General features: G+C 60.6%; 57 protein-coding genes (2 of these 57 cut by a window edge). 26 read left to right on the forward strand and 31 right to left on the reverse strand.

The window, feature by feature from the left end; translation table 11 throughout:
* The 7 genes from BP737_RS00525 to BP737_RS00555 form a co-directional block, all read right to left on the reverse strand.
* On the reverse strand, positions 1-149 hold the start of the coding sequence (locus BP737_RS00525; RefSeq protein WP_292410896.1) for a helix-turn-helix transcriptional regulator. Its footprint begins 193 nt before the window's first position; only the first 149 of its 342 coding nucleotides appear in the window; the start codon lies at positions 147-149; its stop codon lies beyond the left edge, outside the window.
* Between the two features lie 5 nt (positions 150-154).
* Positions 155-391: an LSM domain-containing protein gene (locus BP737_RS00530; RefSeq protein WP_292410897.1), complete on the reverse strand. Its 237-nt coding sequence runs from the start codon at positions 389-391 to the stop codon at positions 155-157.
* Positions 392-506: 115 nt separating this feature from the next.
* Positions 507-1,604, reverse strand: a complete 1,098-nt coding sequence (gene fbp / locus BP737_RS00535) for a fructose-1,6-bisphosphate aldolase/phosphatase (protein ID WP_292410898.1) — start codon at positions 1,602-1,604, stop codon at positions 507-509.
* A 254-nt stretch (positions 1,605-1,858) separates the two neighbouring features.
* Complete coding sequence (locus BP737_RS00540) at positions 1,859-2,311, reverse strand: Hsp20/alpha crystallin family protein (RefSeq protein ID WP_292410899.1); 453 nt, start codon at positions 2,309-2,311, stop codon at positions 1,859-1,861.
* A gap of 65 nt (positions 2,312-2,376) precedes the next feature.
* A complete protein-coding gene (locus tag BP737_RS00545; protein WP_292410900.1) occupies positions 2,377-4,800 on the reverse strand; it encodes a CDC48 family AAA ATPase in 2,424 nt (807 codons plus the stop codon).
* 52 nt (positions 4,801-4,852) lie between these two features.
* On the reverse strand, positions 4,853-5,440 hold the full coding sequence (locus BP737_RS00550) for a 5-formyltetrahydrofolate cyclo-ligase (RefSeq protein WP_292410901.1): 588 nt from the start codon (positions 5,438-5,440) through the stop codon (positions 4,853-4,855).
* A 58-nt stretch (positions 5,441-5,498) separates the two neighbouring features.
* Positions 5,499-5,915, reverse strand: a complete 417-nt coding sequence (locus BP737_RS00555; RefSeq protein WP_292410902.1) for a carboxymuconolactone decarboxylase family protein — start codon at positions 5,913-5,915, stop codon at positions 5,499-5,501.
* A gap of 169 nt (positions 5,916-6,084) precedes the next feature.
* On the opposite strand from BP737_RS00555, the gene BP737_RS00560 reads away from it, so the two are divergent.
* The gene (locus BP737_RS00560) at positions 6,085-6,816 is read left to right on the forward strand and encodes a class I SAM-dependent methyltransferase (protein ID WP_342685807.1); all 732 of its coding nucleotides are present in this window, start codon (positions 6,085-6,087) and stop codon (positions 6,814-6,816) included.
* 51 nt (positions 6,817-6,867) lie between these two features.
* Here BP737_RS00560 and thiC read toward each other — a convergent pair whose 3' ends face one another.
* Complete coding sequence (gene thiC / locus BP737_RS00565; protein WP_292410904.1) at positions 6,868-8,142, reverse strand: phosphomethylpyrimidine synthase ThiC; 1,275 nt, start codon at positions 8,140-8,142, stop codon at positions 6,868-6,870.
* A 176-nt stretch (positions 8,143-8,318) separates the two neighbouring features.
* Here thiC and BP737_RS00570 point away from each other — a divergent pair, with 176 nt between their 5' ends.
* The 10 genes from BP737_RS00570 (at position 8,319) to BP737_RS00615 (ending at position 17,257) form a co-directional block, all read left to right on the forward strand.
* Positions 8,319-9,017: an anaerobic ribonucleoside-triphosphate reductase activating protein gene (locus tag BP737_RS00570; RefSeq protein ID WP_292410905.1), complete on the forward strand. Its 699-nt coding sequence runs from the start codon at positions 8,319-8,321 to the stop codon at positions 9,015-9,017.
* Positions 9,018-9,167: 150 nt separating this feature from the next.
* Complete coding sequence (locus BP737_RS00575; RefSeq protein WP_292410906.1) at positions 9,168-9,716, forward strand: dephospho-CoA kinase; 549 nt, start codon at positions 9,168-9,170, stop codon at positions 9,714-9,716.
* Positions 9,713-10,486 carry a sugar phosphate isomerase/epimerase family protein gene (locus BP737_RS00580; RefSeq protein WP_292410907.1) on the forward strand — a complete coding sequence of 258 codons (774 nt, stop codon included), beginning with the start codon at positions 9,713-9,715 and terminating at the stop codon, positions 10,484-10,486. Before BP737_RS00575 ends, BP737_RS00580 begins: the two co-directional genes overlap by 4 nt.
* Positions 10,474-11,427, forward strand: a complete 954-nt coding sequence (gene rnz, locus BP737_RS00585) for a ribonuclease Z (RefSeq protein ID WP_292410908.1) — start codon at positions 10,474-10,476, stop codon at positions 11,425-11,427. The genes BP737_RS00580 and rnz overlap by 13 nt, the downstream gene beginning before the upstream one ends.
* Before the next feature lie 21 nt (positions 11,428-11,448).
* Entirely contained in the window at positions 11,449-12,645 is a 1,197-nt protein-coding gene (locus BP737_RS00590; RefSeq protein ID WP_342685808.1) for a magnesium transporter, read from the forward strand.
* Between the two features lie 29 nt (positions 12,646-12,674).
* Entirely contained in the window at positions 12,675-13,880 is a 1,206-nt protein-coding gene (locus BP737_RS00595; protein ID WP_292410910.1) for a potassium channel family protein, read from the forward strand.
* A gap of 14 nt (positions 13,881-13,894) precedes the next feature.
* Entirely contained in the window at positions 13,895-15,730 is a 1,836-nt protein-coding gene (locus tag BP737_RS00600) for a DHH family phosphoesterase (protein WP_292410911.1), read from the forward strand.
* 212 nt (positions 15,731-15,942) lie between these two features.
* Positions 15,943-16,512 (forward strand): hypothetical protein, encoded by a 570-nt coding sequence (locus BP737_RS00605; protein ID WP_292410912.1) that lies wholly within the window; start codon positions 15,943-15,945, stop codon positions 16,510-16,512.
* Between the two features lie 278 nt (positions 16,513-16,790).
* Complete coding sequence (locus BP737_RS00610) at positions 16,791-17,042, forward strand: DUF7123 family protein (protein WP_292410913.1); 252 nt, start codon at positions 16,791-16,793, stop codon at positions 17,040-17,042.
* A 29-nt stretch (positions 17,043-17,071) separates the two neighbouring features.
* Positions 17,072-17,257, forward strand: a complete 186-nt coding sequence (locus BP737_RS00615; protein ID WP_292410914.1) for a hypothetical protein — start codon at positions 17,072-17,074, stop codon at positions 17,255-17,257.
* An 82-nt stretch (positions 17,258-17,339) separates the two neighbouring features.
* On the opposite strand, the gene BP737_RS00620 is transcribed toward BP737_RS00615, so the two are convergent.
* On the reverse strand, positions 17,340-17,939 hold the full coding sequence (locus BP737_RS00620) for a hypothetical protein (RefSeq protein ID WP_292410915.1): 600 nt from the start codon (positions 17,937-17,939) through the stop codon (positions 17,340-17,342).
* Positions 17,940-18,124: 185 nt separating this feature from the next.
* Between BP737_RS00620 and BP737_RS00625 the strand changes: the two genes are divergently transcribed.
* Complete coding sequence (locus BP737_RS00625) at positions 18,125-18,382, forward strand: hypothetical protein (RefSeq protein ID WP_292410916.1); 258 nt, start codon at positions 18,125-18,127, stop codon at positions 18,380-18,382.
* A 124-nt stretch (positions 18,383-18,506) separates the two neighbouring features.
* Here BP737_RS00625 and BP737_RS00630 read toward each other — a convergent pair whose 3' ends face one another.
* From BP737_RS00630 to BP737_RS00645, 4 genes are read right to left on the reverse strand one after another with little or no spacing between them, the layout of a single operon-like run.
* Complete coding sequence (locus BP737_RS00630; RefSeq protein WP_292410917.1) at positions 18,507-19,301, reverse strand: CheR family methyltransferase; 795 nt, start codon at positions 19,299-19,301, stop codon at positions 18,507-18,509.
* Positions 19,302-19,328: 27 nt separating this feature from the next.
* Positions 19,329-19,808, reverse strand: a complete 480-nt coding sequence (locus tag BP737_RS00635) for a chemotaxis protein CheW (protein ID WP_292410918.1) — start codon at positions 19,806-19,808, stop codon at positions 19,329-19,331.
* A 12-nt stretch (positions 19,809-19,820) separates the two neighbouring features.
* Complete coding sequence (locus tag BP737_RS00640; RefSeq protein ID WP_292410919.1) at positions 19,821-22,667, reverse strand: methyl-accepting chemotaxis protein; 2,847 nt, start codon at positions 22,665-22,667, stop codon at positions 19,821-19,823.
* Between the two features lie 3 nt (positions 22,668-22,670).
* Positions 22,671-23,549: a ParA family protein gene (locus BP737_RS00645; protein ID WP_292410920.1), complete on the reverse strand. Its 879-nt coding sequence runs from the start codon at positions 23,547-23,549 to the stop codon at positions 22,671-22,673.
* A 434-nt stretch (positions 23,550-23,983) separates the two neighbouring features.
* On the opposite strand from BP737_RS00645, the gene BP737_RS00650 reads away from it, so the two are divergent.
* Positions 23,984-24,343, forward strand: a complete 360-nt coding sequence (locus tag BP737_RS00650; RefSeq protein ID WP_292410921.1) for a hypothetical protein — start codon at positions 23,984-23,986, stop codon at positions 24,341-24,343.
* An 8-nt stretch (positions 24,344-24,351) separates the two neighbouring features.
* Entirely contained in the window at positions 24,352-25,998 is a 1,647-nt protein-coding gene (ade, locus tag BP737_RS00655) for an adenine deaminase (protein WP_292410922.1), read from the forward strand.
* Between the two features lie 184 nt (positions 25,999-26,182).
* On the opposite strand, the gene BP737_RS00660 is transcribed toward ade, so the two are convergent.
* From BP737_RS00660 to BP737_RS00685, 6 genes are all read right to left on the reverse strand, one after another.
* Positions 26,183-27,262 (reverse strand): TerC family protein, encoded by a 1,080-nt coding sequence (locus BP737_RS00660; protein ID WP_292410923.1) that lies wholly within the window; start codon positions 27,260-27,262, stop codon positions 26,183-26,185.
* Positions 27,263-27,639: 377 nt separating this feature from the next.
* Positions 27,640-28,395, reverse strand: a complete 756-nt coding sequence (locus BP737_RS00665) for a heparan-alpha-glucosaminide N-acetyltransferase (RefSeq protein WP_292410924.1) — start codon at positions 28,393-28,395, stop codon at positions 27,640-27,642.
* A gap of 11 nt (positions 28,396-28,406) precedes the next feature.
* Entirely contained in the window at positions 28,407-28,565 is a 159-nt protein-coding gene (locus tag BP737_RS00670; RefSeq protein ID WP_292410925.1) for a hypothetical protein, read from the reverse strand.
* A gap of 201 nt (positions 28,566-28,766) precedes the next feature.
* Positions 28,767-29,462, reverse strand: coding sequence for an HAD family hydrolase (locus BP737_RS00675; RefSeq protein WP_292410926.1), 696 nt, complete (start codon positions 29,460-29,462; stop codon positions 28,767-28,769).
* Positions 29,426-30,433: a hypothetical protein gene (locus tag BP737_RS00680; protein ID WP_292410927.1), complete on the reverse strand. Its 1,008-nt coding sequence runs from the start codon at positions 30,431-30,433 to the stop codon at positions 29,426-29,428. The genes BP737_RS00675 and BP737_RS00680 overlap by 37 nt, the downstream gene beginning before the upstream one ends.
* Complete coding sequence (locus BP737_RS00685) at positions 30,433-30,945, reverse strand: hypothetical protein (protein ID WP_292410928.1); 513 nt, start codon at positions 30,943-30,945, stop codon at positions 30,433-30,435. The genes BP737_RS00680 and BP737_RS00685 overlap by 1 nt, the downstream gene beginning before the upstream one ends.
* A 307-nt stretch (positions 30,946-31,252) precedes the next feature.
* Between BP737_RS00685 and BP737_RS00690 the strand changes: the two genes are divergently transcribed.
* From BP737_RS00690 to BP737_RS00700, 3 genes are all read left to right on the forward strand, one after another.
* Positions 31,253-31,858, forward strand: coding sequence for a helix-turn-helix domain-containing protein (locus tag BP737_RS00690; RefSeq protein ID WP_292410929.1), 606 nt, complete (start codon positions 31,253-31,255; stop codon positions 31,856-31,858).
* Positions 31,859-32,224: 366 nt separating this feature from the next.
* Positions 32,225-36,454 carry a HEAT repeat domain-containing protein gene (locus tag BP737_RS00695; protein ID WP_292410930.1) on the forward strand — a complete coding sequence of 1,410 codons (4,230 nt, stop codon included), beginning with the start codon at positions 32,225-32,227 and terminating at the stop codon, positions 36,452-36,454.
* A 90-nt stretch (positions 36,455-36,544) separates the two neighbouring features.
* Positions 36,545-37,048: a regulator of amino acid metabolism, contains ACT domain protein gene (locus tag BP737_RS00700; protein WP_292410931.1), complete on the forward strand. Its 504-nt coding sequence runs from the start codon at positions 36,545-36,547 to the stop codon at positions 37,046-37,048.
* Here BP737_RS00700 and BP737_RS00705 read toward each other — a convergent pair.
* The 5 genes from BP737_RS00705 to BP737_RS00725 all read right to left on the reverse strand — a co-directional run bounded on the left by BP737_RS00705 (position 37,041) and on the right by BP737_RS00725 (position 40,045).
* Positions 37,041-37,526: an HDIG domain-containing metalloprotein gene (locus tag BP737_RS00705; RefSeq protein WP_292410932.1), complete on the reverse strand. Its 486-nt coding sequence runs from the start codon at positions 37,524-37,526 to the stop codon at positions 37,041-37,043. The two genes, BP737_RS00700 and BP737_RS00705, sit on opposite strands and share 8 nt — an antisense overlap.
* Positions 37,519-38,040 (reverse strand): transcription factor, encoded by a 522-nt coding sequence (locus BP737_RS00710; RefSeq protein ID WP_292410933.1) that lies wholly within the window; start codon positions 38,038-38,040, stop codon positions 37,519-37,521. Before BP737_RS00710 ends, BP737_RS00705 begins: the two co-directional genes overlap by 8 nt.
* 127 nt (positions 38,041-38,167) lie before the next feature.
* A complete protein-coding gene (locus tag BP737_RS00715) occupies positions 38,168-39,244 on the reverse strand; it encodes an ATP-grasp domain-containing protein (protein ID WP_292410934.1) in 1,077 nt (358 codons plus the stop codon).
* Positions 39,241-39,765, reverse strand: coding sequence for a tRNA (cytidine(56)-2'-O)-methyltransferase (locus tag BP737_RS00720; RefSeq protein WP_292410935.1), 525 nt, complete (start codon positions 39,763-39,765; stop codon positions 39,241-39,243). Before BP737_RS00720 ends, BP737_RS00715 begins: the two co-directional genes overlap by 4 nt.
* A 1-nt stretch (position 39,766) precedes the next feature.
* Positions 39,767-40,045, reverse strand: coding sequence for a MarR family transcriptional regulator (locus BP737_RS00725; RefSeq protein ID WP_292410936.1), 279 nt, complete (start codon positions 40,043-40,045; stop codon positions 39,767-39,769).
* Positions 40,046-40,179: 134 nt separating this feature from the next.
* On the opposite strand from BP737_RS00725, the gene BP737_RS00730 reads away from it, so the two are divergent.
* Entirely contained in the window at positions 40,180-40,572 is a 393-nt protein-coding gene (locus BP737_RS00730; RefSeq protein ID WP_292410937.1) for a hypothetical protein, read from the forward strand.
* Here BP737_RS00730 and BP737_RS00735 read toward each other — a convergent pair.
* The 4 genes from BP737_RS00735 to BP737_RS00750 form a co-directional block, all read right to left on the reverse strand.
* Positions 40,569-41,285: a UPF0280 family protein gene (locus BP737_RS00735; protein WP_342771868.1), complete on the reverse strand. Its 717-nt coding sequence runs from the start codon at positions 41,283-41,285 to the stop codon at positions 40,569-40,571. The genes BP737_RS00730 and BP737_RS00735 overlap by 4 nt on opposite strands.
* Positions 41,282-41,680: a 4Fe-4S binding protein gene (locus tag BP737_RS00740; protein WP_292410939.1), complete on the reverse strand. Its 399-nt coding sequence runs from the start codon at positions 41,678-41,680 to the stop codon at positions 41,282-41,284. Before BP737_RS00740 ends, BP737_RS00735 begins: the two co-directional genes overlap by 4 nt.
* Positions 41,677-43,185: a homocysteine biosynthesis protein gene (locus BP737_RS00745; RefSeq protein WP_292410940.1), complete on the reverse strand. Its 1,509-nt coding sequence runs from the start codon at positions 43,183-43,185 to the stop codon at positions 41,677-41,679. The genes BP737_RS00740 and BP737_RS00745 overlap by 4 nt, the downstream gene beginning before the upstream one ends.
* 123 nt (positions 43,186-43,308) lie before the next feature.
* Positions 43,309-44,607, reverse strand: coding sequence for a PEGA domain-containing protein (locus BP737_RS00750; protein ID WP_292410941.1), 1,299 nt, complete (start codon positions 44,605-44,607; stop codon positions 43,309-43,311).
* A gap of 192 nt (positions 44,608-44,799) precedes the next feature.
* On the opposite strand from BP737_RS00750, the gene BP737_RS00755 reads away from it, so the two are divergent.
* The 5 genes from BP737_RS00755 to BP737_RS00775 all read left to right on the forward strand — a co-directional run bounded on the left by BP737_RS00755 (position 44,800) and on the right by BP737_RS00775 (position 50,347).
* Positions 44,800-45,510 (forward strand): Nif3-like dinuclear metal center hexameric protein, encoded by a 711-nt coding sequence (locus tag BP737_RS00755; RefSeq protein WP_292410942.1) that lies wholly within the window; start codon positions 44,800-44,802, stop codon positions 45,508-45,510.
* A complete protein-coding gene (locus BP737_RS00760) occupies positions 45,507-45,824 on the forward strand; it encodes an SWIM zinc finger family protein (protein ID WP_292410943.1) in 318 nt (105 codons plus the stop codon). Before BP737_RS00755 ends, BP737_RS00760 begins: the two co-directional genes overlap by 4 nt.
* A gap of 61 nt (positions 45,825-45,885) precedes the next feature.
* Positions 45,886-48,630: an alanine--tRNA ligase gene (alaS, locus tag BP737_RS00765; RefSeq protein ID WP_292410944.1), complete on the forward strand. Its 2,745-nt coding sequence runs from the start codon at positions 45,886-45,888 to the stop codon at positions 48,628-48,630.
* On the forward strand, positions 48,623-49,243 hold the full coding sequence (locus BP737_RS00770; protein ID WP_292410945.1) for an ArsR/SmtB family transcription factor: 621 nt from the start codon (positions 48,623-48,625) through the stop codon (positions 49,241-49,243). Before alaS ends, BP737_RS00770 begins: the two co-directional genes overlap by 8 nt.
* A 498-nt stretch (positions 49,244-49,741) precedes the next feature.
* Positions 49,742-50,347 (forward strand): DUF2179 domain-containing protein, encoded by a 606-nt coding sequence (locus tag BP737_RS00775; RefSeq protein WP_292410946.1) that lies wholly within the window; start codon positions 49,742-49,744, stop codon positions 50,345-50,347.
* Here BP737_RS00775 and BP737_RS00780 read toward each other — a convergent pair.
* Positions 50,328-51,482: a PQQ-dependent sugar dehydrogenase gene (locus tag BP737_RS00780; RefSeq protein WP_292410947.1), complete on the reverse strand. Its 1,155-nt coding sequence runs from the start codon at positions 51,480-51,482 to the stop codon at positions 50,328-50,330. The two genes, BP737_RS00775 and BP737_RS00780, sit on opposite strands and share 20 nt — an antisense overlap.
* Positions 51,483-51,670: 188 nt before the next feature.
* Between BP737_RS00780 and BP737_RS00785 the strand changes: the two genes are divergently transcribed.
* Complete coding sequence (locus BP737_RS00785; protein ID WP_292410948.1) at positions 51,671-51,958, forward strand: putative quinol monooxygenase; 288 nt, start codon at positions 51,671-51,673, stop codon at positions 51,956-51,958.
* A gap of 479 nt (positions 51,959-52,437) precedes the next feature.
* Here the strand turns inward: BP737_RS00785 and BP737_RS00790 are convergent, their stop codons facing one another.
* Positions 52,438-53,154 carry a metallophosphoesterase gene (locus BP737_RS00790; protein ID WP_292410949.1) on the reverse strand — a complete coding sequence of 239 codons (717 nt, stop codon included), beginning with the start codon at positions 53,152-53,154 and terminating at the stop codon, positions 52,438-52,440.
* Complete coding sequence (locus BP737_RS00795; RefSeq protein WP_292410950.1) at positions 53,151-55,778, reverse strand: ATP-dependent helicase; 2,628 nt, start codon at positions 55,776-55,778, stop codon at positions 53,151-53,153. The genes BP737_RS00790 and BP737_RS00795 overlap by 4 nt, the downstream gene beginning before the upstream one ends.
* A 529-nt stretch (positions 55,779-56,307) precedes the next feature.
* Here BP737_RS00795 and hxlB point away from each other — a divergent pair.
* Entirely contained in the window at positions 56,308-56,907 is a 600-nt protein-coding gene (gene hxlB / locus BP737_RS00800; protein WP_292410951.1) for a 6-phospho-3-hexuloisomerase, read from the forward strand.
* Between the two features lie 8 nt (positions 56,908-56,915).
* A protein-coding gene (locus BP737_RS00805; protein ID WP_292410952.1) for a pyridoxal phosphate-dependent aminotransferase crosses the window boundary here: on the forward strand, positions 56,916-56,985 show its 5' portion. 1,037 nt of this gene lie beyond the right edge of the window; 70 of the gene's 1,107 nt are visible here — the first part of the coding sequence; its start codon is at positions 56,916-56,918; its stop codon lies beyond the right edge, outside the window.

Below are 56,985 nucleotides of genomic sequence, written 5' to 3' on the forward strand. Positions count from 1 at the left end.
CGTTCGATCAACCCTGCATCCAGCAGCCGTTTTACAATCCTTGAGCACTTCCTGCTGTCGATATTGAGATGTTTCCAGAGCGTGCTCTGGAGAATTCCCTGGCGCTGGGACTGAATAACCTTGAGTGCTTCTTCCTCCTGGTCGGGCATGGCTATCAGAGCACGGGTGCAATGGTCAGGATATTGTTGCCGCGGATGACGACGGTTCCAAGGGTGCGGCCTCTCTGATCGCCGGTATACTCGGTAGTCTCGTCCATATGCAGATTCAGGTGTTCATCCACTGCCACGAGCCGGCCCTGGAGTTTTCTGCCGTCATCTTTGATCTCAACGACGATTTTAGAGTCGACGAGCGAAAAAACTTTCTTTACGGGGAGTACAATGCCGTTAACCATCTGTTCCTATATGGTTATCTTCACGCATTAAGGTTTCCCCATGACTGGTTGCAGGCGTCGCGGCACCGTTGAGCGCATACCTCTGCACCCGCCGGCCGATTCGAAAAAAAGTGAGTTACTCGGGAAGGTCTTCCCAGCGGTCCTTAAACTGCTTCTCAACGCCCGGGAGCGTGGTGTACTCCATCTCCTCAAGCGAGAGGCGGTGCGGTTCAAACGGCCCGTGGGCCCGGAGAACGTCGGAGAGCTCGCAACACCGGTCGCGAACGCGGTTGAACGCCGGATCGTCGAACATGTCCGCAGGCCCGATCAACTCTCCGTTGCTGACCTGGAACCCGAGACAGATGACCCGGGGCGGTCCGTCGAACTGGGTGCAGTTCGCATCGCAGACGCCCACCGGCATGAACGGTCCGTGGTGCGAGCCGCGCATCCAGCCGGCCACGAGGATGGGTGTCCTGAAGGGGTCGATGACCTCGCCGACCGACGGGAACCCGCTCTGTGCCCTGATGACCATGACCGGGTCGTCCTTACCGACGTAGCGGCCGGCCATCAGGTTCAGCCGCTGGGTGCTGGTGGACGCCGCGATCGTGCCGTCCCTCTTCCAGACGTACTTGATCACGTAGCGGCTCGGAGCTCCGATGTACGCAAGGAGGCTGTAGGACTCTTCGGGCGTGTTGAAGCGGATCCTCCGCTTCTCCATGACGTCATGAACCTCGAACGTGAACCCCTGGTGCATCGACGGGTCGATGACGAGGCCGGATGTGCTGAAGGGGTCGGCGAAGATCCGATAGAGGAAGTAGTTCCATGCCCCGGGCTCGGTCTTATCGGCCATGAAGACCAGGACCGGGTCGGAACCGCGCTCTTCAAACTCCATCTCTGCGACACCGGGTCCCATTCCCTTGACGTTGCCGCTGAACGCGTCGCCGAGCAGGTCCTGGCCGGCGCCGTAGAGTTTCATCTCTTTCGCGATCCCGGCGCACTCCATGAAGATGTCCCACGCCAACTTGTGGATCTCTTCATTGTCCTCGCCCTTGTTGTGCGTCATAATCAACTCGAGATCATCACCGCAGTGGGTGACGTACGAGTCGATGAGGGTGCTGCCTTCCGCTTCTTTGAGCCTCCGGGCGGCTACCTCAAGAAGCTTCGGGTGGGTCCGGGAATGCCCCGGGAAACTGCCAACATCTGCTTTAATTACGGACACGGTGGTTTTAGCCATTTCATCACACTACCTGGCGGGCGTAGCCCTTACGACTAGTAGATAGGTATTACCGTATATGTAGGTGTTGTTGTCTTGAAAAACGTTGGCTGCGGCAAACCCGCATATGCGGTTTGCCTGGTTTCTGGCGGGCCGATCCTTTCGAAGCATATGCGCCGGTTAGTGTTCCCGGCGGGCGAGATCATCGGGGATGCCCGATGGGAGAAAAAACTGTTGCGGCCTTGCCGGGGTTTGGGCCGGCAGGCAGGTTCCGGTCAGTCGATCTTGATGGGCTTACCCCGGGAGAACTTGACCTCCAGGACTCCGTGCTTATAGTTTGACTGCATGGAGTCGGGGTCCACGGTCGGGATCTCCACCGAGGTCAGCTGGCTCGCGCCCGCGATGATCGTCAGCGTACCGTTGATGAGCGACAGGTGAATATCCTCCCTCTCGACGCCCGGAAGATCGACTGCCACCGTTACGTCATCGTCGGTCGTATACATCTCTGCTATCGGCTCAATGGTCCCTTCTGACTGGGCCTCTGCAGGATAGACAGTGGATTCAGTATCCTCTACGGCGGGCTCCGTCGCCCCGGCATCGTGGAGGACGATCTTGAACCCGTAGGCGAACGGCCTATTCTGGTCTCCCTGCTCTTTGAGCCCCTGCTCCATGAGGCGTTTCATCAGTTCGTTGAGCTGCTCGAAGATGTCTGTTGGACTGTCACTCATGTGCATCACGTTGTTTCTTCATCACTGCTGGTAGGGGGCGAGCCCCCTCCTCTGGGGACGCCCGGTCAGAACGCCGTAGCCGTCTGCGGCAGCGGGCGTTCGATCCTGGTCTTTAACTCCTTTGTGAGGCGCTTGATCTCCCCGAAGTCTTTCCTTCTTGCGTAGACCGCCTCTTTGAGGGCCTGCGCCAGGTCCTTGACTTCCTGCTCGACCTTTCCGGTCTCCCGCATCCCGGCACGGTTAACGGTCGAGACGGCATCCTCGAGCGTCGACCGCTGCTCCTGGTTATAGAGGATCTCCCAGGAATGACGTTCGTTCTCCTCCAGCCGGTCGAGATCCAGCGTACCCCTCACGCGGGTGAGGGCGTCCGCGAAGTGTTTCTTCGTGATCCTCACGTTGCCGATCGCCCGGCGCCGTTCCTCCTCGCTCTTTCCGCCCATCGCCGCGATGAATTCGCGCATGGCGGATAACTTTGCTTCGCGGACCAGTGCCTCGATATCGGCGCCGACGTAACCCTCGGTCTTCTCGACCAGGTCGTCGATGTCGACGTCGTTTGCGAGGATCTCCCTGTTCTTGAGGTACACCTCGAAGATCCTCTTTCTGCCTTCCCGGTCGGGCGGCGGGACGTAGATGATCCTGTCGAATCTGCCGGGGCGAAGCAGCGCCTCGTCCAGCATGTCCGGGCGGTTGGTAGCGCCGAGAACCACGACATTGTTCAACTCCTCGAGGCCGTCGAGCTCTGTCAGGATCTGGCTTACCACACTTTCAGTTACGTGTGACGATCCTATATAAGCTCCGCGCTTGGGCATAAGTGCGTCAATCTCGTCGAAAAAGATAATCGACGGTGCTGCTTGCCGCGCTTTTCGGAATACCTGACGGACGCCGCGCTCAGACTCTCCGACCCATTTTGAGAGGAGCTCCGGACCTTTTACGGAGATGAAATTGCATTCGCTCTCGTTTGCTACCGCTTTTGCAAGGAGAGTCTTCCCGGTCCCCGGGGGTCCGAAGAGCAGGATGCCGCGGGGGGGTTCGGTATCGAGAGAGGAGAATACTTCCGGATATTTGAGCGGCCATTCAACGGCCTCCGCGAGTTCGGCTTTGACGTCGTCGAGACCCCCTACGTCCTCCCATTTGACATCGGGAATCTCTACGAGCACCTCCCGCATCGCGCTCGGCTCAACATGCTTGTGCGCTTCGATGAAGTCCTCGTTTGTTACGCGGAGCTGGTCGATGATCTCGGCGGGGATCTCCTCCTCGATCTTGATCTGCGGTATGATCCGGCGGAGCGCGTGCATTGCGGCCTCTTTTGCGAGCAGCGCGATATCTGCGCCGACGAAACCGTGCGTGGAGCGGGCATAGTCGTCGAGGTTCACATCCTCGGCAAGCGGCATGCCCCGCGTGTGGATCTGGAAGATCTGCTGCCGCCCCTTGGTGTCCGGGATGCCGATCTCAATCTCACGGTCGAACCGGCCGCCGCGTCGGAGGGCGGGGTCGATGAGGTCCGGGAGGTTCGTTGCGGCGATAACCACCACCTTGCCCCGGGTCTTTAACCCGTCCATCAGGGCCAGGAGCTGGGCGACGATCCGGCGTTCTACCTCTCCTTTCACTTCCTCACGTTTGGGTGCGATAGAGTCGATCTCATCGATGAAGATGATTGAGGGTGCGTTCTCCTGGGCTTCTTCAAAGACCTCCCGCAGGCGCTCTTCGGACTCGCCGTAGTACTTGCTCATGATCTCGGGGCCCGAGAGCGTGATGAAGTGAGCGTCCACCTCGTTTGCTACGGCCTTTGCGATCAGCGTCTTTCCTGTTCCGGGCGGGCCGTAGAGCAGAACACCTTTCGGGGGTTCGATGCCGAGACGCTCGAAGAGTTCAGGGTGCCGGAGCGGGAGCTCGATCATCTCCCGGACGAGCTGGAGCTCACGGTCGAGCCCTCCGATATCCTCGTAGTGGACATCCCCGACAACCTCGCGCTGCCCTTCCTTGGGCTCGTACGGGGTCTCTTTCAGTTCGATCTCGGTGCTGTCGGTGACGATGTCGATGCCTTTCGGGGCCACTTTGGCGATGACGAACGTGAGCGGGTTGCCGAGGATGCTGACCCGGATCTGCTGCCCCTCGGTGACCGGCCGGCCCCGCAGGATTCTCCCCAGGTACTGTTCCCCGCCCACCAGGCGGATGGGCTGCGTCGGCTGGATGGTCACCTTTTTCGCGTATCCGGCTTCGGTCTTCCGGATCCGGACTTTGTCGTCGATCCCCGCCCCGACGTTGCTCCGGGTGTTGCCGTCGATGCGCAGGACCGCCTTGCCGGTGTCCTGCGGGAATCCCGGCCATATGAGCGTCGCCGCCTTCTGACGGCCCTCAATCTCGACGACGTCGCCGCTGACGAGACCGAGAGTCTTCATGGTGTCCATGCTCAGTCTTCCGATCCCACGGCCGGCATCCTCGTGAGCCGCTTCTTTGATGGTTACCTCAACGGATTCGGTATTAGGCATGTGAACAATCTCCTCTTTGGATGGTTTACTATAAGTAAGTGTTATCTAGTATTTATATATTCTCACTGTCCCACTCGCGTTGCACCCGGTAAATCCCTTTTTCTGTAACGATGTAATCCATCTTCACGTCGTTCTCGTCGACAGGAATGCTCTGTGCCTGCTGACAGGAGAACGCGATGCCGATCTTCTGCGCGTGCGGGCAGCGGCAGAGGAAACGGTCGTAATACCCGGCACCGTAACCGAGGCGGTTTCCTCTGGCGTCGAATGCAAGCATCGGTATGACGACGACCCCGATGTCTCCCGGCCGTGCCGGAAGTTCGTGTCCGATCGGCTCGGGCACGTTGAACGTGCTCGGGACAAGGACCGCGGGGTCCGGCAGATACGACAGGCGGAGGCTTCGGGTCTCCCGTTCGATGAGAGGCACGACAACCCGCACGCCCCGGCGGTTCAGGTCGATGATGAGGTCGTCTGTCCGGACCTCCTGGGGCTTTGAGACATAGACCATGACGGTCGTAAATCCGTTCAGAAGTTCGAGGAGTTTTCTTTCGATGCTGCTGCTGTACGTGGCGATCGCTCGAGGCGAGAGAAGAGACCTGGCCTCCTTTGCCTGCTCCCGGAGGGCCGCCTTTGTCTGGCTCATTGTGAAAAAGGTTTGGCTGAATCAGACCATAAAGTATGCATGCCCCGGGGTGTGCGGCCTACTCCTCCGCCCCCTGTTCTTTGCCGTAGACCTCCCGGAACTGGCGGAGGGAGGACGCAAGGACCCGGGTTTTGCCGACCATGGCGGCGATCAGGAGGGTGTCGAGGACCTCGTCGCGCGATGCCCCTTCCTTCAGGGCGGCTCCGAGATGTACTTTCAGGCAGTTTTCCGCCCCTGCTCCCGCAGCGGCGGCAACGGCGATCAGTTCCGCGGTTTTTGCGTTGAGGGAGTCCGGCCGGGCGATCCGGGAATCGGCGATGGCTGAGAGCGCGAAGGTGTCGGGCCGGTCCCGGAGAACGGTGAAGATGAACGGCACGACGCCGAGCATCTCTCTTATGTCCTCCGTGATATCGTCGCCGAGATCGTCTGCATGGGTAAGAAAGTCGCTCACCAGTTTTTCGGTATCGGGTTTCATGAGATCTCCTCGTAATGAGTGTGAACGGGGAGGAGGATAACGGTGTGGTTTTTGTATGCATCCGTTGGTACGGGAGTCGAGTATGAAGTAGGGGTGTACACGATTGATAACCGCGAGTTCGCTCTATGGGTATAATATCCATGAGGTCAAACCTGCGTTATGGACGGCATTGTATGTCCTGATCTTCAAGGTACATCCGTGGGCTACAAAACCGGTCCGGATGTTATGCCCGGAGGCGAACGAAAAAATGTCAGTATCGAAGTCCTGGGACTGGAACGCTGAAAAGGATAATGTATGGCTCATACCCGGCGAAGAGAGTCACTATATCGCCTATCGCTGGAAGGAGGCGGGGTTTAAAGATCTGCTGGATTTCGGTTGCGGTTTAGGTCGCCACTCCATTTTTTTTGCGAATTACGGGTTTTGCGTATCGGCGTTTGATCTATCATCCGACGGGGTTAGGCATCTGAGAGAATGGGCAAACCGGGAAGGTTTATGCATTGATACCCGGGTTGCCGACATGCTGCAATTGCCGTATTCAGACAGTTCTTTTGACTGCCTCTTTGCATATCACGTCGCATCTCATACCGACACCCGCGGGATGAACGTCATTTTGAGGGAGATCAAGCGAGTGTTGAAGCCCGGCGGTGAGTTTTATTTGACGCTGTGCTCCAAGGAGACCTGGTCGTTTACTGAGGCCGGGTATCCCAGACTGGACGAAAACACGATTGTGAAGACCGATGAGGGTCCGGAAAAGGATATCCCGCATTTTCATGTGAACCTGGACGATGTGCTCCGGTTGTTTTCAGATTTTACGCTATTGGACGTTCGACACACCAATGACTGCTTCCTTGAAGGCAGAAAGCAGGATAGCAAGCATTTCTTTATACTTGGGAAAAAGTAAGAGCGGTGATGGGGAGAAGAGTCCGCCGAACCCCCTCCTTCTTTCTATCCTTTAGAAGTTGAAATGCCGCCCGACGATCTTCAACGCACAGTAGTCCCCGCACATCGTGCAGGCATCGGTATCGGCCGGCATCCGCTCGGCCCGGATCGCCCGGGCGCGCTCGGGGTTGATCGCGACTGAAAATTGCCGCTCCCAGTCGAGGTCCCGGCGGGCGTGTCCCATCTCGAGGTCGGCATCCCGCTTTTTGAGCTTGATCATATCCCCGACGTGGGCGGCGATCCTCGAACTGATGACGCCCTCGTAGACCTCCTCGGGCGTGGGGAGCGCCAGGTGCTCCGCCGGCGTCACGTAGCAGATGAAGTCGGCGCCGTAGGAGGAAGAGAGTGCGGCCCCGATGGCGGCCACCCGGTCGTCGTAACCGGGCGCGATGTCGGTGACCAGGGGCCCGAGCATGTAGAACGGTTTCCGGTTCGTAACCCGCTTTTCGAGGACGACGTTCGTCTCGATCTCGTCGATGGGGATATGCCCCGGTCCCTCGATGATCGCCTGCACGCCCTCTGCATGCGCCTTGTCGGCAAGCTCCGCGTTGATGAGCAGTTCCTGGATCTGGGCGCGGTCGGTTGCGTCGTGGACGGCGCCTGCCCGCATACCGTTGCCGAACGAGAGGGTGACCTCGTGCTCTTTGAGGATCTCAAGCAGGTAATCGAACTCAGCGTAGAGCGGGTTCTCCTTCTCGTTGTGGAGCATCCACGCGGTCATGAAGGCCCCGCCCCGGGAGACGAGCCCGGCATGGCGTCCCTGGTTCTTCAGGCGCTTCATCGTTTCGTAGTTGATCCCGGTATGGATTGCCATGAAGTTGGTCCCGAGTTTCGCCTGCTCCGCCGTGATCCGGAAGAGGTCGTCTTCTTTCATGTCGACGACCGCGCCATACTTCCGGGCGGCCTCGATGAACGCCTGGTAGAGCGGGACCGACCCGACCGAGAGGGTCGTCGTCCCGACGACCCGGCGCCGGATCTCCGTCATGTCGCCGCCGGTGGAGAGCTCCATCAGGGTATCGGCACCGGCACGCTCGGCCTGCCGGGCCTTCTCGATCTCCATATCTACATCGACGATATCCGAGGACGTCCCGATGCTTGCGTTGACCTTCGTGCGGAGCCCTTCGCCGATACCGCAGATCTTTACCTTCCGGTAAGGAGAGACCGGGATGACGATGTGACCCTCGGCCACGCCGCGCCTGACGAAATCTTCAGTTACACCTTCTGCTGCTGCGACGGTTCGCATCTCCTCGGTGACGACGCCGCGCTGTGCGTCTTCTATGAGACCCATGGCCATATGTTTGTAGAAAAGAGTTGATAAAGGCTTGTTTTTTCAATTCCGGCTAAGATATTGTTGATCTCTCCTCAAGTAAAATTGTTTTTACCTTATTCAGATCCTGTTACGCTATCCGGAAAGCCAAGGCTTACAAGAGATCGGGGAGCACCAGTATACCGTCTGGTGATCCGTTGTACGTTAATTTTGGGGGTTTCATCCCGATCAGCACCGTCGACTGGCGGGGGCGGGCGGCCTGCACCGTCTTCCTCCGGGGGTGCCCCGCGCGTTGTTTCTACTGCCACAATGCCGCCCTCCAGGGTGGCGAAGACCCCCGCGACGCTGAAGAGGTCCTCTCGATGATCCGGGGCTCCCGTACTCTTGCAGGCGCCGTGGTCTTCTCCGGCGGGGAGCCTACCCTGCAGGGGCCGGCGCTCGTCCACCTCGCCGCCGCCGCCCGTACTCTGGGTTTCTCCGTCGGCCTGCATACGAACGGGATGTTCCCCGGGGTGCTTGAGGACTTGATCGACCGGCGTCTGGTGGATATGATCGCGCTCGATATCAAGACCACGTGGGAGCGCTACGACGGCCTTCTCGGGCTTGCGGCCGTCGATGCCGTGAAGCGGTCGCTCGCCGTTTGCAGGCAGGCGAGGGCCGACGGCAGCCTCGAAGATTTCGAGGCCGTGGTCACTCTCTTTCGCGGCCGCGAGTGCGACCTCCCGTCCATTGCGGAGGCGGTCGGGGAGACGGACCTCGTGCTCCAGCAGGGAGTCGCCCCGGGTTTTTCTCCTCTGACCCGGCCGGAACTCGAGACAGCGGCGGCACCGCTCGGGCGGAGCGTCCGGATAAGGACACGGGAGGACGGAGAGGTCCGCTACGACCCGGAGCGGTGACTGTTCCGGCGGGTGCACCGTTCCCGGTTCTGCCGGTGCAGCGGTGACGTTAAGCATAAGAGCGTCGGGAACGCAAAGTTTATGGAGATGGCTGCGGCGACCGCCACAGCCCGCTGTTCTGGATATACTATATAAAGTGGAGAAGCCTCGATGAAGGTCATTGGAATCGTAGGTATGCCGGCAAGCGGAAAAGGAGAGATATCAAAGATCGCCCGGGACCTCGGGATTCCGGTCGTGGTCATGGGGGACGCGATACGGGACCGGGTGAGAGAGGCCGGGCTTCCGGTGACGGACGCAAACTGCGGCACGATCGCCGGAAAGTTGCGCGCGGACCTCGGCATGGACGCCGTCGCCCGGATCACCATCCCGGCCATCGAGGCCCGGTCCTCTCCGGTGGTCCTGGTCGACGGCATCAGGGGCGACTACGAGGTGGCGACGTTTCGGGAGCACTTCCCCGACTTCACGCTCATCGGGATCGTCTCTTCGTTTGAGACCCGTTATCGGCGGCTCGCGAACCGGGGCCGGCCCGACGACACCCTCACCGCCGACGAGCTCCGGGTCCGCGACGAGCGGGAGCTCGGGTGGGGGCTCGGTCGAGCCCTCTCCCTGGCAGACTGTCGCGTTGTGAACGAGGGAACGCTCGAAGAATTTACCGCGGAGGTCCGTGCCCTGCTCCGCCGTCTCGGAGGGAGGGCATGAGTCTTATTCCGTATTTTTCATCTTCATCCAAGGTCTGGGAGTCGCGGGACTGGGTCTTCGGACTCGAGGACATCGGGTACACCGGCTGGGAGATCGTTGCCGACGGGAAGTATCGCCTGGACAACCCCGAAAATTTCGCCGCCATCCGGGAGAACCTCGAAAGCACCGGTCTACTCGCGACCGTCCACGCTCCCTACAGCGACTTAAACCTTGCATCGCTGAATTACCCCATCTGGCGCGAGTCCATCCGTCAGACCTGCTGCTGCATCCGCTACGCGGCCGACCTGACCGACCGGGTAACGGTTCACCCCGGGTTTGTCTCCCCCGTAGGAAAACTCGTCCCCGAGAAGGTCTGGGAGATGCAGAAGACCGCACTTGTCGAGATCGGGAAGTATGCGGAGGAGCACGGCGTCCTTGCATGCGTCGAGAACATGATCAGCATCAAGGACTTTCTCTGCCGCTACCCGGAGGAACTCCTCGGACTCACGGAAGGGATTGCGGGGATCGGGGTCACCCTCGACATAGGGCATGCCAACACCAACGGTCTTGTGGATGCGTTTCTCGCCCATGTCCGGGAAGCCAGTCACCTGCATGTCCACGACAACCACGGAAAGTCGGACGAGCACCTTGCCCTCGGCGACGGGACCATCGCCTGGGAGAAGGTCGGGTGGGTCGTTGCCCGCGATTACTCCGGCCGGGTCGTGATCGAGGGCCGGACGCTTGAAGAGGCAAAGCGGAGCCTTGCAGCATTCAGGGAGTGGTTTGTATAGCCGGCGAGACCCTGCACGTTCACTTCCTCGGTACGGCGGGTGCGCTCCCGTCGCCGCAGCGAAACCCCTCCTGTATCCTGATCCGACGGGGTTCCGATACCCTGCTCTTCGACTGCGGGGAGGGTACCCAGCAGCAGATGATGCGCGCCCGGACCGGGTTCACCGTGAACGCCATCTTCATCACCCACTGGCATGCCGACCATTTCCTCGGTGTCTTCGGGCTTATCGAGACCCTTGCGTTCATGGGACGTACCGACCCGCTTCCGATCTACGGCCCTCCCTGGGTGGAGGAGTTCGTCGAGATCGTGCAGAAGATTAACCGCCACACCCGGGGATTTTCCGTCACCGCTCACGCTCTCGACCACGGTTCGGTCGTGCCCTTCAGCGGCTACACCGTCCGGGCGTTCGCCACGTCTCACGGCATCCCCGGGCTCGGCTACGTGATGGAGGAGGATGAACGGCCCGGCCGGTTCAACCGCGAGCGGGCGATTGCGCTCGGCATCCCGCCGGGTCCGCTCTTCGGGAGGCTGCAACGCGGGGAAGCGGTCCGCATCGTCCGCGACGGCGTCGAGACCGAGGTCCTGCCCGTCGATGTGCTGGGAGAGCCGCGCCCCGGACGGAAGGTCGTCTATACCGGGGACACCCGACCGCTCCAGAACCAGCCCGAGACCGCGGCGATGATCCGGGACGCCGACCTCCTGATCCACGACGCTACGTTCGACGACCAGGAGAGCAACCGCGCCCGGGAGGTCCTGCACTCCACCGCCGGTGAAGCCGGTGAGGCCGCCCGGGCCACAAACGCCCGTATGCTTGCCCTGATGCATATAAGCTCCCGGTATACGAGCACAGCAAACCATATACGCGATGCAAAGCGACAGTATGAGGGAGACGTGATCCTGCCGGCAGACCTGACGGTGCTGGAGGTCCCGTATCGAGGTTGATTGCGATGGACGGTGATGGTGATGTGGCAGGGTCTCTTCAGCCAGAACCGCCTGATCCTGACCGGTCTTGGCGCTTTGCTCGCCAGCGCCGCTGCCTTAAGCATTGCAGGCATCTATCTTGGCTCCGTCCGTGAAGTCCTCAGCCTGATCCCCGGCCTGATGGTGCTTCTGCCGTCGACCATCAATATGCGGGGGAGCATCGCCGGGGTTTTTGCATCCCGCCTCTCGTCGTCGATGCACCTCGGGGAGTTCTCCATCGACTTTCGGGACGGCTCGGTCCTCGGCGATAATATCCGTGCCTCGCTCGTGGTGACGGTCGAGACGGCCTTCGCGCTCGGCATCCTCGCCTACGCGGCGGGTCTTCTCTTCGGGTTTCCCACGGTGGGCGTCGTCGACCTCGTGCTGATCTCGGTTGTGAGCGGGATCGTCTCCGGGCTTGTGGTGACGGGAGTCACCCTGGTCGTTGCGCTTGTAAGTTACCGTTACGGCCTCGACCTCGATATGATCGCCGCACCGACCGTCACCACCTCCGGAGACATCGTCACGCTCCCGATCCTCATGCTCTCCGCGACATCGGTCATGCTCCTTTCCCCCGGGGCACGCCAGGCGCTCGGTGTCGTCGTGGTCGCCGTCGTCATAGCCACGCTCCTCTACACCCGCCGCCGGTCGGAGGGGACGGGAGCCATCGTCCGCGAGAACCTCGCTCTCCTCATCCCGCTCGGCGTCTTCGGTACGCTGGCCGGGCTGACCTACTCGTTCAATCTGGACAACTTGCTTGTGCTTGCGGTCTTCCTCATCCTGATACCGCCGTTCACGGGCGGACTCGGATCGATAGGCGGCATCCTCGCATCGCGCCTATCGACGGAGATGCACACCGGCGAAGTCAACCCCTCGTTCCTCCCCGGGCGCGGTGTCGTGCATCATTTTATTATTTCCTATCTCTATACGTTGATACTGCTTCCACTGCTGGCGCTCATCGCGCATGGTGCGGCGGTGCTCATGGAGTTAAACAGCCCCGGCCCCGGGGTACTGGTCACCATCAGCCTTGTAGCAGGTCTGGCCGTCGTGACACTGGTGAACGGCGTGGCGTATATAACCGCCAGCCTTTCGTTTCGGTATGGTCTCGATCCCGACAACTTCGGAATCCCTGTCATCACAAGCCTGATCGACCTGATCGGCGCAGCCACCCTTGTGACAGTGATGAACCTGCTGTTGTAGTAAAACATGAGAAAATGGTTGACAGACCCATGACGGAACGTGAATATCAGCCGATCAGCTTCAAAGACGTTCTGATCGAGATGAAGGACGTCTCGGAACTGATGGTTGACCTCGCCTATTCTGCGATACTCTTCGACAGCAAAGAGATAGCGCTCGAGGTGATTAATCTCGAGGAAAGCATGAATAAACTGGTTTATCAGGCCAGAATTCAGAGCGTCCTTGGTGCTCGAAGGCTCGAAGAGGCGGAAGCGATGAGCGGTATGCTTCAGGTGGCTGAGGCAGCGGAGCGAATTGCGAACTCGGCTTCCGACGTAGCAAAACTTATCCTGAAAGACATCAGGTTCCCGGCAAAACTCAAGCGCGTCTTTCCCGAAGCTGAAGAGATTGTCACCCGGGTTATCGTCGGCCAGGGAAGCGAACTTGTCGGCCGCACGCTCGGCGAACTTAAAATCCAGAGTACGACGGGTATGCAGGTGATTGCCATCCGTCGCGGGAGGGGCTGGATCTACGACCCCGATAAAACCACCCGGGTGGAGAGCGGCGACATCCTGATATCGCGGGGCTCGGAGGCCGGAGCGGCTATCCTCTCCCGGATGGCGGGGGTGACGGAATGCGCCCCGGGAAAATCCTCGCATGCGGCCGAGGTCGATGACCTTGACCGGGCGGTCCAGTTGATCATCGAGATGAAAAACCTCTCGGAACTCTCCGTTGGACTGGCATACACCTCCCTGCTCTTCAACAACAAGGAGGTCGCGCACGAGGTGGTCGCCCTTGACTCGACGCTCGACGACATGCGCTACGACCTGGACCTCTGGATCCTTGAAGCGGCGCGAAAGATCGACGATGTGCGCTACCTCCGGGGTCTTTTGTATATGTCCTCTTTTGCACAGGGGATCAGTGATTCTGCCCACGCCATTGTCGACGTAATCCTGCGTGATATTGAGGTCCCGCCGGTCTTTAAGAAGATCGTCCGTGAGTCGGATGAGATTATCACGCGGGTTCCTGTGGCCGGCTCGTCGCTGCTCGTGGCGCGGACCCTTAAGGAGGCGTCGCTTTCGACGGTGACCGGGATGGTCGTGCTCGCCATCAAACACCGCGACCGGTGGGTCTACCGCCCGGGGAAGGATGTCCGACTAGCGAGCGGTGATATTATCATCGCCAAGGGCAGACGGGATGGTGAGTGCCGGTTGTATGAACTTGCCGGATACCCCGCCAGGGTGCCCGAAGAAGAATGATTTGGTGAACTGTTATGGAAGATACAAACGACATGATTGTCTATCGCCTCGGGGCGAACTGTGACCTCGACGAGGTGGAAGAAGGAAAGACGTATCTTGGACGGGTGCAGGGTTTCGCCCCGTTCGGCGTCTTCGTCCAGTTGAATGATCGGGTTAAGGGGCTCGTTCATAAGAGTAATGTAAAGTTGCAGCATACCGAGCGCGACCCGATCATCGTTCACGTCCTCCAGATCCGGAGCAACGGCAACATCGACCTTGAAGAGGTTACGCCGACCGTCTACCAGACCCAGAACGTGAACAAGAAGACGACGAATGTGCTTCTTTCCGATATCGGGAAGAAGATCGGCAGGACGGTACTGATCGAGGGCGAGATCGCCCAGATCAAGCAAACATCGGGACCGACGATCTTTACGGTCGTGGACGAATCCGGCACCGCAAACGCGGCTGCATTCATCGAGGCGGGTGTCCGCGCCTACCCTGAGGTGAACCTCGGTGATATCGTTTCCCTCACGGGTGAGGTGATGCAGCGCAACAACCAGCTCCAGATCGAGGCCAGGTCCATGGCGGTCATGGACCCGGGGGACGCGGGCGAGGTCCGGGGGCGTATCGATGCGGCGCTTGAGAAGCGTGCGGAACCGCCCGACCTTCCGTTCCTTATTGAGAGTGAGGTCCTTGACGCTCTCCGGCCCCGGATGCGCCAGGTGGCAAAGGAGATCCGGAAGGCGGTCCTGACCGCGAGGCCGATTATCCTCCGGCACCATGCGGACGCTGACGGGATCTGTGCTGCCGTTGCTATTGAGCAGGCGGTGACCGCGCTGCTCCGTGAGAGCGCCGGAGACTTCGATGCAGAGTACTTCCTCTTCAAACGGTCGCCGTCCAAAGCCCCGTTCTACGAGGTGGAGGACATCACGCGCGACCTCGACTTCGCTCTCAAGGACAACGTCCGCTACGGACAGAAGATGCCGCTGATCCTCCTGATGGACAACGGGTCCACCGAGGAGGATATGCCGTCGCTGAAGTTGACCCGGATCTACGGTCTCCCGGTGATGGTTGTGGACCACCACCATCCCGATAAGGTCGTGGATGATTACCTGATCGGGCACGTGAACCCCTATCTGGCGGGGGGAGATTACGGGATCACGGCCGGGATGCTGGGAACGGAGATCGCCCGCATGGTCAACCCGGCGATCGAGGACCAGATCCGGCACCTGCCGGCGATTGCGGGGGTCGGCGACCGGAGCGAAGCACCGGAGCGTGCCCGTTACCTCGCGGTGGCCGCACCCGGCTACTCGGAGGACGATTGCCGCGATATTGCTCTGGCACTCGATTATGAGCAATTCTGGCTCCGGTTCGGCGATGGGAGAGAACTTGTCAAAGATATCCTGAACCTCTCCGGTAAGCCAGAACGCCATGAACAGTTCGTCGACCTGCTGGTCGAAGAGGCAAATCACGCGATCGAGGAGCAACTCAGTGCCATCATGCCCCACGTCGAGAGCCGGGTGCTGCAGAACGGGGCTCATCTCTTCATGCTCGATGTGGAGATCTTCGCTCACAGGTTCACGTTCCCGCCGCCCGGCAAGACTTCGGGAGAGGTGCATGACCGGCTGGTCAAAGCGCATCCGGGAGAGCCGGTCGTCACGATCGGGTTCGGGCCGGACTTTGCCGTCTTGCGTTCCCGGGGCGTCATGATGAACATACCCCGGATGGTGCGCGAACTCCATAGTGAGATCTCCGGCGGCGGGGTGAGCGGCGGCGGTCATCTTGTCGTCGGGAGCATCAAGTTCGTCGAGGGAATGCGCGATGTGGTACTGGATAGCCTGATCCAGAAGATTGGCGAAGCACCAATCTGATCGCTACTTCTTTCTCGCTGATATTCCTCTCTGCCGGGTTCTTCTCTTTTGCGGCCCTGGTTCGGGTCTTTTCACGGGCACTGTGTCTTCTTACGGCGCTTGTTTCCGTATAACGATCTCTCCAGCATTGCTATGTCTGGGAGAACCACTACCGGTGTATCTTTGATTGATACCGAAATATAAAAATAGGTTTATACCGAATCGCGGTCCTCATGGCAGGAAATCGATGGACATGGAGAGGACTCCTGGTAGTGCTCTTCGTGACAGCAGCGGCCCTTATGTTTCCCGTGACGGCCCAGAGCACGGCATCCGCAGAACCTCTGACCTGGACTCTCCCCCCGACCCCCGAAGAAACTCCGGATGATGCGACTCCGGAGGCAACTCCGGATGAGACGCTGAGCAACGAAACTCCGGATGACGAGACAATCAACGAAACCGTTGTCGATGAGACTCTGGACGACGTGACTCCGGACGAGACTCCGAGCAACGAAACCCCGGCTGACGGGACAACCAACGAAACGGCTAACGAAACCCCGGGCAACGAGACTCTCAACGAGACTGCTGTGGAGACCGGACCGCCCATCATCATCGGGACGGATGAGGTGACGACGGAAGCGACACCGGCAGAGACTTCAACGGCCGAGATGCCGACCTTCACGCCGATACAGGCGGCACAGGTCAACGTAAGCCCGACAGCTACCGCCCCTCTCTCGCTTGTCGGCGTCGTTACGGCGGTTGCAGTAGCCGGGCTCCTTGTCGTGATGCGGAGGAACAGGAAGTAACGAGAGGATACAGGGTTCCTACCGGATCGGTGCCGGACGGCCGCGTCTCCGGGTCAACGGCGCCTATACCGGGCGCTCCACCGTTATGCAGCCCCGATAAAAGAGGGGGCCAGTCCCACCCCTTCCGGCATATCGACCGCCTCGCCTCACCGTTCGGCGCGCCGATGCACAATAATATCCGGTGATTTGTATAGATCTATGGAGATATTTTGGTGTCAAATGAGTAGGTTTTTATAGTGCTCGCTACAAAAAGCACTTGCTCACGAGGGAATGAGTCGATGTCGACAAAAGATCGAATTAAAGAGAAATATACCGATACCCAGAGGAAGATCCTGTACCACCTCAAATCCGGGCTGAAGACAGGCAAATCCTACTTCAAATCAAAGTATATCGCGACGGACCTGGGTCTTTCCCCGAAAGAAGTCGGGATCAACCTTGCTATCCTCTCGGAGATCTGCGACGAGCTGGATATCAAGCGCTGGAGTTACTCGAACAGTACGACGTGGCGTGTTACCCCCCGGGCAGCATAGTTTTATTCTGGAACGCCGTACTCTACGGCATGAAGATCGTCGAGTTCGAAGCACCTGTCGAGTTTGTGGCCACCATCAACGACCACAAAGACTGCCTCATGTCCCAGGACAAGAGTCACGAGAACCCTGCTGTGCTCTGGTTTAATATCGATGTCCCGAAGGGGCACGGTATACAGGCCGGAGACCGTGTCCGGGTCACGGTCGAAAAGATCTGAGTTAAGGCTCGCTGCGGTTGGGGCCCCCCTCCTCGTCGCGGATGGGACCCCAACACGTTCACGGTGCGTGGGAAAAGAGGTTCTATTCGATAGGATTTTCCAGGTATTCAGGGAGCGTCTCCAGAGTGATGCGGTAGGAGTCGACCTCATCCACACTGACGATGACGTAGAAGTCCTTACCGCCCCTCTCGACGTTTTTGATGATGCCGCCCGGGTAATGCAGGTCGGCCCCTTCTACAATGGTCCCGCTCTCGAGTTCCACAAGTGCCATCCTGAAGTGTGCCGCTTCAGGCCTTACCGTTGAAGAGAAACTGCAGTTCAGCCTCCAGATCGCGTAGGGCACATGGAATGCCTCGGTGATGCCTCCTCTTGTTTCCTCGATGTACGCGAACGGGATGATCTTCGTGGTCTCCTTCCATGGCGGGTCGGAACCCCCATAGAACGTGAGATTATCGGGGAGGTGACAGAGGGGGTAACTCCAGAACCCGGCCGTATAGGTGAGCCTGGCAGGTTCGGGCGGTACGGGCGATGTCGGCGCAGGGGCAGCGGTGACGGTGGGCGGCGGGGGGATGTTTTCCGGAATTTCCGACCCCGCATCCGCTACAGGCGGGCGAAATATCACCGCTATTGCGGAGACGATGATCAGGGCAGCAACGATGCTCAATGCGTCGCCTTTATCCACAGGTATAGTAGGAGGGAGTACAAGGCAAAAGACCTTCTGGTTTGAGATCTGTATTCTCCCCTGGTAATCGTGGAAATTGTCGTTTGAGATTTGAATAATCCCGGTTTTATCATGTATCCCCTCTCGATTGAGGTTTTAAAACGGAACCGTTAATACAGAGGCAGTTCCAATGTCCTGATGAGAGCATGGACGTCACTGAGGTTCGCACGTGGGTGATCTTTTATCTGCTCTCGTTTGTGGTGCTCCTCGTAGCGGTCTTCATTACCCAGAGCGACAGCCAGCTCTGGGTCAGCCTCATGCTCATCATCGTCGTCGTCGGAGTAAATTTTTACCTGCTCTTCTCTGAGTTGAGGCGTTACCAGGCCCGGAAGGCGTTCATGCACCGGATGTCGCAGTTCGACGAAACCGAGACGGACACGGACTCTTCCGGCCACCGCTGGTAATGAGGTTGTCCCAAAATTCTGCTCTGCCAAGGCCCGGATGGCAAACACATGACATGCAAGCGTTTTGATCAAGGTAGTACAAAAAAAGGTTTGCGGACCTTTTTGGGACGATTACGATCTCTCCCTATGCAGCTTTTCGGAATATCTTTTGCATCGTGTTGTACGGCGTAAAGAGGCTCTCCACCTCCCTTGAAAGGTACTCCGTTTTACCTATGATATAGAAGCCGTCGTTCGCAAGTGCGGAGTAAAAAAGGTGCGTCAGGTCATTTTTTTGCTTTTCCGTGAAGTAAATGGTGACGTTCCGACAGGTGACGGCGTCAAGGTATCGTGCGATGGGAACGCCCGACATCAGGTCGTGTTTCCGAAACTTGACGAGGTCTTTGATGTGAGGACGCACTTCAAACTTACCATCGTCATGGCTGATAAAATGCTTGCGGATTCTCTTCTCATCCACATTTTCGAGCGCCTTTCTGTCATAGATCCCGGCCGCGGCTTTCTGCAGCACCACGGCGTCGATATCGGTCGCGTATATCGTTACGCTGACCCCCGGATGGAGTGCCATAAGTTCGTGTACGAGGATCGCTATCGAGTAGGGCTCTTCACCCGTGGCGCAGCCGGCGCACCAGATCCTGATCGTGTCTCTCCGACGCGCAAGGTCCGGCAACACGTCCCGTCGTATCACCTCAAAGACCTCCGTGTCCCGGAAAAATTTGGTGACGTTGATGGTGAGAGCATTGCGGAGCAGATTGATCTCCTCCGGGTTTGCGAGGAGATACTTGTGATAGGCCTCGTAATCTGCAGTATTCGTCAGGCGCATCCGCGAGAGGATACGCCGTTTGATGTAATCCTCTTTATAGTTTGAACACTGGATCTGGACCAGCTTCTCGATGCTCCTCTGGAGTGATGCAAATGCGTCCATGCCGTTCTTTCTCTCGTCCCGGACGCTTTACGGAGCGTTCTGGTAGTGCCCGATGTCGCTGATCACTTTCTGGACATTGAGCCAGATGATGAGGGTCTCGATCTTCTCGTCATCTTCGCCCCCGATCTTGATGATTGCTTTGACGTAACTGCTGATCGACGATGTGATACCTTCATTGATGTGTTCTATCTGGTCGTCACGAACCGAAATGACGCCGTGAACATCGTCGACGATGATCCCCACGTTCGACCCGCCTGCTACGTCCGGCATCAGCACGATGATCTTTCGGCTATCGGCCTCTTCCGATTCCGGGAGCCCGAGGAGATTTCTGAGATCGATGATGTTCGTGATCTCGCCCCGCAGGTTGATGATACCCGCAAGGTACTCGGGAGCGCGGGGGAGGGGAGTGATTGGCATCATCTCCACGATCTCCCGCGCAATCTGGATGTCCAGCGCGTAGTGTTCCTCCCCGAGCTGGAACTCTACAACGTCTACGGGTGCTGTCATCGTCTCCTCCTTCTAGTTAATCTTGAACTGTTTGAGTGCCGCTTCCATCTGTTCGGCCATACTTGCCAGTTCGTGAGATGCGCTCCCGACCTCCTGCGTTGAGGCGCTGACCTCTTCTGCAAGCGCCGCCATGTCTTCGGTGCGGTCCAGGCTCTCCTTGGTCATGTGGTTGGACTCGTCCATCTTCTGCATGACATCGTTGGTGGAGCCGGCCTGGTCTTCGGTGGCCTTCGAGATCTCGGTGATGCCGTGGGCGACTACCTCCACACTGTTGACGATCCGGTTTAAGCCCACAATGACCTTGTTGACGCTCTCGATGCCTGCCTGGATCTCCTGATGAGACGCCTGCATCGAACCGGTGGTCTTCTCGGTGCTGGCCTGGATCGTCCGGATCAGGTCCTCGATATCCTGGCTCGCACGCTTGGACTCCCCGGCAAGGTTCCGGATCTCGCCTGCGACCACGGCGAATCCACGACCGTGCTCTCCGGCGCGGGCGGCCTCGATTGCGGCGTTCAACGCAAGGAGGTTTGTCTGGTTGGCAATGTCGGCGATCAACTTGACGATATTGTTGATCTCCCGCATCTGGTTGTTGAGGGTGCTGATCTCGTCTACGGTCTGCTTGGAGATCCCCTCAACAAGCTGCATCTTCTTCGCCGCGACTTCGCCGAGCGAGGCCGCTTCTTTCCCTTCTTCCGACGCCTTTGCGGCCTGGTCCATGACCTCCTGCGACGTGCTTGCGATCTCCTCGATAGACGCCGAGAGGTCGTTGATATCCTTCCCGATCTCTTCGATCTTGTCGAGTTGCCGGCGTGCATCTTCCGACGACTGCTGTGTCGAGGTGGCAACCTGCTCGGTGGCCCGGATGATCTCGTCGGTGCTCTTGCTGACCTCTTTTGTCGTCAGGTCCACCTGGTGCCCTGTTTTTGCCACTTCTCCGAGGAGTGTGCGGATGGCGGTCAGCGAAGCGTTGTAATCGTTCTTGACGACCTGGAGCGGGTCGTCGTTTCCTGCATTCACAAACGCCGTCAGGTTGCCCTGTGCCATGGCGGCGAGTGCTTCCCCAAGCTCTTCGGCGCTTTCGGCGAGTCTCTCTTTCTCCTGCTTTGCAGTCTCCATCAGGTTTTTAACCTGCTCTTCTCTCTCCCGCTGCTCCGTGATATCGTTGTAGACGGTGAGAACCGAGTCCAGATTGCCGGTACGGTTGAGGAGCGGGATGTTGTGCCGATCAAGGAGGTAGGTGCCGGCCGGGAACTCTATTGCTGCCTCTCCGTGGCTTGCCTGCCGTGTCCGTATAGTGTCGAGAATCCCCTGTCCCGACTGGGAACGGTATTTGAAGTCCTGTGTGGTGAGCCTCGACGCCTGGTCTTCGGTGTACCCCGAGAGTTTCAGGAACGCCTTGTTTGCCATCTTCAGGGTCGCATCAGGGTTCCAGAGGAGGATCGGCATCGGGTTCTCCTGAACCATGACGTCCGTCTGTTCCTGCAGTTCCTTGATCTCTTCCATCTCTTCCTGCTGTTTGGTCCAGTCGTTCCAGACGTAGAAGGCCATCTCGATCTCGCCTTTCTTGTCGAGGATGGGGATGGCGTTCAGGGTGAGGTATTTCTTCACGCCGTCGGGCCACTTGACCATGACGTCGCTTCTGGCGAGTTTTTTCGTCTCGTAGCAGGTGTAGAAGTCCACGCCGTTGAGGATGGTGATGTCGTAGTCGTAGAGTTTCTTTGCAAGGGTCTCTTCCCGGGTCCCCCGCCACATCCGGACGTACTCGTCGTTAATGTCGATCCGGCTCTTGTCCGAGCGGAGCGTCGCGATTGCAAGCGGGTTCTGCTTGATCATCGCATCCACCCGGTATTCGGTCTTCTTGACTTCTTCCTCCTTCTCATGGAGGTCGGTCCAGTCGTTCCAGACGTAGAAGGCCATCTCGATCTCCCCTTTTGCATCGAGGATAGGGATGGCGTTCAGGGTGAGGTATTTCTTCACGCCGTCGGGCCACTTGACCATGACATCGCTTCGTGCCGGTTTCTTCGTCTCGTAGCAGGCGTAGAAGTGCACGTCGTTGAGGATGGTGATGTCGTAGTCGTAGAGTTTCTTTGCAAGGGTCTCTTCCCGGGTCCCCCGCCACATCCGGACGTACTCGTCGTTGATATCGATCCGGCTCTTGTCCGAGCGGAGCGTCGCGATTGCAAGCGGGTTCTGCTTGATCATCGTATCGACGCGGCGCCGTATCCGCCGGCTTTCCTCCTCCCCCTCCCGCTGCCGGGTGAGATCGTTGTAGATGATGAGGATGCTCTCGATCTCGTTCTTCTCGTCGAGAAGCGGAATGCCATACTGCTCAAGTGTATGGGTCCCCGAGGGTAATTCGACGACGACTTCCCCGTACACGCGTTTTCTCTCCCGGATGGCCTGCCGGAGGCCGGAACCATTCAGTGAGAGTATCTTGAAGTCCGAGAGCCTCCTTGAGAGCACCTGCCCCTCCGGGATCCCGCTCATCTCGGCATAAGCAGCGTTTGCCAGGGTAATTTTGAACTGCGGGTCGACAACCAGGATGGGCATAGGGTTTTCCTGGACGATCGTCTCGGACCGCTGCCGGGCGGCTCCTGCCGCCTCCAGTCTGTTCTGGAGGTCCCGCTTCTCCTCCTGCGTCTTCTCAAGCAGCGCATTAATCGAAACTGCGAGCGGCCGAAACTCCTCCGGAACGCCGGCAAGGTCGATCTTCGCCAAGTCGTCGCCGTCGATCCCTGCGTGGAGCGCACCTTCGATGGCCTCCGGCAGTACCACCGGCCCCTGTTCTATCTTCTGTCCTGCAGTACCCGGCACAATCGGCCCGGTGAATAGTGCTTTCCTTCCAGGTTTATCGGTCATTGATTACACCTCATCATGTTCATTGTCCAGTTCCAGGAGCGCAGTTGTTATTGCTCGGTACTCTCTGCCCGCCTCGTTTTCGGGCGCGTAGTGGGAGATTGGAAGTCCTCGTTGTTGTGATTCATAGATTGCAGGTGAGTAGGGGACGGTGAATACCTGTTTGAACGTTTTTTTGACCTCGGATTCAAAAGTCTTCAGCCGCTCCTGCTCTTTTTCCTCTTCTGCGGAGGAGCCGGGTGAGAAGATCCGTTTCAGGAAGAGCGCGAGGCCGCGCGTTCCGGTCGCCTGGCTGCCTGAACCCTTCCAGCGGGTCAGGATGGCGAAATCCGCTACGACGTCCTCTCCGAGCATCTCTCTAATGTCATCAAAGACCATTGAAAGGGCTTCCATACCTCTGAGGGCAAAAGTACCGGAATCGAGGGTGACGATGGTGTGGTCCGCTGCGACGAGTCCATTGATGACGAACTGGCCCATGCTCGGGGGCGTATCGATCAGGATGAAGTCGTAGTTATCCCTCACCCGGGCGAGCGCCTCCTTGAGCAGCCCTGCTCTGTCCTCGATACCGTAGAGATAGGGTTCAACCCCCACGAGGTCCAGGGTTGCCGGGGCCAGGTCGATCCCTGATGCCGTAGGGATGATGATATCTTCAATCACGACGTCCGGAAATCCTTCGAACGTGCTCATGAAGACGTCGTACATGCTCAGTTCAAGGGTTTCGGGGACGATCCCGAGTCCCGTGGTGGCATTGGCCTGCGGGTCGCAGTCCACCACCAGAACGCTTTTTCCGTCTTTCTGGAGGTATCCCGCAACATTGAGGCACGATGTCGTCTTTCCGGTGCCACCTTTGTGGTGGGCGAACGCTACAGTTGTGATATCCAGCACCCCTCAATACCACTATTTGAAATGCGGGTTATTAAACTTACTTTTATGATACTCACGTATGCGGGTTATGTTTTGGATTTTGAAATGACTGAGAAACCCTGTTAATTAATCCGGTTTGTATCTGCGAGGAACATCTGGACGGAGGGATCGACATGAGGCAGGGGCCGGCTATTTTCTTCCCGCTCTTGTGTTCGACGGATGATAGGTGTGCAGCGACGTCTCCTGCGAGACAGGGTTGGTCCGGGCCGATCGGGAGGATGGAGCGTGCATTCACCGGACCGGCCGGAAAACGGGATGATTGCAATTTGCGCTTTTTTCACAATATATTAATATTAGCAATCAAAATGGTGAATGAATAGAGGTGAAAGAGTAATGCGGAGGATGCCCGACCCGCGCTACACCGGCACGGTGCGCCCCTCCGGTTCTCCAAGCGAATGCCCAGCAAATACGTTGGTTTTCTGATACTGATCCTTACTGTTCTCATCGGGACTGCCGGATGCTTATCTGCGACATTTGAAGCGGTGACCTACAGCGGCGATGCCCTGCAGATCCATGTGACGAATTCCGGCGAACCTGTTGAGAACGCTGTACTCCAGGTAACGATCATGGAGGTGAGCGCGCTTGAACAGCACAAGGTCTTTTCCGAAGCACGATATGTTTACCTTGACCGTGGAGAGAACGAATATACAATCCCGATTGACCTGCAGCCCGGATCATACAGGGCCTTCCTGACCGTCTTTGTCGGTACCGAACGGAGAGCCTCCGTCATCCGCGACCTGGGGGTAGCAGCCTGACCCCGGCATTGCTCGCGGCGGCCCGGGGACTTGAACCGGCGGATGCGGTCTTTTCCGCAGGTGAGGTCTTCAACCCGTTTGCGTGCGTCTGGGAGCGTGCGGACTTTGCGGTGAAGGACGGTTACGTCGTCGGCCTCGGGGAGTACGAGGGGAAGCGGGAGTACGACCTTGCGGGGACCTACGTGGTGCCCGGGCTGATCGACGCCCACGTCCATATCGAGAGTTCTCTTCTCACGCCGGCGGAGTATGCCCGGCTCGTTCTTGCGCACGGCACGACGACGGTGATCGCCGACCCCCACGAGATCGCGAACGTCTGCGGAGCGCCGGGAATCGAGTATATACTCGCCGAAGGAGCGCGAACGCCGCTCGACATCCTGGTCATGCTCCCCTCCTGTGTCCCGGCAACGCCCCTTGATATGGGCGGCGCCGTGCTCACGGCAAAAGACCTCGCCCGATTCCGGGGGCGGGAGGGGGTCGTCGGGCTTGCCGAGGTGATGAACGTTCCCGGCGTTCTCGCCGGGGACGGGGACCTCCGGGCAAAGATGGATCTCTTTCCCGTGATCGACGGCCACGCACCGTGCCTCTCCGGGAAGGACCTGAACGCCTACATCGCCGCCGGGGCGAGAAGCGACCACGAGTGCACGACTCTCGCGGAGGCAAGGGAGAAACTCCTCCGGGGAATGTACGTCATGATCCGGGAGGGGTCGACGGAGAAAAACCTCCGGGACCTCCTGCCGCTCGTGAACGCCTGCACGGCGCCGCGGTGCTGCTTTGCCACCGACGACCGGCACGCCGACATGCTTGTCGGGGAAGGGCATATCGATGATTGTGTGAGAAAGGCGGTTGCAGGCGGCCTCAAAGTCGAGCAGGCGCTCCGTATGGCCACGCTCTCCGCTGCCGGGCGGTTCGGGCTCTCTGACCGGGGCGCCCTCGCTCCCGGGAGGATCGCCGACTTCTGCGTCGTCGACGACCCCGATCGTTTCCGTGTCGTGCGGACGTTCAAGCGCGGCGTCGAGGTGGTCGACGCCGGTTACCGCCCGCCGGTCTGTCCTGCGGCACCCATGCACGCCCGCGTCCCGGGACCCCGCGACATCCGGATCACCGGCCGGGGAGAGGCGCGGGTGATCGGGATCGTGCCCGGGCAGATCGTGACCCGGGACCTGCGCTGTCCGGTGGACGCCGCCGCGGTCCCGGACACCGACCGCGATATCCTTAAAGCGGTCGTCACCGACCGTTACCGGGCGAACGGCTCCGGTGTCGGGCTTGTTCACGGCTTCGGGCTGCAGAATGGAGCGATAGCGGGGTCGGTCTCCCACGATTCCCACAACATCGTCGCCGTCGGGGTCGGCGACGCGGATATCATTCACGCCGTCGGCGAGGTGGTCCGGCTCGGCGGGGGGCTTGCGGCGGTCTCCGGCAATGACAGGACCGTGCTTCCTCTCGAGTGCGCCGGGCTCATGTCGGCGCTCCCCCACGATGAGGTCGTGAGACGCCTTGCGGCTCTTGAGGCGCATGCCCGACGGCTCGGAGCGGTCGAGAATCCCTTTATGTACCTTTCGTTCCTCGCCCTGACCGTCATCCCGGAGGTGCGGGTCACGGAGCGGGGAGTTTTCGACGTCCGGGCCTTTGCGGACGTCCCGATCTTCTGCGAGTGAAGAGGGGGCGGGAGAGCACCTGACAGATGCTCTTTCTCTCACAATCAATCGTTTTTGGCGTTCGGTTGTCTCGACGGGTGGGCAGCCGGACGAGAGGGGAGGAATGGTGATGCAGAAAAGAGAAAACGGGCCACCGTTCCTTTCCAGGTTCGGTGGCCGGGGACGAGTCGCTGCTGAATACAGGTCACTCGTCGTCTTTCTTGGGCTCCTTTTGGTCTTTTGATCCTGAACGGGCCGTCTCTTCCGTAAGGGCCGGGGCGTCATCGGCATTGAGGTTCTTGAGGGCGGGGCAGGCCCCGGCCTGCACTTCCTCCACCACCGGACAGGTTCCGGTGCGCCGGTTCCGGATCATGGATGCGACGACGGCCACCCCCAGGATCAGGAGGATGACGGCAAGTGAGACCTCCACCGGGACGTGGTAGATATCGGCGATCAGCATCTTGACACCGACAAAGCTGAGGATACCGGCCAGACCGTACTTCAGGTAGCAGAAGGCGTTCATGATGTGCGCCAGCGCGAAGTACATCGACCTCAGGCCGAGAATGGCAAAGGCATTGGAGCTGAACACGATGAACGAGTTGGTGGTGATGCCGATGACGGCGGGGATGGAATCCACCGCGAACATGATGTCGGTGGTCTCCACCACCAGCAGGGTCACGAACATGGGGGTGGCCCAGAGCACCGTCCTGCCGGTCCGGTCCGGCTTCCTGACGAAGAACCTGTCGCCTTCGTAGTCCCGGGTGACCGGCATGATCTTCCTGAACCCGCGGACCAGGATGTTCTTGTCCGGCTCGACCGTTGTCTCCTCCTTCTTGACTACCATCCTGATGCCGGTGAGGATCAGGAAGGCGCCGAAGATGTAGAGCACCCAGGAGAACCTCTCCACCAGCGCCACACCTGCCATGATGAACGCCAGACGGAACACCAGAGCCCCTATGACGCCGTAGAACAGCACCTTATGCTGGTCCTTTGCTGGCACGCAGAATGCGGCGAATATGATGACGAAGACGAAGAGATTGTCGACGCTCAGCATCAGTTCCATGATGTAGCCGGTGGTGAACTCCAGCCCGGCCTGGGGCCCCATCCAGGCATATATCCCGATATTGAAGATCACCGCGGCGAAGATGAAGACGGCGACCTGTAAGAGCGCCTCCCTTGGTTTTATGACATGGGCCTTGCGGTTGAAGACGCCGAGGTCCAATGCCAGGAGCGCCACTATGCTGATGATGAATACGATCCACGCTGCGTCCATTATTTCTGTCATAGGATCACTCAACCCGGGGCATCGTCCCGGTCACGCCAGGATGCCTGTGGGATAAAACGGGGCGGAAATAGAACTTAAGATCGGCTTTGCTTGAGATTCCGGGCGACATCATCGTTCCCGGGCCACACCTGCCATAGGCAACGTAGCCCCCTTTAGAACTCTCTTCAAGGTGTCCCCTCTTGTGCGGATTTGCGGGAGCGGATCGTCGAAAAACCCTCCCTGACGGAAGTACCTTTATCAAAATCTCGATCAGGCAATATCTCAGTTCTTCGGTGACCGGTCCCGCACCCCATCGTCTCACCTGATCATTTCTGCTCCCCCGTCGAAAATACTTTCTGCCCCGTTCCTGCGTCGCACTTGAAACCGCTCCAGCCCTCTCACCAGAACCCCGATCCCGACATGGCCCCGGGCGCGAGGGCCGCGATCACGAGGAGAAGGAAGGGCTGGTGCAGGAAGTAGATCAGGAGCGAGTGCCGGCCGAGGAACGAGAGCGGCCGGACGGCTGCCGGCTCCGCCGCCTGGAATGAGAACCCCCGCCTCCCGTCCGGGTAGAAGAGGGACCCGAAGGCCATCCCGAGGAGGACGAGGCCGAACCAGGGGAGGAGCGGTACGTAATCGAGGCTCGCGAAGGACTCCGGGTGAATCCCGAGCCAGAGAAGAGGCCAGGGCCCCGGAACGGCGTCGGCGATATAGCCCGCGAAGATGCAGGCGGTGCTCGTGAGGATGAGATTTATGGGGTTGAACCGGGCAAACAGCGGGGCAAGCAGGACGGCGACGCCGATGAAGTGCAGGATGCCGAAGACGATGTAGACGGACGGCAGGAAGAGCCGGGTGACGGCGGTGATGACGAGGCCGTAACAAAATATCGTAAGACCGCGCCGGACATACTTGAGCGTAAGGTCCCTCCCGGCGAGCCGTCGCCCGGCCCGGGCGTAACTGATCGTGAACGAGGCCCCGACGAGAAAGATGAACGTCGACGCGGTCAGGTAGGCGAGCATCCGGAGGAACCCCCCGGAGACGTCGAGCGGGAGCACCCCGAAGAAGTTGAGGTCGAATGCCGCATGAAAGACGATCATCGTCACGACGGCGACGCCCCGGGCGACGTCGATCTCCCAGTAGCGCTCTCCCGGCATGGTCCCGGCCGTCAGAAAGATCTTCGCCGGACGGGGGCGCCGCAGACAGGGCAGGTCTTCAGATCGTCGATCTCTCTGTTCTGCTCTTCGGTAGGCTCGTTGTAGATACGGGTGAAGCCGCACTGCCGACTGCACTCGATCACGATAAACGGGCTACAGATCCTGCCCATATCTCACCACCCCGTTATCCTCTGTAAGCATCTCCTATGTCCATGGGGCGGCAATCAGATAAGCGTTTACCCCGGGTCGGGGATGGCACTGTTATTCCCGTGTCCGCCCGGGCCCTCTGCCTATATTACGGCCGCCCTCCTCCCGGCCTTGCGCATCACAGCATGTCCCGGGACCGCAGGTCCACTCGCCGCTTTGCTGACCTACCTGCCCGGGATGCCCACGTGGCCCGGGAGTTCGGAAAACGCTGCAAGGACGATATCCACCTCGATCTCCGCCGGCCGGCTCTGCCGCCAGTCGCCGTAGGCGGCAAACGCCGTCGTCATGCCTAGGTGCCTTCCCGGGGCGATGTCGCGGACCAGGCTGTCGCCGACCATTATCGCCTCCGCCGGGGCCGCATTGAGCCGCCGGAGGGCATAAATAAGGGAGTCCGGTTCCGGTTTTCGTTTTCCCGATATATCCGGGGTCACCACGGTCTCGAAGTAATCGATGAGCCCGGTTTTATTGAGCCGCCGACGCGCCTGGAACGTCTCCGCGTCGGTGACGACCGCGAGCCCGATCCCGGCGTCCGCGAGGCGCCGGAGCGTCTCTTCGACGCCCGGATACGCCTCGACCATATCGAGTTTCACGTCCTCATAGGTGCGGCAGCAGACGTCGAACGTCCCGGGCTCGTACACCCCGAGGTCTCTGAGATAGTCGCGGATGTTTCTATGGTCCTCGAACCCGTACGTCCCCCGGAGAAACTGCGAAAAGAGCGTTTCAGGGTCCCCGGTCCCGAGGTAGTCGACCACGCACCGGCATGCCTCCCGCTTTGCTCCGACGAAGTCAAAGAGCGTGTTGTCCATGTCGCAGAGGACCGCCGTTACTTTCTTATGCCGAGTGCCGCAAGTCGCCTGCATATCTCCAGTTCCCTTGTGAATTCATGGTATGTCCCGTCATCCCGAAAGCGCACCTTCAGTTCGTCGAGGTCGTTGCCCTTCCCGCCGAACTCCCCGAAGACGGTGAAACCGTTGCAGCCTATAAACCCGAAGACAGCGGCCAGGTTGAAGATCAGCCGCCGGAATTCCTCTGCCGTGCAGGTCGCCCCCTCCAGTCTATATGGGCGGTCGAAGTAGAAGTACTCGAGCCCCTCGGCCATGCAGAGGTCGGCCATGTAGATATCGGCGGTGAGGAGAACCGGGAGGGCATACCGTTCCTCCTCGAATTTCCGAAGCGCCCGAACGATGTTACGGTCGTTCTCTTCCGTCAGGTGCGTGTGGGGGCCGGGCGCTGCGATCTCCATCGCCCGGTCGCGGATGGTCCGGTACTCCTTCAGCGCGAGGTAGGCCGCTTTCCGGGACCGCTTCGTCCGCTTGTTCTCGAGTTCCCCGATGAACTCCCGCGAGCCCGGTGCGCACGCCGCCATCTCCGCGATCGTCTTCGCCGGGTACTTGCGGTTGATGGCGTAGGTGATCTCGTCCCGGACGGTATCGACGATCAGGTAGGAGGAGTGGTTGATCGCCGGGTTGTTCGACGCAAAACCGTGGTAGAAAAGGTTCGTATCCAGGCCGAAGAAGACATCCTTCTTGAGCTGCCCATAGGATACGCGCATCGATTCAAAGGCGGCCTGGTTTGTGTAACGCGCGATCCCGCTTGCAAACATGCATTCCTGAAGGTCGGCGTAGGATGGAAGTTCGCCGGCGATAGGCCCGTACCCGGAGAGCCAGTTCTGGAAGGTCTCGCGCGTTGCGGGTAGTTCGAGGGCGTAGCCGGTTCCATCGGGGTGTGCGACCAGAATATCCCCCTCATAGAGCGGATACGAAACACGGACTTCGTCGAGACTGTTGAGGAGGACCTGCACCTCGTCCTCCCGAATGACCGCGTCGTGCATCACGGCACCCCTCTCGCATCCTCCATGATATCCCGGATCTTCTGGACCTGGCGCGGGATCATCATATACGGCTTTGCGACGTCGTCGGTGCTCTTCATGGAGAGGTAGTAGATGTGCTGGATATCGAGCCCCGCAAGTGAGACCGCGATGAGCGCCCCGGCGACCGTAACCTTCCTTCCCGAGGTGATATCGATCGCCACGCGGAGCCCCTGCCGGATGAATTCTGCGGCAAGCGAGCGGATTGTCTGTCCGGCCCTTATAAAGTCCAATTCCGGCAGAATTTCCACATCTATTGCCGGGGTGAACCCGTATCCCTCTGAAACTACCCGGATTGCTTCGGCTGCGGTCGATGCATCTCCCGCGTAGGGCTCTTCTGTGACGATTGAGACCCGTTCGAGGCGCAACCCCTTCTCCCGCAGGACTGCATGATAAGCGTTGACGAGCGCCCACGTTGAGCGTCCCAGAAGTGTTATGTAGGCATCGCCGGAAGCGGGTGTCACGGGAGAGATCACTGCTCAAGACTCATCCTGCTGCTATATAGGCTTTGTCGGGAGCCCTCTTTCGGGAAAAAGATCAAAAAGTGGTAATCAGAGCACGATATCCTGTTTTCTTGGGCGGATCTGCTCAATTCGCATGTATTTTGGAACTGAATGAGATGGAATGCGGGATCGTGACGGCATTTCACTGCCGGGGTGCTTAAACAAAGCCTTTGATGCTAAAGAAATCGCAAAATACCGCAAAATATTTGGTAAATCTTTTATGATCCATACCCCCACAGTGGTATAAGAGCGCGAAAATACCCGGGAGAGATTCTGGCACATGGAGACGAGAAAAGTACAATTACGGACACCGGCTGAGATCTGGGGACTGGCGGACCCGGATCAACAGAGGAAAGCGCGTCAGGATGCTATCGACGACGGGGATCTGATCGAGATCACCAGGATGGGGAGGGATGCGGGCATCACCTACCCGATTGCAGTCTCGGCACGGGCCGCAGAGCGTATGGTTCCATTCCCGAATATCCCGCAGGAGACCGTCACGGAGAACTTATGGGATACTCTTCATGCATTCAGGGCCAAGGCCTTTGCCACAACAAAAGAAGAGTTTGAGTTCCAGGTCAGCCTCTACCAGAACGGGCTCGTTCCCAACCTCACCTTCAAGGCCGCGGTCTCGCCGGGAGACGACGGCGAACCGGTCATCACCATCATGCTGCCGGACGAGGACTGGGAGACGATCGGATGCGGCTGCCGTCATAGCGCGGGCGACAGGATGCTCACCGTCGACGACGTCGCCTCGACCCTTAACTTCACTCCCGGCCGGATCCGGGAGTTCATCCGGGAGGAGCGGATCCCGGCGGTCAAGTGTGGGGGGTCCTGGCGGATCAAGCGTTCAGAACTTGAACGGATCATGAACGAAGGTTTCTGACCGGTTCATATGGGACGGCGGAAAAACAATAGTTTTTCTGAACGTTTCTGTCGTTCGCCAGCGGTTCTGCCAGTTGCCATACCGCCTGTCCGGATAACCGTCAGGCGTTTTTCCGGGCATGGATCTGCCGCACTGTCCGGTCCTGTATGATATCCGTTCCGGTGCCTCGCATCTCATCTGGCCTGGTCCCGATGTCGTTTCCATCTGTTTGTCAGGGATATGCGCTACCTGGGCGTCGGGGCAGGAGCCCCGGGAAGAGGGTGACCCCCCCATATGCTCTCCTGAAATATGATCTATTTAAATTTTTTCTTATTGATAAGACACATAAAACAAACATTTTTAATTTTTAGACGTATAGTTCTCTTAATGTGCGTCGAGGGCCCACGAGTATTCCCGGACTGTTCTTTCGCCTATTCCATGGCGGGTATCGGCGATTTTACGGCAAAACCGTTAGATTGCGAAGGTGGGGAGGTGCCCCATCCCGATGACCGTGCCAGTTTCGGGATATCGTGTGGCCTCTGGCGTGCGATCTTCTGGGGCACCTGTATTATTCTCCTTTTTCTTGGAGCGGAGGTACTGGGGGTGTCTTCGGTGCCGGCGATCGATGCAGCATGCCCCATTGTATGCTTTCCCGGGCTCTTCGGGCCGAATGGATCTTCGTTCCTCAGGTACCGGATGAAGAGGTCCGCCGAAGGGGGCGGCAAGGAGGACGATTCGGGGGGTCACGACCCTGACCCTGGCGCCTCCCTGCCGGATTCCAGTGCGCCGGACGAACCCGCCCGTGCTGACGGCGAAGAAAATATTCTCAATAGATTTGAAAAGATCCCCGAGGCCCTTCGGCAGTTTGACAGCCTCATCTACGGGGAGAAACCGGGTGCGGACCTTTCTTCCGGCAAACCGATCGAAGCGGAGAGGCTCCCTGCCCTTCCTCCACGGCACAGCCCGGATGACGGCGCGTCCGACGACCCGGACAATTTTCCGGAGCGTTCCATGGATGATCCGCTCCCGGTGAACTCCAAACCCTTCAAACCGCCCGACTCCGACGATAAGGGCGATGAACCGTCTCTTCCGGGCCTCGTCCGTGATGCCTGCCTGCCGGAGGATGAGTCTGGTCCTGACGAACCTGCGGTAGTTTCTGTCGTGGAAGAGCGTCCCATTGCGTCACTCGTCGACGACCTCGGCAGTGACGATGCCGGTATCCGTGAACGCGCCGCACATGCCCTCGCAGAGCGCGGAATCGACGCCGTGGCTCCTCTGATCCGGGCTCTTGCTCTTGTGGACGACGGGAGGCGGTGGTGTGTCGCCGAAGCCCTTGCCCTGATCGGCGAAGATGCAATTCCGGCATTGATTGCTGCACTTGGAGATCCCGGGACGCAGGCAGGAGCGGCTGCAACGCTTGTGCGTGTCGGCGAACCTGCCGTGCCGTCGCTCATCGCAGTGCTTGCCGGCACCGACGACGAAGTGCAGTTCGGTGCCCTCTATGCCCTCCATGAAATCGGCGAGGCGGCTGTCCCTGCCCTTGTCGATGCTCTCGATGCGCCCGACGGGGGCATCCGGAGGGCTGCCGCTTCTGTTCTTCGGGAACTCGGGTGGAAGGCGCCTGATGAAGCCGGAACAATCCGGTATCTTATTGCCACCGAGGCGTGGCTCGATGTGGCGGAACACGGTGAAGCCGTGATCGATCCTCTCATCCGCATCCTGCGGTCTCCGGATCGGGAGATCTGGTGGAATGCCGCCCGGACCCTCGGGGAGGTCGGCGGTGCAGCGGTCGGTCCTCTGGTCGATCTCCTGCGCGAAGCAGGTGATGAGGTGCGGCCGCTGGCGGCGATGGCACTCGCAGAGATCGGGTCTTCCGCGGTCGATCCGCTCATCCGGTTGCTTTCCGACTCCTCCCTCCGGAATACGGCGGCGGCAACCCTGATAAAGATCGGGGAGCCGGCGATAGAGGCATGTATCCAGGCCCTGGACGGCGCGGATGCGGACGTGCAGGCGGCGCTCCAAAACGTCCTCTGTGCGTTCGGCGACGCGGCGGTCCCATCTCTGATCCAGGCACTGACCTCCGATCGGTCCCGTGCTCCTGCCGCTACGATCCTGGATCGGATGGGCTGGGAGCCCTGGAGCGACACCGAACGGGCATGGTACCTGATCGCCCGGGAGGAGTGGGTGGAACTCGCCTTGATGGGTGCGCCGGCGGTCGAGCCCCTGATCCGGACGCTCAACGGCGGCGATGACCGCATACGCGGCGAAGCTGCGGCGACGCTCGGCGAGATCGGCGATCCTGCGGCTGTCGGGCCGCTCGTGGATGCCCTTGCCGACGAGGCCGTTGCCCCGGCAGTGGCGGATGCGCTCGTTGCCATCGGGAAGCCAGCCGTACCTCCGACTCTTGCGCTGCTTGAAGAGAGGACCGGTGCCGCCCTCTCGAATGCCGTCGAGGTGCTGGGCAGACTCGGGGCGGACGAAGCGGTTCCGGCACTCGTTGAACTCGTCAGGAGCGGCGGCGACCGCCTTCACCGGAAAGCCGTCGACGCCCTGGTCGGCATCGGTGCGCCTGCGATAGGCCCCCTTATCTCCCTCCTCGGCGAGGACGGCGACGGGCACACGGGAGCAGTGGCGGCGCTCACCGGAATCGGCGACGCCTCATCCGGGTCGCTTGCCGCCGCGCTTCGCGATGAGAACGTCCTGACCCGCATGGGGGCCGCCACCGTCCTCGGGAGGCTTGGCTGGGCTCCTGCAGGAGAGGAGGAGCAGGTTGTCTACCTGATTGCGCTGCAGCGGTGGTCCGACACTCCGGCCCTCGGGGCTGCGGCCGTCGACCCCCTGGTTGCGCGGCTCGGCGATCCGGACCCCGGCGTGCAGATGGGTGCGGCGGAAGCGCTTGCCCGGATCGGGGCGCCTGCGGTACCTCCTCTGGTCCGCCTGCTCGGCGATGAGGCCGGTTCCGCGCTCGCAGGCGATACGCTGGTACGGATCGGCGAAGCAGCCGTAGATCCGCTGATCCGTGCTCTCGGCGACGATGCGCTCCGGCAGGCTGCCGCCGGGGTGCTGGTCCGGGTCGGGCGCCCCGCTGCCGGTGCGCTCGTTCCAACCCTCGGGCTTTCCGACACGGGCGAAATTACGGCAGAGATCCTGGCGGCAATGGGCGAACCTTGTGTCGATGTCCTGGTCGGTGCGCTCGGGAGCGACGACGCCCGGATCCGACAACGGGCGGGGGATGTGCTCGTCGGCCTCGGCGATATCGCTATCGGCCGGCTTATCGGAGCATTGGGGTATCCGGACGGTGCCCTCAGGATCGGGGTGATCGATACGCTCACCCGGATCGGCAGACCGTCGACGGCCGGCCTTATGGAAGCACTTTCGGACGAGCGCTACCGTGTGCGGCTGGGCGCGGCGGAGGTCCTTGGTAGAGCCGGCTGGGTTCCGGAGACCGGGGAGGAGACCGTCCTCTACCTGATCGCAAAGGAGCAGTGGGCCTCTGTTGCAGAGACCGGGCCCGGTGCCGTCGAACTGCTGATCCGGACGCTCAACGATCCCGACAGCGCAATCCAGATGGGTGCGGCCCGGGCGCTCGGCATGATCGGGGCTCCCGCGGTCGCGCGACTGACCGACGAACTCCGTACGGAGCAGGACGGCAGGCAGAGGAAGGCGGTCGAGGCACTCAAGTTGATCGGGGCGCCCGCGGTCGTGCCGCTCATCGACGCCCTTCAAGACCGTGACTGGCGCATCCGCCTGGGAGCGGCGCGTGCGCTTGTCGCTATCGGGGACCCCGCGGTCGATCCGCTGGTCCGGGCTCTTCGAGAGGGCTCCCCGGCGGTCCAGATGGGAGCTGCGGCGACGCTCGGTAAGATCGGAAGCCCGACGTCCATCAAGCCGCTTACCGATGCGCTCCTGCATGACGACTGGCGCGTGGGGCGCGTTGCGGTGCGGGCGCTCGGCATGCTGGGCGAGGCGGCAGTCGAGCCGCTTCTGTCCGTCCTCCGGGAGGGGAACGATACGGCCTGGAGGGGTGCGGTTACGGCTCTTGTGCTGATCGGCGATGCGGCGGTGCGGCTGCTCCCCGGTGCGCTCACGGACGGGCATTTCCGTGTCCGTGCCGGGGCCGCGGATGCCCTCGACCGTCTGGGCTGGTCCCCGGAGCCGGGGGAGGAGACGGTTCGTTACCTGATCGCGAAGGAGCAGTGGAGCGATCTCGCCCGGGTGGGCGAAGCGGCGGTTGAGCCGCTTGTCGCGGTGCTCAACGACCGCGACGACAGCATCCGGCGGCGGGCGGCCATGGCCCTCGGTGAATTGCGCGACCCCCGGTCGGTCCCGGCGCTCATGACCCTCCTCCACGACGACTACTACAGCAACCGGCGAGAGGCTGCGGCGGCGCTCGTTGCGATCGGAGCCCCTGCCATGGCTTCCGTCGTCTCCGCTCTCGGCGACGGGGACGGCGATGTCAGGAAGCGTGCGGCGGATGTGCTGGCCGAGATCGGGGATGCACGGGCGGTCGAGGCTCTCAGGAATATCTTCAACGATGAGGACTGGTATGTCAGGAAGGCTGCCGAAGACGCGGTGGAGCGGATCCGGGAGCGGACCGGCGGTGCATCGGGCGAGTAGCGGTGCAGAGGGGAGGTTTCGTCAAGAATCCGGGAGCCGTCCGCTGGCGCCTTCGGTGTATATTTATGCGTTCCGTCCCAACATTTCCGCATGTGGGCCGACATTTCACGGGAGTTTGCCGATTCACCGTCCCAGGGCCGGGTAATCCGTTTTATGCTTGAGAACGGGTTCGGCATCAATGAGGAGGGACGCATTGTCTGTAACGACATCGAGATCCCCAACACGCACATCGGCAGGGCGATCGACACCGACCGCAGGGTCGTCGACGCCACCGCCCGCCGCATCCTTGAAAATCCCGGGCTGCGTGAATTTTTCATCAGGATGCGCGCGGTGCCAGACCTCTCCTTGGTCTCCGAGGTCCTCGGCCTCTCGGTGATCACGCTCTACCCGAAAGATGCACATCAAAAAGGGATCGTCGGCGCGGCGGTCAAAGTTCTTGTCGACCACGACCTTTCCATCCGCCAGATCTTCGTCACCGACCCATACCTCGCAGAAGAGCCGAGACTCGTGATGATCGTGGACGAGTCGCGGGTCCCGGCGTCGGTCTATGAAGACCTGCGGGCGCTCCCGCAGGTGCAGCGGCTGGTTATCTGAAGAGTTCCATCTCCTGCCCCAGTCGGCAGATCCGCTTTCTCTGCCGTCTCGGAAGGGCGATTGCCTGCCCCAGCCGCTCCTCCATGGTGATGACGCGGGTCCCTTTCACCAGGTTATCCGCGTTGGCGACGATCTTCTCTTCGAGCGTCTGCGGAATGCAGTCGCGCGGCGTCAGGTTGAGGAGCGAGCACTCGTCGGCCGTCAGCCCGGCACCGATGTGCCGCTCGACGATGGCGACGACGCCCGGGTCAAGACCGAACGAGCGGCATATCTCGCCGCCCACCTCGGCGTGGCGAATATCGTGCGTTACTCCCCGGCCGATATCGTGGAGCAGGGCACCAATCCGGACCAGGTCGCGGTCGACGATCGGATCGGTTGCATAGGCGAGTGCAAGGTCGCGCACCGCCCTGCAGTGCGCGATGACGCCTTCGGAGCACCCGGCGCGCCTGAGAAGGTCGATACAGTCCTGCTCACGCACTTCCAAGGCTCTCCTTGATCTTGTCGACCCTTCTTCTGAGAGCAGTGGCGATGAGTTCATTGTCGAAATGTTCGAGCATCTTCTCACAGTTCGGGCACTCGAAGTTCCAGTTCGCCGCATCCGTGAAGGTGTAGATGGCGCCGCAGTTCTTGCACATGTAAAAGTCGTTCTTTTCTTCGTAGGCGAGCCGGACATCAAGGTGTTCGAGCACGTCCCGGATCTCTTCTTCGAGTACGTCGTGGATACGGTCCAGGCGGAGATGCCAGAGGTAGGTGAGCCACCCGGTCTCGGCGTTCTTCAGCCGCCGGTACTCGGCAAGGCGCTTCTCGTAGAGCGTGTACAGCGTGTGGCGAACGGTGTTGAGGTTGACTCCGGTAATCTCGGCAAGTTCCTCGTCACTGTGTTCCCCTTCTTCGGGGAACCGCCTGAGAAGTTCGATACCCTCCTCTCCGATCATGCGCAGGATGTATGCGTTGATCGCCGGATTGTTTAACAGTTCAGCGACGGATGCCATGCTAAAATCTCCCCATAGTCAGGTATTGCATAATAGTTACGGTTTCGGGATCGGTGCGCACCATATTCTGCTCTCAATCTTTAACTTCTTTTCCCGTCGAAGGGGCCGGAGAGCCCGTGCCCGGGGCTCACTCACCGGTCATCCTCCGGACCGCCCCGATGTTTTTCTCAAGGTCCACGGAGGCTTCCGCCTCCGTTTTCCCGCATCCGTAGACGCTCACCAGGGCATGCCCCTCTTCAAACTCGGTGCCGGGCCATGGAATATCGGCGATGCGGGGTGCAAGCGCCGAAAGATCGGCATCAAGCCGCATATCCCGCTCCGCAAAGAGGATCCGCCGGATCGCAACCCGCCCGACCTTCGGCCTCGTCTCCGGGAGCACCCCACGGCAGGCGTCCATGTGCATGGCAAAGACGCTCGTTCCGGTTGCCGCCTCGACCGTGTCCAGGGTGGCCTGAAACCGCGGGTTGATCTCGATCGCCCAGGGTTTCTCCCCCGCCATGAAGTCGACCCCGACCGAGCCCACGCACCCGCTCATAGCAGCGATCCGCTCGGCCGCCGCGATCATCTCCCCGGCGAGAGGGTGGGCGAACGGCGTGACCGACCCGGCAAACCCGTGCGCGCTCTCGCCGTTGCCCCGCAGGATCTGCCGGTTGACGGCGACGGCCAGCGCACGCCGACCGTCGGCAACGCAGGAGACGCTCGACGGGACCCCGTCGACGAGTTGCTGCGCAACATACGGCACGTCCGGCCAGGTCTCCTTCCATCGGCGGAGTTCTTCGCTGTTCATCACGACCGTGTTCCTCCATCCCCCCGCTCCACGGCGCGGCTTGACCATCGCCGGAAACCGCCCGTCTTCGGCAAGCGGCGGGATCGGCACGTCCAGCCTCTCGAAGAACCGCTGGATCTCCAGTTTGTCAAGGAACCGCTCTACCTTCCGGGGCGGTGTGCCGCAGATCGGGATCGTCGTCCCGATGGTCTCGGCGCCCGAAGCGACGACCAGCGCGTCGACCGGGTGGCGGGCGGCAAGTTCGGCGATCTTTCCCGGAAGGTCGGTGAGGTCGTCGAACGAGAGGCAGTCGTCCGTGCACCAGGTGAGGTCCTGGTCGCAGAAGTGGTCGACGGCGTAGACCGTGTAGCCGGCCCGGCGGGCCGACTGAGCGATGTGCCGCGTGGCGAACCCGGCAACCAGCACCCGACCCTTCACGTCTCCACCGTTCTCTTTCCCGCCTTTGTCGGCTCAATCCGGATCTTTGCATCCGGGTACTCCCGGTTGAGTTCCTTTCCCTCATAGAGGTGGTCGAGGAAGAGGGCGAGGCTTGAGATCTCGGAGTGAGGCTGGGTCGTCACCGAGACGTTGTAGTCGGCGAGGCCGTAGATCTCTCCCGGCACCTTCTCCGCGCCGACCACGACGAGCACCCGCTCCTGGCTCCGGATCTCGTCGATGACGTCGGTCATCCGAAGTCCGTACATCGTGAGGTGGGCGACCTTGCCGCCGCCCGCCTTCCAGTCCCTGATGCACCGCCGCCACGCCACGTTGTTCTCCACAAAAAAATCTCCTCCCCACCGGGAGGCTACGTCCTCGATGCTGGCGACCACGCCCCGGTCGTCTGCAGCGAGGTACATCCCCCGTGCCCCGAGCGCCCGCGCCGCGAGCCCGACATGCGTCGTCACCCGCTGGTCGCGTTCGGGCCGATGCCCGATCCTGAGCACCGCTACTTCCGGCATGTCACTCCCTCCTCTTTGCCTTGACAACGCCGTTTTCGATGACGAACGGAAGTTCTTCCTTTGCATACCGGCACTGACACTCGATCAGCGACTCCTGGATGGAGAGGAGCCGCACCGTCTCCCCGGACCGACGGACCAGAAGATAGCGCTCAAGGCGCTCAAGCGATCTCGTGACCGCATCGGCTTCGAAACCGGTGGCTGCTACCAGGTTTTCGACCGTAACGCCCCCGGTTTCGGGAATCCGGTGGTATATGGCCCAGTCCAGATCTTCCTCACGCACACCTATTCTTTTTTCCGGGTAGACCGATATAGTTATTCATGCGCCGCCTGCACCGTTCCGGCTCTGCATGCCGCTATCCGTGCGGTTTGTTCGCCGGGCATCGGGCGCGACGGAAGATACGGTGGGAACCGAGTATGGTCAATTATGCGGAACTGGCGGACCTTGCCGACAGGCTCTTTGAGGCAAGCAACGACGACGACGAACTTCTCGCGGAGCGACTCGATACGCTTGACGGAGAGACCCGGGGAGCGCTGCTCTCCTCCGACTTCCTCAACGCCTATCAGGTCTTTTACTATTACTTCCGGGAGACGCCGGACGACCTGATCCTGGAGCGGCTGCAACTCCATGCGGCATCGGACCTCGCCCGGGGGATCGTCATCGAGGAGTTCGATATCTACGAGGTGGTTTTCGGCGTGGAGGACGGGAGGCCGTTCCTCATCCTCACCGACGGCGAGACGACGCTCGCGCGGTTCGAAGGAGAGCGGGCATACGCCGAACTGGTCCGGTACCTGGACGAATCCTTCTAGACGGGCGGCCGTCCGGCCGTGATCAGCCGCTCGTCCACGTTCGCCCGCACGACCGGGGGAAGGTCTCCCCAGCGGATCACCGCGTCGCCGATGACGGCAAGAACGCCAGAGACGCCGGTTCCCGGGAGGACGTCGAGGACCGACGTGTCGTTCGGCGTAATCCGGTTGCAGACCGCCGTCGCCCAGGCGTCCGCGACGGCGACATCGTGGGCGAACACCGTCACGGCGTCGGCGATGCCGAAACTGATGGACGGTCCCACCGTAGCCGATGATGTGCAGATGCCGAGGATCTCTTTTTCCGGCGGGACCCGGAACGCAATCCTTCCACTTAAGGAAGATGCGCCGGCAAAGACGCCGACCTTTATCTCCCGGTCGCTCACGAGGGCGATATCTCCCCCGTTGTCGATGAGGCCGAACGACGCGCCGGCCGTAACCATCGCCTCCACCCCAGCCTCGGCGATGGCGCCCGCCACGGCCGCCATGGGGCCGACCCCCGCCCCTGCAGCGGCCCGCGCCATGCGGCCGGCCGTCTTCTCCGGGGATTTCGGGGTGTACGGCTCAAACGTCGCCGAAAAATAGGGATCGCGAGTGACCTGCCGCTCGACCTCCTGCCGGGCGGTCATCATGCCTGTTTTGGCCGCCGCAATCTGCCGGGGGTCGTCGGCAAGGATCGTCGCGATCGTCTGCCGAAACTCGAAGTGCTCCCGAATCATCCCTGTTGAGAGAGGGCGCCGTGCGGGCATGCCTGGATGCACCTGCCGCAGAGGACGCACCGTTCGGGCCGCACATGGAGGCGCCACTCTCCGTCGAAGGAGAAGACCTCCTGGGGGCAGATGCTGATGCAGGCCCCGCAGTCGACGCACTCGGCTTCGTCAAGCGTGACGGCGTTCTCCATCGCGCGGACCGCGACCCCCAGTTCTTCGAGGCGCCGCCGGACTCGGTCCGCATCCGTATCGGGGACGTCGATCAGCACCTCCCCTGCCATCGAGTCGATGTTGGCCTTCTCGACGTTGATGAGGACGCCGGTCTCCTTCACCACGCGGGCGATCACCGGCTCCCTTCCCGGGTCGGCCTTCCCTTTCCGCGAGAACGCGAGCAGGAGTTTCATTGCCGCCGCCTCCCGCCGAAGAGCTTCCCGAGATCGATCGCCGAGAGGATGCCGACCACCCGGTTCGCCGCATCCACCACCGGAAGCGCGCTGATGTTGTTCTGCTCCAGTTTCCGGGCGGCGATATCCACCGGCTCATCGGGGGTCGTCCGGATCACCTGCCGGGTCATGATGTCTTTCACCTTCTTCAACCGCCCGTCGTACACCACCGCCTTCGAGACGTCGTAGGTGGTGATGATCCCGGAGAGCGTGCCGTTGCCGTCCAGGACCGGGAGATGGTTCGTCTCGCCCCGGAGCAGCCGTTTTGCCGCAACCCGGATCTCATCGTCCTCCGTGATGCTGATCACCTCCCGGTTCATGATGTCGCGGACGCGGGGGATCGCGGCCGTCTCCCGCATGGGCTTTACGCGTTTTGCCGGGTCGATCCGCCGGGTGGGGAGGGCCAGTTCCATCTTTCCCGCCTCTATCCAGGCTTTCAGTTCCTGCGCCACCGCCCGTGCCTTCCGGTAACTGGAGAGCGACGACGTCCTGACCGCTTCACCGCCGATCTCAACGGACCCGCTCTTTAGGTCGGCGTAACTGACCCTTGCAAGCGCCGGCCGGTCCCGCCGGGGTGTGCCGTAATCGATGACGTCGGTCAGGATATCCTCGTCGCGCACCGCGGTGCTTCGGACGATCCCGGTATCGAGCACCGGTATCGGGACGCCGACGCCGAGATAGAGCGTCACGCCGTAGCCGTTCATCACCGCTGCGCGCAGGAATTCCTGCCGCATCTGTTTCAGGTCCCCGGTCACCATCAGCGTACCAAAGCTGCTCCCCGCCGAATGCTGGGTGCCTTCGCCGACGACCATGCCAGCCGCACCGGCAAGGAATATCGGGACGCCGCTCCCGATGACCTGGAAGTTCGGGTCGTTTGCGAGCGGCGAGAGGGTCCCTGCGCCGGAGTAGGAGACGTTGCCGCACCGCGGGAGGAGCGTCCCCATATAGGTGTGGAGCGTCCTGTCGGTGGCGTTCGTCGCCGCGTTGTAGCGCTGGTAGGAGTTCCTCGGGTTTACCATGATCGCCTGGTTCATGTCCTCAAGCAGCAACTCCGTGGTGACGCTCCGGCGCGGGTAGCAATCGGTCCCGTGGGAGGTTGCCCGCAGTTCAACAGTGCCTCCGGAGACGAGTTCCTCAAGGACATGGGCGCCGCCGTAGGGCTGGTCCCTGTCTTCAGCCTCCTCTGTTGCACCGAGGTAGGCGTCGACCGCCGCGATGCCGGCGTATGCTTCCACATCGTTGAGCCAGATACGCTCCATCCTGATGGGGGGGTCGGCGTGCCCGAAGTTGAAGAATGCGCCGGAGGAGCACATTGCCCCGAACGTCCCGGTCGTGACGACGTCGACCTCCTCCAGTGCCCCTTCCTCTCCTAATTCGTCGACAATGGCCGGCATCTCGTCGGCGGTGACAACTCGTACACTGCCGTCTCGTATCCGGGCATTGATGAGGTCGAGGGACTTTTCCATGAGCCTTTATTCATTTTAGAATATTTATAAGTGTTGATTATTACTTTTAGTAATATGCACCCGATTACGGTTCATTCCGTTACGGGATCAATCCGGGCCGAAAAAGAGGTGAATTCTGTCGTTTCAGTTCCGCTTCCGCAGGCCCACGAAAAGCCCGAGGACGCCGAGCGCTCCCACCACGGCGAAGGGCGCCATGCCTGCTTTCGCGGTCGGGTTCGGCACGGCCTCAAGCGAGGCCGAGGCAGATGCGGTGCTTCCGGAACCGACCTGGACGCTGGTCGACCAATCGTTGTAACCGGCGAGCGCCACCCTGACCGCATGAGTGCCGGCGGTAATACCGTCAATGGTCAGCGGGGTGACGCCCTTATAGGCGTTGTCGATGTAGACCCCGGCGCCGGAGGGGGAAGAGGTGACCTCAATGGAGCCCGTTGCGCTTCCGGAGGCGGGCTGGAGGGCTGCACTGACATGGGTCGTGGTCGCTTTGCTGACGGTAACCGATGTCGTGTAGTCCTGGTATCCGCCGAGAGCGACTTTCAGGGTATGGGAGCCGACCTGAACGTTCGAGATCGTAAATCCTCCGGACGGGGAGGTCTGTCCCTGAAGATTTCCGTCGAGGTAGACATTTGCCCCTGCCGGGTAGGAGACCACGTCGATAGCCCCGGTAGTTTCGGAGGGAATGGCTGCCATCCGGGCTTCGACGTAACGGGTCACGCCGGAGGTCACGGATACGGTTGTCGCCCAGTCATAGTAGCCGGCGAGATCAAGTTCGATGTTATGGTTCTTTGCCGAGACGCTGTTGAGCGTCAGGGGCGTCCGTCCCTTGTAGACTCCGTCCATGTAGACATACGCGCCGCTCGGGCTGGAAGTGACGGTGATCGCACCGTGCTGCTGGACCGGCTTCAGAGTGAACTGAACGTTCGACTGCTGTCCTGACCTGACGGTGACGGTGGTCTGGTCGGACTGGTAGCCAGTTTGCTCGGCCTCAAGCGAATAGGTGCCGGGGCTGAGGCCATCGATCGTGAGCGGCGTTACGCCCCGGTAGTTTCCGTTCAGGTAGACCGCCGAGCCGGAAGGGCTGGATGTGGCGTAGATCGAACCGACTGTCTGGACCGGCTGCAGCGTCGCGTAGACGTCCACGGTCTCGCCCGCCGCGGGGCTCGATGGCAGGCTGCCGGAATACGTCTGGTAGCCGTTCTTCTCGACCCGGATGGTGCTGTACGGCGTCCCGGTTGTGTAGACCGGGACATTGATCGTTCCTCCGTATGTGGTACCCTGATAGTGTCCGTCAAAATACACGTCCGCACCGTCGATGTTGCAGTGGACGCGGTACCATGCTTCATCTCCTCCGATACCTGCAGCGACGGCGGGGATGCCGGCACAGAGGACGAGGAGCATCATTCCAGTGATAACGTTTTTCAGCATGCCTCTATCTCCGATAGACAAATGTCGATTTTTTTGATGATAATCATTTCCATATGATATACTCGATATCTACCGGTTTTAGGGGATATTCTCTCTTTTCGTTGATGCGTTTGCGAAACGTTCAAATAATTGCGAACTCGCCCCGTCCGATACCCCATTCACCTTTTATTCTATGATGCCCATGGTATTCTCATGGATATCGAGGGCTTCATCGCCGCAATGGAGCGGATCGCTCCGCCGGAACTGGCCGAAGACTTCGATGACGGGAGGATCGGTCTCGTCGTCGAGGGGAAGGAGGAGATCGGGACCGTCTGCTGTGCGCTCGACGCAACACAGCGGGTGGTGGACGCTGCCGTTCTTGCCTGCGCGGATATGCTGGTCGTCCACCATACGCCTCTCTGGAACCCGATCTCCGCGGTCAGGGGTCCTCTGTCGCACCTGCTCCGAACCCTCCTTTCTACCGGCACGAACCTCTATGTCATGCATACGAACTTCGACCGTGCCGAAGGCGGCGTCAACGACCTCCTGGCCGCGAGACTCGGTCTTTCGCGGACGGAGCGGATGACCGTCGGCCTCGTCGGCGACTGTTCCCTCGATGCGAACGAGATCGCCCGCCGCCTCTCCGGCGGCGGAATACGGGTTTACGGGGAGACCGGGACGATCCGGCGCCTGGCGGTCGTGGGGGGGAGCGGGTTTGACCCTGACCTGATCCGGGAGGCCGTCGACCTCGGAGCGGAAGCCTTCCTCTCGGCGGAGTTGAAGCACCATGTGGCCCGTGCATCGCCCATACCCTGCCTTGAAGCCACTCACTACGCGCTCGAAGCACCCGCCATGGAAGCCCTTGCCTCCCGTATGGGATGGCATTATATCCCTGATCCGCCACACGTAGTGGTAATTCCATGAGCGGCATCTGGCAGAAGATCGAGCAAACCCGGGCGCTGACGCCGGAGTTCCGCACCTGCATCGAGCGTATCTACGGGGAGCGGGGAAGCAAGGCGCTCAGAGCCGTCGACGAAGGGCAGGTGAAGCGTTACCGCGACTTTTTCATCGTGGTGGGACGCAGCAACGAGTACATCGTCGAAGACGACTTCTGCACCTGCAGCGACTTTCTCTTCCGGGGCCGCGAATGCTGGCACATCCTTGCGGTACGTATCGCCGAGCGGACGGGATTATACGAATCCTACGATCTCTGGTACCAGGACACATGGAAACTTTAAACTTTCTGCACAAACAACTATATCGGTCACAATCATACCAGATTATGCTGCGTGATTTCCAATGCTCGAAGAAGAATATACGCTCGATTATTTCCGATCTCAGGGATTTGAACGGAAGGTCTGCAAGAGTTGCGGGGCGGCCTTCTGGACCCGGGACCCTGAACAGGAGTTTTGCGGCGACGCACCGTGCGTGACGTATAACTTCATCGGCAACCCGGTCTTCAAGCCCCATACCGTTGATGAGATGCGGGAGGCGTTCCTCTCGTTCTTTGAGCGGCACGGCCATACACGCCTCGAACGATACCCTGTGGCCGCACGGTGGAGGGACGATATTTACCTCACCATCGCATCCATCGCCGACTTTCAGCCGTTCGTCACGAGCGGGGTCGTTCCCCCGCCGGCGAACCCGTTGACCATCTCCCAGCCCTGCATCCGCTTAAACGACCTTGACTCCGTCGGCAGGTCGGGGCGTCACCTGACGCTCTTTGAGATGATGGCGCACCATGCTTTCAATACCCCGGGCGAGCAGATCTACTGGAAGGACGAGACGGTCGCTCTCTGCGATGAGTTCATCGCGTCTATCGGGGGCGACCCCACCCGTGTCAGTTATAAGGAGCACCCCTGGTTCGGCGGCGGGAACGCCGGGGCGTCCGTCGAGGTACTCATCGGCGGCCTCGAAGTTGCAACGCTGGTCTTCATGAACCTCGGACGGCAGAAGACCGATCAGCCGCCCGTCGATGTGAACGGAGTGCCTTACTACCCGATGCCGCTGAACATCGTGGACACCGGATACGGCCTTGAGCGGTTCGTCTGGGCCTCAAAGGGTTCGCCGACGATCTACGACGCGGTCTTCCCGGAGATGGTAAGCCGCCTGATGCGTTCGTCTCATCTGGAGCACCTCCTCGACAACCCGGAGTTCACGAAGATCATGGGCCTGAGCGCCCGGTTCGCCGGGGTGATGGACATCTCCGGGACGAATCTCTACAACCTCCGGCGGAAGGTCGCCGAGGCGATCGATGTGCCGGTGGAGCGGCTGGAGCGGATCGTCGTCCCGATCGAGAAGGTCTATTCGGTCGCCGACCACACCCGCTGCCTCGCCTACATGCTCGGCGACTGCATCGTTCCCTCGAATGTCCGGGAAGGGTATCTCGCCCGGCTCGTGCTCCGCCGGACGCTCCGGATGATGAACGATCTCTCGATGGACGAGGACCTGGCGGACCTCGTGGAGGCGCAGATGCAGATCGTGGGGACCGAGAACTTCGGGCAGGACGTCGCCGTGGTCCGCGAGATCGTGGCGAACGAGGAGGAGAGGTATGCAAGCACCCTCGAGCGCGGGACCAGGATCGTCCAGAAGATCGCCCGGAACTACAAGGCAAAGAGTGCGCGGGTTCCCCTTTCGGAGGTCATCACCCTCTACGACTCGCACGGCATTCCGCCCGAAGTGGTGAAGGACGTCGCTGCCGCCGAGGGGGCCGTCGTGGAGATCCCCGACAACTTTTACTCGCTGATCGCCGATATGCACTCGGAAGCGCAGAAAGAGGCGAAAGGTGAGGACCCGCTTGCCCCCTACCGCGAGCGGGCCGAATCCCTGCCCCCGACGAAGAAACTCTACTACGAGCAGTCGGGCAAGGTCGAGTTCGAGGCGATGGTGCTCGATTACTTCGACGGGGTGGCGGTGCTGGACCAGACGCTCTTTTACCCCGAAGGCGGCGGTCAGCCGTCCGATACCGGCACCCTCGTGACGTCCGAGAGCGTGGTGCGGGTGGAGGAGGCGGTAAAAATCGGCGAGGTGATCCTCCACCGGGTCACGGGCGGCTCCCTGAAGCGCGGCGACCGGGTGAAGGGTGTGGTGGACGAGGAGCGCCGCCTGTCGTTGACGCGCCATCACACGGCGACCCACATCCTCCTGTACGCCGCAAAGAAGGTGCTCGGCGCCCACGTGCACCAGGCCGGCGCCCAGAAGGGGAGCGAGGTCTCCCGTCTGGACATCCGGCACTATACGCATATCACGCCCGAGGAACTCCAGCGGATCGAGATAGAGGCGAACCGTATGGTCATGGCCGATACCCCGGTCTATATCAACGTCGAGGAGCGGACGAAGGCCGAGCAGAAGTACGGGTTTGGTCTCTACCAGGGCGGCGTTCCGCCGGGCCGGAATATCCGGACGGTGCAGGTGGGGAGCGACGTCCAGGCGTGTGCCGGAACCCATGTCCGGACAACCGGGGAGATCGGGTTTATCCGGGTCGTCGGCGTTGAACACATTCAGGACGGCGTCGAGCGGCTGGTCTTTGCTGCCGGGCTTGCCGCCGTGCACGCCGTGCAGAACATGGCGGGGCTCCTCCAGGCGTCCGCCGATGTGGTGAGCGTCCAGCCCGAGAACCTGCCCGCGACGGTGGCACGCTTCTTTTCGGAGTGGAAGGAGCAGAAGAAGGAGATCGAGCGCCTCCAGAAGAAGGTAGTGGACCTTCAGGTGCAGCACCTCGGCGGCGAGACGGTCGACGGGGTCAGGGTTGTCGTCAGGCAGGTGGATGCGGATCAGAAAGAACTCGTTGCGCTTGCCACTCTCGTCTCTGATGAGGGTGGCGTGGCGCTCTTTGTATCGGCAGACGGAACCGTGAAAGTGGTGGCGGCGTCGGGCGTATCGGCGGTGAATGCTGTCGACGTCGTCCGGGAGGTCTGCAGCATCCTCGGCGGCAGGGGCGGCGGCAAGCCGAACCTTGCGCAGGGCGCCGGAACGGATGCCTCCCGGCTCGACGAGGCGCTCGAACGTGGGCGCAGCCGGATCCTTGAAGAACTCCATGGTTGACGAAGTTGTCGTTATTCAGCCGGGCGATGAACGAGCGCAGAAGATCGCACGGGCAATGGCGAGCCAGACGGCGAATGCGGTCATCCAGACTTTCGGTGCCGGGCCGCTGACGTCGTCGGAGGTTGCGCGGCGGATGGCGATCCCCATCACCACCGCCACCTATCACATCGAAAATCTCCTTGATGCCGGGCTCCTTAAGGTTATGACGACCCGCTGGAGCGAGAAAGGACGCGAGGTGAAGGTCTATGGCCTTGCTAACCAGGTGTTCATCATCGCCCCTCAGGAAAGCGATCTCCGGTCGGTGTTGCGGAAGTACACGATGCTCTTCGGGATCGTCGTCCTCGCGAGCCTCGGTCTTCTGGCGTTCCTTCCGGCGGTACTGCCGGGCCTTCAGGACGCGTCGTCGCCCGAACCGAAGATTGCCGGCGTCAATGAGGAACTCTCGGCACTTCGGGCCCCCCTCGATACCGCCGGGGTGCCGTCGGTCCACGACCTGGTGATGGGCTTCTTCTTCGGAGCGTGCGCGGTGCTACTCGTACTGATGGTCTACGAGGTCTATTACTGGTGGCGCACCTCCGGGCGCTATCGGGCGGAAAAAGAACAGGGTGAGTGAAACAGGGTCCGGGATGATAAAAAGGGTTTTGGGTCTTTACTCATCGCCCCCTGACAACTCCGTCATTCTGGGGTTTTCCACTTCCGGCTTCAACTTTTGCCCCGCATTTCGGGCATCGCGTCTTTTTCGGGTTGATCTCTGCACCGCAACTGTAGCATTTTGGCATGGTTTATCACCACACTATGCCTGATAGGAGCCTGCTACCATAAGGTTATCCAATGGCGATCCCGGTCGAAATATCTGTATAGAAAGGAATCGCCGGTATGCGTCCCTGAATATGTCATCCGACGTTTTTTTCGCGATGTTGTTCTCTCCGTATTCGCGGGGTCGATGCCGGTCCTTGCCCGGAGAAGACCGGGTTCATCAGGGCTCTGCGTTAACCTGTTCGATACGCGTCCGGGTATATTATCCTGTAAATCGGGTCATCTGGATTTTTTGACATCCAGCATATATTTGTATATGGATAAAAATTATAATCCCGCTCGTCAACTATGATCTATGCTCGGCATCGTCCCTGATATCGGCCCAGAGGTCTTCTCCCTGGTCATAGTCCCGTTATTCATCTTCTTTGCACGGATCTGTGACGTTACTATCGGGACGATGCGGATCATCTTCGTCGCCCGGGGGATGAAGATGGTCGCCCCGATCCTCGGCTTTTTCGAGGTCTTCATCTGGATCGTGGCCATCGGCCAGATCGTTCAGAACCTCACGAATCCGCTCAACTACTTTGCTTATGCGGCCGGGTTCGCCACCGGAAACTATGTCGGCATGCTCGTCGAGGAGCGGCTGGCGATGGGGCTTGCGCTCATCCGGATCATCACCCAGAGGGACGCAACAAATCTCATCGACTCCCTCCGCGCCGCCGGCTACGGGGTGACGGTCCTCGACGCCCAGGGGAAGATGGGCCCCGGCAAGGTCCTCTTCCTGGTGGTCAAGCGAAAGAACATCCGGGACGTGGAGAACGCCATCCACACGTTTAATCCGAAGGCGTTCTACTCCATCGAGGACGTCCGTCGGGCGGCCGAAGGGACGTTCCCGATCGTCACGCCGGGCCCGACCCCGTTTCACCCCTCTTTCGTCAGGGTCATCCGGAAGGGGAAGTGACCTCCGGATAGGTTATCCGGTAGACGGCACCGGCCCGGTCGTCCGAGACCAGGAGCGAACCGTCGTTTGCAATCTGCACGTCCACGGGCCGTCCCCAGGCGTCACGGCCCTGGAGCCAGCCTTCCGCGAAGACCTCGTAGGAGGCGGGCGTACCGTTGTCGAGGGTGACCATCGTCACCCGGTAGCCGACCAGCTCCGCCCTGTTCCAGGACCCGTGCTCGGCGATGAAGATCCGGTCGCGATACTCTTCCGGGAACTGCTCGCCGTCATAGAACCGCATGCCGAGCGCTGCGACGTGCGGCCCGAGTTCCTGTTCCGGCGGCGTGAAGTCCTCGCACGATCGCCCCGCCCCGAACTCGGGGTCGGGGATCGAAGAGCCGTGGCAGAAGGGGAACCCGAAGTGCATCCCGGGTTCCGGCGCCCGGTTCAGTTCGTCGGGCGGGACGTCGTCACCGAGCCAGTCGCGGCCGTTGTCGGTGAACCAGAGGTCCCCGGTCTCCGGGTGCCAGTCGAACCCTACCGTATTCCGGATGCCCCGGGCGTAGGTCTCGAGATCGGTCCCGTCCGGGTCCATCCGGAGGATGGTGCCGAATCGCTCGTCGTCGGGGTCGCAGACGTTGCAGGGCACACCTACCGGAATGTAGAGTTTCCCGTCGGGTCCGAACGCGATGAATTTCCACCCGTGCAATGCTTCATCGGGAAATGCGTCGCTCACCACCTCCGGTTCGGGCGGGTTCGAGAGGTCCGTCTCGATATCGTCGTAACGCAGGATGCGGCCGATCTCGGCGACGTAAAGCGAACCGTTCCGGAAGGCGACGCCGTTCGGGGAGTCGAGACCGCCTGCGATGGTGATCACCTCATCGCCTCTTCCGTTGCCATCGCGGTCGGGGATGGCGTAGACGTTTCCGGGATCACGACTTCCGACGAAGAGCGTCCCGTTTGGGGAGATCGTCATCGACCTCGCCCCGGTGACGTTCCCGGCATAAACATCGATGGTAAACCCCGGCGGGAGGGTGATCGTATCGAGCGGCAGGGTGCCGCCGGTGCCGCCGGGCGGCATCACGACGGCCACGACGATGCAAAGGAGGCTAAACACTGCAACGGCAGCAAAAATAATGACGATCCGGCGTGTCATCTGGAGTCATCTCCAGGACTCCGGATGACGGGCGTGGATATAGCCGTTACTCACGGAGGGCCACCGCCCTGGTCGCTCATGTTTGTGCAGGCGCTTGGCCGGGCGCGCGGAGGCCCGAACGGATGCGTAGGTTTATCTATTCTGCAGGAAGAATCACCCATGTCGCCAACCGGCATAGGAGACAGACCATGATAACCATTGTTGCTAAATGCAGCGTAAAACCGGGTAAGGCAGATGAACTCGTGGAGATCGCCCGCGATGTCGTCGAAGCGAGCAGAAAAGAAGCCGGGAACGAGTCCTACAACTTCTATGCAGACCTCGCCGACCCCACGAAATTTACATTTGTCGAGGTCTGGAAAGACCAGGCCGCAATCGATTTTCACAGCGCCACCCCCCATTTTCTGGGCTTCGTGGAGAAGGCGGGACCCCTGTTTACCGGTCCGCTCGACATCGCCCAGTACCGAAAACTCACCTGAACCCTCCTTTTCCGAAACGGAAAAGTTCTTCTCACCCTCTTCTCTTTCTCCCTGCATGATTAAAGCGACATCCGGTTCGTGAAATTTCCAGCATTCTCAACACAGAACATAGTCATATGCCCGTCTGCCAATCGTGCCGGTCGTTGTGTTGATCGGCAGCGATCGGCACAGGCCCGTAGCCGGGCGCTCACGGGGCCCGCGCGAACCCCTCGTTTACAGATAAGCGAACGGATGGCGTACCGTGGAACAGGCGATCAGGACGGTCAGGCCCGGCGGGAAGATCGGGAACGTCAGCTACCCCGGCTCGGCGACTGGGCCGGGGATGGAGAAACTTGCAAGCCTCATCGAGGCCGACAGGCTCAACCTCTCTCCGATGCTCACCTGTCGGTTAAGGAGCTTCGAGAACCTCGAAAAAGCCCTGCCCCCGATGAAGGAGAAGCCGCGCGACCTCATCAGGCCTGTCATTGTGATGAAAGCCCTCACGCAAACCGCCGGATGCCGGCAAGCGGGGGGAGGACCACCGCCTCGCCGTCGACCTCCACCACCGGCTGCAGGCCGCCCGCATCAACGCGGCGGAGAATGGGCGAGAGGAAGTCCCGGCCCTTTGCGTGATTTATCACGACGCCGGGTGAGAGCGGGTTTGCGGCCGGCATCACAACGAGGTCTTTTCCGTGCACGACGCCCTGTCCGTAGAGGAAGCAGGAGAACCGCGCCATATCGATCTCGATCACCGGGTGGTCGTGGCCGATGACGAGCGTCCCGTGGTCCTCGACCTCCCGGTCGCCGTGAACCACCGTATACCCGCCGCGGTCGTAACGGTCGACCGTCCCCCCGGCGACCGCCGGGAGCATGGCGTCATGCGTTCCTCTGACGAGGACGACCTCGCATTCCGTCCGGAGGGCGGCAAGGATCGTCGAGAGCGTCTCCTTCACTCCCCGGCTCACCCGGTCGAAGGCATGGAAGATGTCTCCGTCGAGGACGAAGACCGTCGGTCCGAACCGATCGAGGACGGCCTCGAACCGGTCGAGCAGCGTCTCCTCCTCATGGAGCGGGAAGTGGAGCCCCTGCCGGTAGAGGGTCTCGGCAAGACCGATATGGACGTCGGAGACGACGCAGAGGCCGAGGTCCCGGACGTAGAGGGCGCCCTTATAGAAGCCAAACCGGCGGAGGAGGTCGGTTTCGCCGACTGCGGTCATGCCGTCGCCCCGTCTTCGATGCTGCTCATCACCCGGCGCTGGAACTCACGGAGCATCGCGAGCCGGTCCTGTGCGTAGACCGCGTCGGAGACGCCGAGGGTCGCAATCCCGAACGCAAGCGGGCTTGGTGACGCGGATCGGGTCAGGACGACCTCGATCTCGCCGGCACCGATGACGTCGACGATCTCCCGGATGTTCTCCGCTTCGAACCGGTCCTCGATAACCTCTCGGTAGGTCTCCCGCATCACGGCAAAGTCCGGAAGACGTTTTGCAAACGCAATCAGCATATCGGCGCTCACCTGCTGGCGCCGGGCGCTCCGCTTCCTGCCCATGTAGTTACGGAGGATCATGAACGACCGCGCCGCGTTGATCCGGAAGACCCGTTTCTCGAGCTGGGTATTCCCGATGGCCTCCGTTAAGATCTCCCGGCATGCATCGGCCCGGATGCCCCTAAGGATGCGCACGGGGTCGGCTTTCTTCTCCAGAGGGACCGAAATTAAAAACCCGGTATCGCTGATCCCGACCGAGACGTTCGTCGTCACGTCCCGTGCAATCATGCAGGCGACGATCCGGGAGAACCCGTCGTTGAACCGCAGCCCGTAGTTGGTCATGAAGAAGTAGAACCGGCGGCGGTTCTCCCTGTCGGCCTGCTCTTCGACGACTATCCGGCCCGGTGTCGGGACGGCTAGATCGCCCAGATAGCGCACCTGCTGCTCGAAGATCGAGCAGATGCTCCGGGCGCTGTTCTCATCGATCGGGTACCGGGTGAGGAGCGCATCGACGAGTTCCTCCGTCGCAAACGTCTGCATCGCGCGAAGCATCCTCTCTTTGAACCGGAGGACATGGAGCCCGAGGTCGAACGAGAGCGGGAGTTTCTCCGAGAACCAGCTCGGGATCGTCGGGCGGTCGCCTGTCGGGTCGACATAGAGTTTCCCGCCCCGGCGGTAGGCGAACTTGTAGCGTCGTCCCCCGAGGACGAAGACGTCGCCCTTGTTCATCCGCTCGAGATACTTTTCATCCAGGTTTCCGGCAAAGACCCCGCTCCGGGTGAGGACGTCGCAGGAGAACTCGTCCGGGATGGTCCCGGAGTTTAAGAAATAAATCATTCGGGCGTTTCTCCCCCGCTTCTGAACCGTTCCGGTCTCCGGGTCGTGCCGGATCTTCGCGTAGATGTGCCGCTCTTCGAGCCCTGCGTACTCCCCGGCAAGGTAGCGGACGACGCTCATGAGGTCCTCCTCTTCGAGATTCCGGTAGCAGTGGGACCGGCGGAAGACCGCGAGCATCTCGCCGATCCGCTGTCTCCCGATAAGCGCCATCCCGAGGACGTGCTGAGAGAGGACGTCGAGGCAATTCTCCGGTATGTGGACCCGGTCCACAAACCCTTTCTGCCCCTCCCGGAGGATCACCGCGCACTCCACGAGTTCGTCGCGGTCGAGGACGATGATCCGGCCTTTCACCACCTCGCCGAGACGGTGTCCGGCACGCCCCACCCGCTGGAGGAGCGCCGCGACGGACTTCGGCGACCCCACCTGGAGGACGAGGTCGACATAGGGCATATCAACCCCGAGTTCGAGCGACGTCGAGGTCGTCACCACCTTCACCTTCCCGGCTTTGAGTTTTTCTTCGATGGCGAGCCTTCCCTCCGCCCCCATCGAGCCGTGGTGGCACCCGGTGTTCTCCTCCCGGTAATACTCCGGGTAGCGGACCCGGAGGTTGTGGAGGATCCGCTCGGCTCCGTTTCGGGTATTCGTGAAAATGAGCGTGTTGTTGTGCTCCTGGACCAGACGGTGGACGGCCGCATACAGGTGCCGCGAGAGGTCTTCGGGAGTGGTCTCGATCAGGTCGGGGACCGGACAGATGAGGGAGAGGTCGAACTCCCGTGAAAACCGGGTATCGACGACCGAGACGTTACGTCCGGCGCCGACGAGGAATTGCCCGACCTCCGCGAGGGGCTCGATCGTCGCCGAACACCCGATCCGCGCGAACCTGCCGCCGGTCTCTTTCACCAGTTCCTCCAGGCGCTCAAGGCTCACCGAGAGGTGAACGCCGCGCTTAGAACCCGCAAGGGAGTGAATCTCGTCGACGACGACCCACCGCACCGTCCGGAGGCTTCGACGGAATTTCGGGGAGTTTAAGAGGATGCCCAGGGTCTCGGGGGTGATGTTGAGGATATGCGGGGGTCTTTGTGCTATCTTCGCCCTCCCGGCCCGCGAGACGTCGCCGTGGCGGACGGCGTGCCGGATGGGCGTGTGCTCGACCCCGCGCTCGCGGGCGATCTCCTGGATGCCCTCAAGCGGCAGACTGAGGTTTTTATGAATGTCGTTTGCGAGCGACTTGAGCGGCGAGATATAGAGACAGTAGACGCTGTCCTCGAGGCCTTCGGTCCGTGCCTGGACGAAGAGGTTGTCGATGATTGCAAGGAACGCCGCGAGGGTCTTTCCCGACCCGGTCGGCGAGCAGATGAGGACGTTCTCGTTGTCATGGATGAGCGGGACCGCCATCCTCTGCGGGGGCGTGAACCGTCCGCCGAGTTTTCGTATGCACCATTCCCGCAAATTCTCGTCGAGGAGACCGAGGATCTCCTCATCCGAATGCCCGTTTCGCCCCGCCGGCCGTATCTCCATCTCTCTTCACCTGTTGCTGTCCCTGATCTTACGCTCGTGCGCCGCCCCGCATCGCGATGCGGAGAGCGGCAGATACGTGTTATCCCTGTTCCGTCCCCGCTGCAGGAGAATTAACCGACATCGGCGCTCTGGGATGATGAAATGGGGAAATAATGCCGTAAATTAAAATTCAAACAGCATTTATCCCGATTCTGCGATCAAAGCGCCGCGCTGGAATTTGAATATATTTTGCAGTCGACCAAGAATAGCTTTTGTGCCGCAGGGAGTAAGTGAGAGACGGAGGTCGAGACTATTGCTGAAGTTCCACCGTTTGTTCCCACATTTACGCGCGATGTTGCAGGTGCGTGATACCGGAGGGACGTTCAATCGTGAAAAGCCGTCACCATCCATAGGTACACGTATTTCTGGAGAATTTTCGTCAATTTACGGCTCTCCCTTCTCCCGGTGCGGTCCCGGGAATTGTTCCGCATCCCGGCGCATTTGAGATATTCTAATGTAGGATCTCGTGAAATGTAAGAGAGGAATTACGATGACTGATCACCCGGTTAAGAACATGATGCGGTTGATGGCGACCAAGATCCGGACCATTGCGGACGTGATGTCCGACGACCAGATCGATGCATTTTCGGACGAGATCCTGAACGCAAACCGTATCTATACCATGGGCGCCGGGCGCTCCGGGCTGGTTGCAAAATCGTTTGCCATGCGCCTGATGCACCTCGGCTTCACGGCATTCGTCGTCGGGGAAACCGTGACTCCGGCCATGAAGCCCGGCGACATCATCGTCGTCTTCTCCGGGTCCGGCGCGACCAAGACGGTTGCGGATATCGCCGAGACTGCAAAGGAGATCGGCGGGCGGGTCTGCCTTATCACCTCAAAGAAGGAGTCGCGGATCGGCCGGATCGCCGACTGCATCGTCATCATCGAGAGCCAGCGGGACAATGTGGCCGACGAGTCGGCAGAGTTCGAGATCCGGCAGATGATGGGCGAGCACAAGTCTTTTGCACCGCTCGGCACTATCTTCGAGACAACCGCCATGGTCTTTGGGGACGCAATCGTATCCCGGCTGATGGAGATCACCCAGTGCAGGCCTGAAGACCTTCAGTGCCGGCACGCAAACATTGAGTGAGCGGTAGCATGAATGCACACAGGTGTGCCGACCGGGTCCGGTCGGTAGAGATGTCGGGTATCCGGAAACTCTTCGATG

The sequence above is a fragment of the Methanoculleus sp. UBA291 genome (assembly GCF_002499755.1).
Classification (GTDB): Archaea; Halobacteriota; Methanomicrobia; order Methanomicrobiales; family Methanoculleaceae; genus Methanoculleus; species Methanoculleus palmolei.

Coding starts and splice junctions, on each gene's coding strand:
- BP737_RS00710 (WP_292410933.1), bottom strand. CDS start 38,040: ATGGCATCCGTCGCTGAACTGTTAAACAATCCGGCGATCAACGCATAC.
- BP737_RS00745 (WP_292410940.1), bottom strand. CDS start 43,185: ATGGAAAAGTCCCTCGACCTCATCAATGCCCGGATACGAGACGGCAGT.
- BP737_RS00690 (WP_292410929.1), top strand. CDS start 31,253: ATGGAGACGAGAAAAGTACAATTACGGACACCGGCTGAGATCTGGGGA.
- BP737_RS00755 (WP_292410942.1), top strand. CDS start 44,800: ATGGATATCGAGGGCTTCATCGCCGCAATGGAGCGGATCGCTCCGCCG.
- BP737_RS00795 (WP_292410950.1), bottom strand. CDS start 55,778: ATGGAGATACGGCCGGCGGGGCGAAACGGGCATTCGGATGAGGAGATC.
- BP737_RS00700 (WP_292410931.1), top strand. CDS start 36,545: ATGTGGGCCGACATTTCACGGGAGTTTGCCGATTCACCGTCCCAGGGC.
- BP737_RS00770 (WP_292410945.1), top strand. CDS start 48,623: ATGGTTGACGAAGTTGTCGTTATTCAGCCGGGCGATGAACGAGCGCAG.
- BP737_RS00790 (WP_292410949.1), bottom strand. CDS start 53,154: ATGACCGCAGTCGGCGAAACCGACCTCCTCCGCCGGTTTGGCTTCTAT.
- BP737_RS00660 (WP_292410923.1), bottom strand. CDS start 27,262: ATGACAGAAATAATGGACGCAGCGTGGATCGTATTCATCATCAGCATA.
- BP737_RS00675 (WP_292410926.1), bottom strand. CDS start 29,462: ATGCAGGCGACTTGCGGCACTCGGCATAAGAAAGTAACGGCGGTCCTC.
- BP737_RS00780 (WP_292410947.1), bottom strand. CDS start 51,482: ATGACACGCCGGATCGTCATTATTTTTGCTGCCGTTGCAGTGTTTAGC.
- BP737_RS00760 (WP_292410943.1), top strand. CDS start 45,507: ATGAGCGGCATCTGGCAGAAGATCGAGCAAACCCGGGCGCTGACGCCG.
- BP737_RS00650 (WP_292410921.1), top strand. CDS start 23,984: ATGCCCAGCAAATACGTTGGTTTTCTGATACTGATCCTTACTGTTCTC.
- BP737_RS00735 (WP_342771868.1), bottom strand. CDS start 41,285: ATGATTCGGGAGCACTTCGAGTTTCGGCAGACGATCGCGACGATCCTT.
- BP737_RS00580 (WP_292410907.1), top strand. CDS start 9,713: ATGAGTCTTATTCCGTATTTTTCATCTTCATCCAAGGTCTGGGAGTCG.
- alaS (WP_292410944.1), top strand. CDS start 45,886: ATGCTCGAAGAAGAATATACGCTCGATTATTTCCGATCTCAGGGATTT.
- BP737_RS00640 (WP_292410919.1), bottom strand. CDS start 22,667: ATGACCGATAAACCTGGAAGGAAAGCACTATTCACCGGGCCGATTGTG.
- BP737_RS00610 (WP_292410913.1), top strand. CDS start 16,791: ATGTCGACAAAAGATCGAATTAAAGAGAAATATACCGATACCCAGAGG.
- BP737_RS00750 (WP_292410941.1), bottom strand. CDS start 44,607: ATGCTGAAAAACGTTATCACTGGAATGATGCTCCTCGTCCTCTGTGCC.
- thiC (WP_292410904.1), bottom strand. CDS start 8,142: ATGGGTCTCATAGAAGACGCACAGCGCGGCGTCGTCACCGAGGAGATG.
- BP737_RS00530 (WP_292410897.1), bottom strand. CDS start 391: ATGGTTAACGGCATTGTACTCCCCGTAAAGAAAGTTTTTTCGCTCGTC.
- BP737_RS00600 (WP_292410911.1), top strand. CDS start 13,895: ATGGAAGATACAAACGACATGATTGTCTATCGCCTCGGGGCGAACTGT.
- BP737_RS00635 (WP_292410918.1), bottom strand. CDS start 19,808: ATGACAGCACCCGTAGACGTTGTAGAGTTCCAGCTCGGGGAGGAACAC.
- BP737_RS00595 (WP_292410910.1), top strand. CDS start 12,675: ATGACGGAACGTGAATATCAGCCGATCAGCTTCAAAGACGTTCTGATC.
- BP737_RS00740 (WP_292410939.1), bottom strand. CDS start 41,680: ATGAAACTCCTGCTCGCGTTCTCGCGGAAAGGGAAGGCCGACCCGGGA.
- BP737_RS00680 (WP_292410927.1), bottom strand. CDS start 30,433: ATGCACGACGCGGTCATTCGGGAGGACGAGGTGCAGGTCCTCCTCAAC.
- BP737_RS00775 (WP_292410946.1), top strand. CDS start 49,742: ATGCTCGGCATCGTCCCTGATATCGGCCCAGAGGTCTTCTCCCTGGTC.
- BP737_RS00695 (WP_292410930.1), top strand. CDS start 32,225: ATGTGCGTCGAGGGCCCACGAGTATTCCCGGACTGTTCTTTCGCCTAT.
- BP737_RS00625 (WP_292410916.1), top strand. CDS start 18,125: ATGGACGTCACTGAGGTTCGCACGTGGGTGATCTTTTATCTGCTCTCG.
- BP737_RS00555 (WP_292410902.1), bottom strand. CDS start 5,915: ATGAAACCCGATACCGAAAAACTGGTGAGCGACTTTCTTACCCATGCA.
- BP737_RS00630 (WP_292410917.1), bottom strand. CDS start 19,301: ATGGACGCATTTGCATCACTCCAGAGGAGCATCGAGAAGCTGGTCCAG.
- BP737_RS00550 (WP_292410901.1), bottom strand. CDS start 5,440: ATGAGCCAGACAAAGGCGGCCCTCCGGGAGCAGGCAAAGGAGGCCAGG.
- BP737_RS00665 (WP_292410924.1), bottom strand. CDS start 28,395: ATGCCGGGAGAGCGCTACTGGGAGATCGACGTCGCCCGGGGCGTCGCC.
- BP737_RS00720 (WP_292410935.1), bottom strand. CDS start 39,765: ATGCCGGAAGTAGCGGTGCTCAGGATCGGGCATCGGCCCGAACGCGAC.
- BP737_RS00545 (WP_292410900.1), bottom strand. CDS start 4,800: ATGCCTAATACCGAATCCGTTGAGGTAACCATCAAAGAAGCGGCTCAC.
- BP737_RS00615 (WP_292410914.1), top strand. CDS start 17,072: ATGAAGATCGTCGAGTTCGAAGCACCTGTCGAGTTTGTGGCCACCATC.
- BP737_RS00540 (WP_292410899.1), bottom strand. CDS start 2,311: ATGAGTGACAGTCCAACAGACATCTTCGAGCAGCTCAACGAACTGATG.
- fbp (WP_292410898.1), bottom strand. CDS start 1,604: ATGGCTAAAACCACCGTGTCCGTAATTAAAGCAGATGTTGGCAGTTTC.
- BP737_RS00575 (WP_292410906.1), top strand. CDS start 9,168: ATGAAGGTCATTGGAATCGTAGGTATGCCGGCAAGCGGAAAAGGAGAG.
- hxlB (WP_292410951.1), top strand. CDS start 56,308: ATGACTGATCACCCGGTTAAGAACATGATGCGGTTGATGGCGACCAAG.
- BP737_RS00785 (WP_292410948.1), top strand. CDS start 51,671: ATGATAACCATTGTTGCTAAATGCAGCGTAAAACCGGGTAAGGCAGAT.
- BP737_RS00730 (WP_292410937.1), top strand. CDS start 40,180: ATGGTCAATTATGCGGAACTGGCGGACCTTGCCGACAGGCTCTTTGAG.
- BP737_RS00605 (WP_292410912.1), top strand. CDS start 15,943: ATGGCAGGAAATCGATGGACATGGAGAGGACTCCTGGTAGTGCTCTTC.
- BP737_RS00590 (WP_342685808.1), top strand. CDS start 11,449: ATGTGGCAGGGTCTCTTCAGCCAGAACCGCCTGATCCTGACCGGTCTT.
- BP737_RS00670 (WP_292410925.1), bottom strand. CDS start 28,565: ATGGGCAGGATCTGTAGCCCGTTTATCGTGATCGAGTGCAGTCGGCAG.